Origin of the sequence: Pseudomonas mandelii, assembly GCF_006438925.1 — a bacterium.
Taxonomy (GTDB): domain Bacteria; phylum Pseudomonadota; class Gammaproteobacteria; order Pseudomonadales; family Pseudomonadaceae; genus Aquipseudomonas; species Aquipseudomonas mandelii_C.
This window is the reverse complement of record NZ_RCZA01000004.1, coordinates 401,323-458,993: the sequence shown is the minus strand read 5'-3', so window position 1 is coordinate 458,993 and position 57,671 is coordinate 401,323. Positions and strand designations below refer to the sequence as shown.

Genomic DNA, 57,671 nt, shown 5'->3' with positions numbered 1-57,671 from the left:
AATCGGGGATCGTCAGCACGTTGCCTTCGATCCTGACGAAACCTGAATTGCCACCCCGGTGAGAAACGTCCACCGAGCGCCGGGATGCATCGCCATCCAGGTCGACATAGCTGGCGAGGAAAAAGGTATCGGCCTTGCTGATGGTCGACTTCGCGGCTTCATCCAGTTCGCTGAGACATTCGGCCGCTACGTTTGCTGAGGCTTGGCCAAGGCTGACCGGCTCAACGCCTCGCAACTGAATGTATTGCGGGCAGTTGCCGAAAGCGTGCACCACAGAAACGGCAAAACCGCCTGACGAGGCGGTGCTAATGTTGCCGTTCATGCGATTGCGCCTTCGGGTCTTCAGGTCAATGCCCAGCAGTCCCACCGCACCGCCTTGCTTAAGGGCCGCCCTAACTGGATCACCCTCGGCGGGCAGGCGGTCGAGTTGCAGCATTCGAGGATCGGGTGAATGGATGAAGCCAGGGGGGCCTTCGATCAACGTGGCCCAAGGCATCCCTTGTTCATCGACCGCGCCCACCACCAGGTAAGGCAACTGGTTGTAAAACAATCGATGCTGATCAGGCATGTAGTCACGTACGACCTTGCGTCCGAATATCTCCATTTGATCGGCGACGCCGACGCTTTCTTGCAATTCACGCTCACCCATATGCCAAGGAGATGCTCCTGGCGCGTCCGACTGATTCATGATCACCTCTACGCATTCGTAAACAGGTGCCCTTCACCCGCCGCCCGGCGAGGAATGGTTGAATCCCCGGCAGCGGGGTCTAATACGCAGTTGCCGGTGATTATCAACTCTGCGCTTTGCAACCTCATGAAGCTCGAGACAGACCCTGCACGCACTCGAGCAACCTGGAATCGCCTAAGTGGATAGCGACCCCGCTATGGAAGCCCATAAAGCTTTTTTCTGTCTTGATCAGTTTGACCAGATGGACGAATTTGCTCCCCTTTAGCGTAGGCCCGAACCACAGCTGGGCGCATGCTGATTTTTTCTAGCCAAGCGGCGACGTTAGGATAACCATCGAGCGTAATGCCTTGCTTGTCATGTTGCAGCACCCAAGGATAGATCGCCATATCGGCAATGGAGTACTCGCCGGCGACGTAAGGTCGTTCGCTCAATTGCTGCTCCAGAACGCCATACAAACGTTCGGTCTCTTTACTGAACCGTGCCACGGCGAGCGGCACATGTTCAGAGGCGTAATTAAGGAAGAACACTGCCTGTCCCAATATCGGCCCCAGGTTCGCCGCTTGCCAGAACAGCCACTGCATGACGTCAGCCGCCCCTTTCGCATCGGCGGGGATGAATTGCCCGTGGCGCTGAGCCAGGTACAACAAAATCGCCCCTGACTCAAAGACCGATACACCAGTCTCTCTGTCGACTATCGCTGGAATGCGCTGATTGGGCGAAATTCGGGTGAACTCAGTGGAAAATTGCTCACCATTGCTGATATTGACGGGATGCGCGAAGTAAGGATGTTCCGATTCCTCAAGAAAAATGGCGACCTTCTGCCCATTGGGGGTTGGCCAGTAGTAGTAATCGACAGCATTGGAAAGATTGAACATTGGGTTACCTTTTTCGGCAGCAGAATGAAAACCTAGGCCACATACTCGTCAGTGCTCAGCACTTCGGCGTACCCGAACTTCAAGGCGGCCATGAACGCCGCATGCACCAGATGTGCAGGAACCTTGACGTCGTTGAATTCCAGGTCGTGGGTCGTACAGGCATCGTGAATGACTGTCGCCTCAAACCCGAAGTCGTCAGACGCGCGGGTGACAGCATCGATGCACATGTGGCTCATGTTGCCGACCACGGTGACCCGTTCAATCTCGTTGTGTTCAAGCACTTCGAGCAGTTCCGTTTCGCGGTATGGGTTCATGAAGTGTTTGACGATGACCAACTCGTCCCCAAGATTGCGCACCTTCTCGTGCAATTGCGCGCCGTCGGAGCCTGGAACAAAAAACGGTGCATTAGGGGCTAAAGTCTCGTGACGGATATGGATGACTAAGTCACCCCGCTCACGTGCTGCTCCAATCACACGAGCCGCATTGTCAGCGGCTGAGTCAGTAGCGTTGAGTTCCCATTTGCCGCCGGAAAAATAGTCGTTCTGAATATCAACGACGATGAGTGCTGTGTTAGTCATACGGTTACCTTGATAAAGAGTCGATGGGAGTTGGTGGATCATTTCAGGGCACTTGCGGCGTTTCGTACCAACCACGGTCGGGGGTGGCGAAGCGCATCTTCTTGCGGATAAAAGCGGCATTTTCGACGCTGGTTATTTTTTCGAGCAGTACGAATGCAACTTCGGTGGCAGTGCCCGGCCCGCTTGAAGTGATGATCTGGTCATCGACAACCACGGGGCGATCGACAAAGCGTGCACCGGTTTCCAACAGTTGGTTTTTCCGCTTGCCGCCCTCCTGGTGGTAGGTCGTGGCGTTCCTGTCACGCAGCACGCCGGCCACGCCCAGGCACACGGAAGACACGCAAACGCTGGCAACGGGTTTACCGGCTTCGACGAAATGCCGGATGGTCGCCAGGAAGGGTTCGCTCAAGGCTTCCTCGTAAAAACCCGACGGTTCAAAACCACCCGGCAGTGCCAAGGCATCGAAGCTGCTCAAGTCCAGATCGCTCAATAAAAAACTCGGATTGAGCGTGAGACCGAAGGTGGTCACGATCTTTTTGCGAAGGCCGGCGTTGACCAGTTCCACAGGGTGATCACCCAGCAGGTTGGCCCAGCCAAGCACATCGGTAAAAGCGGCCATTTCCAGGGGCTCTACGCCGTTGGCCAGTAACATAAGCACGCGTTTCATCGGTCATGAGCCTCTGCTGTACAGCATGGAAGAGTGTGTGTGCTTATGCTCTGCCTTAACCGCGATGTAGAGAACGACCACAAAATACAATCCACTATTTCGCTCACTGAAATGCCCGAACGGCATTTGTATCCGTTTGTAGCTCAGGCGATTCCAGACATATTTCCATGCGCCGGGCGGGCAAGTCAGACACATACGAGACACAGCATCCGGTTCAAATGGCCCTGTCGCTTCACTCCTCCCACCCCGTACAGGAACACCCGATGAACAAGTTATTCGCAGGACTGGGCCTTGCCACAGCCATGGTCAGCGCCACTGCTGCGCTGGCGGCCCCCGTTAAACCAACGGTTGTGCTGGTGCACGGCGCCTTCGCCGACTCCAGCAGCTGGAACGGCGTGGTCAAGATTCTGGAAAAAGACGGCTACCCGGTGATCGCGGCTTCCAACCCGCTGCGCAGCCTCAAAGGCGATGCGCAATCGGTGGCTGATGTACTGAAAAGCATCAAAACCCCAGTGGTACTGGTTGGTCACTCCTACGGTGGCCCGGTGATCAGCGAAGCCGCCTACGGCAATGCCAACGTCAAGGCGCTGGTTTACGTCGCGGCTATCGCGCCTGAAGCCGGTGAATCCACCGCCGACCTGGCGGGTCGTTTCCCGGGTAATACCTTGGGGCCAACCCTGGCTCCACCGGTTGAATTGGCTGATGGTGGAAAGGATCTGTTCATCCAGCAGGACAAGTTCCACGATCAGTTCGCCGCCGATGTGCCGAATGCTGACGCAAAATTGATGGCAGCGACCCAACGTCCCGTGACCGTAGCTGCGCTGAATGAAGCCTCGAGCGAACCCGCCTGGAAAACCGTTCCGTCGTATTTCGTCTATGGCGACAAGGACAAGAACATCCCTGCGCAAGCCCAGGTGTTCATGGCTGAGCGGGCACACGCCAAGAAGACTGTCGTAGTCAAAGGCGCGTCCCATGTGGTGATGGTGTCCAATCCGAAAGTCGTTGCCAGCCTGATTGAAACAGCTGCCACTGCTAAGTAATGACTAGCAGTGACCTCCGCTGTTGCGTGCGCTGCAAGCGTTCAAAAAACATCCGGCTGCATGGCCGGATGCTCGCGCAGGCCGTCGACGATGTGGTCAACAAAACTGCGCACCCGCATCGAGGCCTTGCGCCCTTCGCGGTACACCACGTGCACCGGCAGCGCCGGTAACTCATAGGGCTGCAACACACGCCGCAATCGCCCAGTGTTCAAATACTCGTACAACGGATAGCTCAGACAACGGGTAATGCCCGCGCCATAAGCGGCTGCATCGATGGCCGCCTGTACCGTCGCGCAACTGATCCGTGTCCGGGCTTTTAAGTGATTCACCTCACCGTCGTGTTGGAAGTCCCACTGGACCCTGTCTCGATAAGCATGGGTGGCGACCAGTCGATGATTTTGCAGATCCTCAGGTACGCCGGGCTCACCGTGAGTAGCCAGATAAGCAGGGCTGCTGCATACCATCAAGCGTACATAGCCCACCTGTCGTGCGATCAATGACGAACTTGGTAGATTGCCGACCAGCACCGCCACATCGATGCCCTCTTCATTCATGTTCGGAAAACGATCATGGTATTGCGCAAAGACTTTTACCTCAGGATACAGACTCATGTAGTCCGTCAGAATCGAGGTCATGACATAACGGCTGAACAGCAAAGGCATCAGCACCGTGAGATTGCCTTGGGCCTGAACGTGCAAGCCCTTGGCCGATGCCTCTGCGTCTTCGATGGCCCTGAGAATGCGTGAACAATCGGCCATGAAGCCGGCGCCGGCCTCGGTCAGCGACACCCCGCGGGTGCTTCGAAGTAACAGACGCACGCCAAGACGTTCCTCCAGCCGTGCAATGGCGCGAACGACCGTAGGCCCGGACACATCCAGACGACGGGCCGCAGCAGCCAGACTGGGGCGCTCCGATAACGCTTCGAACATCAGCATTTCATGGTAGCGATCCATCAATTGGAACCCTTCACCACAGCCTTGAGCGCCGAATCCTTGCCGAGTCGATCCGCGAGAAAATCCACGAAGGTACGAACCTTTGCCGGTATGCGGGTGCTCTTGAGGTAGACCACTTGAATGGGCAGCGCAGGCGGCTCGAAGTCCTCCAGCACCAATTCCAGTTCGCCAGCCGCCACCTGGTTGGCCACCTGATAGGACAACACCCGCGTGACGCCCCAGCCCAGACTGGCGATATTGATCGCGGCCTGATTGGCGGTGACCACCAATCGCGGTTCGAATCGAAAGCTCAGTGCGTTGCCGTCGTTGACGAATTGCCAGTCGCTCAGCAAATGGCTGGCCGAAGACATGACGATGTTGGCGGTATTGAGTTCACCGGGATGAAGCGGCCTGCCGTAGCGTTCGAAATAATCGGGGGTACCGCAGATTACCTGGCGTACTTCGCCGACTTTTATGGCGTGCTGATTGGTCTCGTGCAAATGACCAATGCGGATGGCCACATCGATACCCTCGTCGGCCATGTTCACCACGCGGTCAACCAGCAAGGCATTGAGATACACCGAGGGATATTGATCTACGTAGTCGGCCAGCAGCGGCGCGATGTACAACTCGCCAAACAGCACCGACGCAGTCACGGTCAAATGCCCGCACGGTATCGAGTAACTACCAGCAGCCGCTTCCTCCGCCTCGTCGATATCACTGAGGATACGCCGACAATCCTCGAGATAGCGTTGACCCGCTTCGGTGAGATGCAGGCTGCGAGTGGTTCGAGAAAGGAGCTGTGTGCCGATTCGCTCTTCCATCGCGGCGATGGCACGGGTCACGCTGGGGGGAGAGATATTCAACAGGCGGGCGGCGGCGGCAAAGCCTTCTTCCTCGGCTACTGCCATGAATATCTGCATTTCTTGAAAACGATCCATAGGCGCCCCTGTCTTGATGAGAGGACAGCGAGGTATCTGGCCGCTTGCGCGGGAAGACCTGATTGTCAGTATCGTCGGCTACAGCGACTTTCGCACGCGCCGTCGGGCTGGCTGCATGTACGTAAAGCGTCCTGGGAGAACTGCGAAACAAGGAAAAGGAGCTGGCCGGAATTATTCTCCCGGCAAGCTCCTTCAGAATCGAGTCAAGCCTCTTGCAAGCCTACAGCAGTACGTTGCATGCCAACGAAGTTCGGCAACCCTTCGATGCTGTTCAACCAGGCACGGACATTCGGGTAGTCAGTCAGCGCCACGTTACCTTCCGGTGCGTGGGACACGTAAGTGTAGGCGGCAACATCGGCGACGGTCGGCTTGTCGCCGGCCAGGAATTTGCTCTGACCCAGCTCCTCCTCCATGACCTTGAGCAGGGCATGAGAACGTTTGATCGTTTCTTCGGCGTCATAACCGGCACCAAACACGGTGATCAATCGCGCGGTGGCAGGGCCCGAATTGATTTGACCGGCGGCCACCGACAACCAGCGTTGAACCTTGGCTTGCTCTACCGGATCGGTCGGCAGCCATTGGCCCTTGCCATATTTGGCGGCGAGATAAACCACGATGGCGTTGGAGTCTGCCAGGACGGTGCCGTTGTCATCGATCACCGGCACTTGGCCAAAGCGGTTGAGAGCCAGGAAGTCAGGCGCTTTGTGCGCGCCCTTCATCAGATCCACGAATACCAGTTCGGTTGGCAGTCCCATCAGGGACAGCATCAGTTCGACCCGATGAGAGTGGCCAGACAAAGGGTGACGATAAAGTTTGATCGCTTGCTGGGACATGACGTGCTCCGATTGTTGTTTGAGTTCGACCCGGTGATCGCGTCGATGGAGTTATCTTCCCCTCCTCTCGTAAACAGCGGAATGACCAGCAATTACAATCCAGCATTTCATTACGTGTAATGATCATTTTGCCGAGCCTACTGACCCACCGACACTCCCAGCATCAAGTCCATAAAGGCCACTGACGCCGCGCTGTGATAGTTGTTTTTACGCCGTAACAGGGCGGCTCCGCGCCGTGGCCCGTTGTCCAGCAGCGCGATCCTGCGCAGGGCTCGGTCCTGGGTAGCGATGGGCTCCGGAAGAATAGTGGCGACCGCCGTGTGCCGTATGACTTCCAGCAAAGTGTTGACCGAATTGACCTCGATCACCACCTTGGGTGTGATCTGCGTCTTGGCGAAGTACTCGTCAATACAGATGCGGGTGGCGAAGTCGGGAGTCAGCAACGCAAAGTCCAGTTGAGCGACCTGCTCGGCGGTCAACGGTTTCTTACAGTCGTATAACGGATGATCCCGCCCCACCACCAGCCCCAGGGTTTCAATAAAAGCTGGGATCGTTTCGATGTCCGGGTTTCTCACCTCATCAAACGCAATGGCGATATCCAGTGAGTCATCCGCCAGGCCGGTTTCGATATCGGCCATGGAGAGTTCAAAGATCTCCAGATGGATATTTGGATAGAGAGCCATATAGTCGCGCATCAACGGTCCTATCAGGTAAGCCATGAACGTCGGTGTCATGGCCAGGCGCAGGGTGCCGCGGGACAGATCCTTCACATCGTGCAATGCGCGCTTGCCAGCTTCCAACTCAACCAATACGCGACGCGCACATTCGATGTAGGCCTGCCCCGCATCGGTAGGTTTTACCGTGCGCGAGGTCCGGTCGAACAGCACGACACCCAGGGTTTCTTCCAGTTGCCGGATCTGTTGCGACAAGGTCGGCTGGGAAACATGCAGCGCCTCGGCGGCGCGGGTGAAGCCGGAGTTATCGGCGACAGCCAACAAATAGCGCAAGTGTCGTAGCAGCATGGGATTTTCCCTCTATAGGCCCCGCTTATGCGTTGCATTGTATATCGGTCTTGGACGCTATCGAGCAACCAACAGAACATTGCTTCACACCCAAGCAACACCAACCTGGCAAACAGCCAACAAGCAAACCCGATAGGAGAAACACCATGCAACAGTCCCACGCTTACAACGACACCAGCCTCGAGCTGACCGCGAAAATCCTCGACGCCAAGGCGCGCAAAAACTTGTCCTTCGAAGACGTGGCTCAAGGCACCGGCCTCGGTCTGGCTTATGTCACTGCCGCCCTGCTCGGTCAGCATCCACTGCCTGAAGCCGCTGCCAAAGTGATCGGCGAAAAACTGGACCTGGACGCCGACTCGGTCGCCGGTCTGCAAATCATCCCACTGCGCGGCAGCCTGTCGGGTGTTCCAACGGATCCGACCATCTACCGCTTCTACGAAATGATCCAGATCTACGGCACCACCTTGAAAGCCCTGGTTCACGAGCAGTTCGGCGACGGCATCATCAGCGCGATCAACTTCAAGCTGAACATGAAGAAAGTCGAAGATCCAGAGGGCGGTCACCGTGCAGTGATCACTCTCGACGGTAAATTCTTACCGCTGCGCCCTTTCTAAGCGGATACCGGCCCGCTGTGCGGGCCATCACCCACAAACTCTAGAGAAAAGACCATGAAAACCATGAACACTTTTTTTGCTTTGTTCCTGACCGTAGCTGCTGGCAGCGCGTTTGCCGCTAATGACGTACAGACTGGGCGTACCGGCGTTCCATTCGATGTAGCAAAAACCATCAGCAACTCCGACACCAGCCAGGCCTGCGGGGTTGTGCAAGCCGAGATGGTGTATGAAGACTCCAAAGGTGAGCGGCATATCGCAACGTACTTGGTCGAAGGAGGTGGTTGCAGCACGGGCTGAGAAACCACAACGCTACAATGTGCAGTCTGATCTGAAACGATGTTCACTCATGAACGTCGCATCCAGGACGAGTACTCAGAAAATCTGATGCAATGACATTGAAATTCAGACTGCATATTCGGTCCTAGCGTTGGGCCTTTGACACCCAGCATGGTTGTAACCTTCCCGGCAGTTTTACCCTGTAATTAGCGCACACCGCCCGGATCGGGCTGCGGTTACAAATTTCATTACCCAACATCCGCATGGCGCCTAAACTGCAAGATGAGCAAAATTTTGTATAGGGAGATAACAAACCGGCAGGCTTAGAACTGGAGTCACGGACGCTACAGAGTGAGCTGCCTAGGTAAGTTCATCTATAGTCAGTGACGGCCATGAATACGGCATCAGCAATCGACTCGCTTATGCGGTCACTTTACCGAAAACCACCGTGCCAGGTCGCACGAGCTTGCGAATCATGAACGGGTCAGCAACCGACTCTTCGGACACGCAATGTCCCCAGTCGATCACCTTCGGCCAATTTCATCTGCTCCCTACTCAACGACTGTTATTAAAAAACGGGAAACCGATTGAACTCGGAAGCCGCGCTCTCGACGTCCTGATTGCACTGCTCGAACATGCGGGTGAGGTGGTCAGCAACCGCGATCTGATCAGAATGGTCTGGCAGGAAGTGATTGTCGATGAGAGCTGCCTACGTGTGCATATCTCAGCGTTACGAAAAGCCTTGTCGTGCGCCGAAAACGACGTGAGCTATATCGCCAATATTCCAGGTCGCGGCTACAGCTTTGTAGCCGCCATCTCCCGCGATTCAAACTCTGATAGTAAGGGGACTTCACCCGGGTGCTCAATCGGAGAGCTGCCCCCCCGCTTGATAAGAATGGCAGGCCGCGACGAAACGCTGCCTGCCATCGCACAGTTGATCAAACTCCACCGTTTCGTGACGATCTGCGGCCCTGGCGGTATGGGCAAAACGACTCTTGCGCGGGCATTGACTCATCATTTGACAACGCATTTTGGAGGCCTGGTTCTCTTCCAGGATGTGAGTTCCATTACCGATCCTGCTTTGTTGCCAGGTATTCTGGCGTCCGCCTTAGGCATCCGGTGTCGGGGGATGGACCCCCTTCAGGAGCTAATGTCTTTTTTGCGAGAACAGCGATTGTTGCTGGTGCTTGATAGCTGTGACCACGTCATCGTTGCCGCCACTTGCCTTGCAGAAAAGCTGTATGGAGAAACCGAACACGTACACATTCTGGTGACCAGTCGCGAGCCATTGCGAGCTGAAGGTGAGCATGTCCATCGGCTGTGTCCTTTGGCCTGTCCGCCAGAGATGTGCGGGTTGACGGCAAATGACGCGTTAACATTTTCGGCGGTGCAATTACTCGTCGAGCGAGTTCAAAACAACGATAACGCGTTCATCCTGAGCGACAACGACGCGCCGATGGTTGCGCATATTTGTCGCAAACTCGATGGCATGCCTTTAGCGATAGAACTGGCAGCTGGCCAAGTCGAGGCCTATGGGATCCAGGGCATTGCCGAGTTACTGAGAAATCGTGTCAGCCTGTTTTGGGACGGCAGGCGGACAGCTCTGCCACGCCATCAAACGCTAATGGCTATGTTCGATTGGAGTTGTGACCTGCTATCTGAAACCGAAGCTATGGTGCTACGACGGTTGTCGGTTCTTAGCGGTGTTTTTTCCCTGGAAATGGTCATTGCAATCGTCAAATCGGAAGTCGATGAGTCATTGGTTATCGACGCGATTGGACGCCTGGTCACGAAATCTTTGATTCTGGTTGAGCGTGCTGGTCAGTCGATGCGTTACAAGCTGCCACATACAATGCGGGCATATGCACTGGAAAAGCTACGTACCAGTGGTGAAGTGGATTTGACGATCGAACGTCATGCCATTTACTTGTTATCAATGCTGGAACGACTGAACGTGCCAGGGGAAACGCTTCCTGAATTCGAGCGAATTCAACTGTACATTGAGCACTTGGGGAACATTTGCTCAGCATTGGAATGGGCGTTTTCCAATCATCGCAACCTACTGCTCGGTATCCGTCTCGCCGCGGCAGCCGCACCACTATTCCTCGGTTTATCGATGCTCGATGAGTGTCGGCGGTGGAGTGAGCGGGCCCTGGCAGCAAGAGTCGAAGTAGCCAGAGGAGTGCCACCGCTCATAGTGCAGCATTGGCCATGTTCAATCCCTCCGATGATGACGTCAGGCACCCCACATACCTTGCCGGCCAACCATCACAAGGGAATTGAATCCGTCGCAAATATAGACGACATCCTACTTCGTCAATCGCAGCATTTTGTTTTGCCTAGATCTGAGGGGATACGGAGCCCTCATGATATCCAGTGGCAGAATCTAAATCTCAGTACGCGAATTACTGAACCTAAAATTATCGCCATGATGCAGTGGACGCTGGAAGACAGTGGCAATCTTGCCGGTGTGCCAGGGTTCTCATTCCGAACATGCAAAGCCAATTCAGACCTAAAGCCGCCGCTCGTGAACGAGGACGAGTTCTCCTTCGGTTATAACTATCGCATTCGAGCACTGGCATCTTTGGCTAGAGTTTTATGGCTACGCGGATACCCGGATCAAGCTGCCCGAATTGGACGGCAAGCTTTGGGTGATGCCTACGACTTGCGCCATCCCGCGACCATCTGCCTTTCGCTCATTTATGTGGCAACGGTTTTTTTATGGATGGGTGATTGGAACAATGCCGCACAGACAATTGATAAACTGATCTCAACGGCCGAAGAGAATGCCTTCGGGCACGATCATGCCGCGGGTATAGGTTTAAAAGGCATTCTGCTGATCGGCCAAGATAGAGTGGATGCAGGCATACACCTCTTACATGACTGCTTAAACGTGCTGAGCATTGAGAACCATCAGGTGCTCACTACCATGTTTGTGAGATGCCTTGCAAAGGGTGTTGCGGCCAAAGGCCGATATGACAATGCGATCGAGATCGCCAGCGGCGCACTGGAAATGGTCGAGAACGTCGGAGAAACATTTGATACCCCAGAAATTTTGCGGGTGACCGCAGACTTGTATGCGTATCGACCGAACCCAGACCTGGCCTTGGCCGAGCAATACTTGAATCGCTCACTGGTCTGCGCCGAACACCTATCGGCCTTGGCTTGGGAACTGCGCACCGCTATCTCTCTTACCCGTCTGCATCTTTTGCAAGGCCGGGACGCCGAGGCAGGCCAGCGACTTCAGAGCGTCTACAGCCGTTTTTCCGAGGGCTTTGATTCAGCTGATCTGCGTGCTGCAAAACAATTGCTGAACTCATTGAACAAGCAAAGCGCATTGAAACTCACCCCAAGAGGACATCCTGCCACGAGGCCGGACTCAGCCCCGTGACATGCGGCTCAATCAAACCTTGCCACCCAACATTCCGAGTACTTCTTCGGTAGTCCATACGGCGTTCGCCATGAACCGGTAGTTGATTATCGCTGCCAGATAACCATCACCTTCAGGAAGTTTCGGTCCCGCCACTGCATCACGCACCACCGCCACTTCGAACCCCTGTTCGAGCAGCTCGCGCATGTGTGATTCAACACAGAGATTGGCCAGCATCCCCGTCAGAATGACCTGGTCAACGAGCTGCTTACGCAACTGGAGAGTCAAGTCGTTGACCTGTGGGCCGTAGAGCTTGTGAGGTGAGCAAACGAAGGTTTTACCGTCCTCAATATAGGGCTTGAACTCCGGCATGAAGTCGCTTCCCGAGTTGGCAAACCCCTCCAGATCGATGGCACTCTTGCGATCAAACAGTTTCATTGAGTGCTGCATGACTTCCACGGGAGCCTGGATTTTCCAGTTGTGATCAGTGGCCCAGTAGTAGTGCGGTGAAATCGCCACGGTGATACCTGCCGCTTTGGCGGCCTTGAACAAGCTCAATAGGTTCGGGACGAGATTCTGTTCCGTCACTGATTCCCCCGTCATTGGCCACGCAAGGCCCTTGGAACTCATGAAATCGATCTGCGGATCGATCACCACAAGAGCTGCCCGGGAAAGATCCAGCTTCATAGTCGATTTCGGCAGCGCTGGATTTTTCGGAGCGGCGTATTTCTCAAGTCCTGCGGGTGCAGCTTTTTCGGCGCCGAATGCAGGCATTGCGCCTGCTGCCACGGTTGCAACAGCACCCATTACAAATGAGCGCCTACCGATGGGATAGAATTTCTCAGACATGATTTCTCTCCAGTCAGTTATGACCTTTAACTGCGTAGAAATGCCAATAGATCCTTGTTGAGTTGTTCTCTATGGGTTTCCGTCAATCCGTGGGGCGCCCCTGGATAGACCATCAGGGTTGCATTAGGAACAAGCTTTTTCGAGGCTCGGCCGGCGGCATCGATCGGCACGATCTGGTCATCGTCGCCATGGACGATCAGGGTCGGTTTATCGAATTTTTTTAGATCTTGGGTGAAGTCAGTTTCCGAAAAAGCCTTTATGGAATCGAAGGTGTTTTTAAACCCGCCCACCATTCCCTGACGCCACCAGGAATCGATCATCCCCTGGGAGGTTTTGGCCCCTGGGCGGTTGAAACCATAGAATGGGCCCGCTGGAATGTCCCTGAACAACTGCGAGCGGTCGGCGATCATCCCTGCACGAATGCCGTCGAATACATCAATAGGTAAACCGCCTGGATTCGCAGCAGTTTTCAACATCAGCGGGGGTACGGCAGATATCAGACAAATTTTCGCCACTCGCGATGTGCCGTGCCTGCCCACATAACGAGCCACTTCGCCGCCGCCAGTGGAGAAACCCATAATTGTGGCGTTTTTCAGATCCAGGGTATTGATCACCGTGGCCAAGTCATCGGCATAGTGATCCATGTCATTTCCGTCCCAAGGTTGGCTGGAGCGACCATGTCCCCGGCGATCATGAGCAATCACCCGGAATCCCTGATTTGCCAGAAAAAACGCTTGACCATCCCAACTATCGGAATCGAGAGGCCAGCCGTGACTGAGGGTTACTACCGGCCCAGTTTTTGGGCCCCAATCCTTGTAGTAAAGAATCACACCGTCGCGGGTGGTGATCGTGTTGGATGTGACGTTGTGCGATTTTGCCGGTTCAGCCGTTTGTGCTTGAGCGGACGTTGGCAACACGGTGGTAATGGCTGCGCCTAGGCCGATTAGCACTAGGCTACGGCGCGTCGCCTCGTCATGGGAAAGCGGAGATTGGTCTGTCATTTTTCAACTCCGTGGGCTGGCAACGAGATCAGTGACACCTGATCATGTTATTAGCGGGAGAAGGGAAAACTATGAGCGTCCGAAGACGTGGCAACGAGTAAAGAGATGTTAAACGGTGTTATGAAATGCAAAGCACCAAACTGGGTCCACGCACCAAAATGGGTATGGTTGGACTGAGTAGACTGCCGAAGGTTATTCCGGCGGATTGATGTGCGACACGAAAAACAAACTGGACTCCAGTCGCAGAAAAACGTTTTTACACAACCTCAATCGAGGATGTGTAAAAACGTCAAAGAGGGATTTTGAATGTCAGATCCAAGCTTATCGAAGGGTGACGTTCCGTCGTTGCGCAGGGCAAAGTTTCTTAGATCAGCCTACAAACTATTGCGGTGGTGTGGCCTTGAAGCTGGGCAGTTCCTGAATTCGTGCCCACCAGTCTGCGAAGCCTTTGGTGGCAAATATTTCATCTGCGTCCGGCGTCATCGATAAGTAAGCACATGCCGGTGCCAGGTACAGGTCGCCGATGCTCAATGCGGGCCCACCCACAAACGGATCGTTGCCTTTGATCTTCATCAACTCGCTGAGCACCAGTTTCGATTTCTCGATGCCTTGAAGGCGAGAGGCGTCGTTCTGCCCGCCAATGAAGTCGGGGAACAGGTAATAACCGAAGACGGAGGCCATCGAACCATAACCATAGGAATCATAGATCGCCTGGGCCATGTGGCTCCTGGCGCGGTCCCGAGCAGTTTTGGGCGTCAATGAAGTCCCAGGCAGGACCTCATCCAGATAGCTCATGATCGCGCTTGTTTCGATCACCCTGAAATCGTCGTGATCGATGACCGGCACTTTCCCGAACGCATTCCGTGCGAGGTGTTCCGGATGATGCGGTTCACCTTTCATCACGTTAACCTGTAACTGATTGAATTCCGCTCCTTTTTCCTTCAGCAGCATTTTCACCGTACGAACGTATGGACTGCCGTCAAAACCGTAGAGAGTAAGGCTCATGACGCTTGCTCCAACATAGATGGACGTTATCGAGCCCCTGGCTTGTAAGCAGTGTTGCGATGCCAGAGGAACCGAGTCTGTAACACATCAAACGAGCTTGTCGGTATACGGGAGCAACGGCGGCATGAAAGCCGCGAGGGAGGTCAACGTCAATTTGACGGTGCTGTAACCGATGTTGGTGGTGACGTACACCTAGGCAAGCCCATTCAATGTAGACCAATCCAATGACGAGTGAACGGAGTGTTCACGGCCCTATTTATCGACATACGCTCTCCCCTGCTCCGCTCAAACCAAATCGAATTTCAAGCAAAAGCGCGAGGCTGATTCCGTTTGTTCTTCTGTACGAGCTTACCCAAAACCCGAATGGCAATTGCCGAAAACATGATGCTAAACGGCAATACATACCAAGCGCTCAGGGGGATGCGTTTGAAGTTGGAGTAAGCAAAAACTGCTGCTAGCACCCACATGCCGGTGAGGTGCAAGGCCTTCCAGGTCTTGCGACCAATCAGACGGGTGGTGGTCTTGAAGGACGTAATTGTCATCCACAGGATAAACAAATAGCCAAGGGTGCCAGGGATGTTGGTGATAGTGCTTCGACCGGGCCAGAACTCGGTGTTCAGCTGGCCGTACTTGTAGATCAATACCGCATGCAGCAGGTGAGAGAACGCGAATGCCAGACCAATGAAACGACGCTCGCGCACGAGCGCTTTGGAAAACGGGGACGGCACCAAAACAGCGAATGCAGAGGCGGTAAAAGCCACAAGAAACAGAGCAAACGAGGTGCGCGCGGTGGCGCGGATTGCGCTACGTAGACCTTCAACTAAATCTGGATTCAGCACCAGTATCAACGCCGTCATCACCAATATCAGCAAACACAGCAGACCGAACAGCGACCAGCCTTCGTAACGAGGTAATTGGACTTTCATAACAACGCTCTTGAAAAAAGTATTTGGATTGGCCGTCTGCTGTCATCTGCCAGAGACAGGTGTACGCAGGGTCACAAATTCTTCTGCCGAGGTCGGGTGCACACCGATGGTTTCATCGAACAGGCGCTTGGTCGCACCCGCTTTCAACGCGATGGCCAGCCCTTGGATGATGTCTCCGGCGTCGGGACCCACCATGTGCGCGCCCAAGACCCGATCAGTAACAGCATCCACCACCAGCTTCATCAACGTCTGCTCAGACGAATCCGTGAGGGTCAGTTTCATCGGCTTGAATCGGCTTTCGAAAACGGTCACATTGTGGCCATCCTCCAGCGCCTGTTCCTCAGTCAGCCCAACGGTTCCGATGTTGGGCTGGCTGAACACAGCAGTGGGAATGTGGCGGTAATCTACTGGACGATATTCTTCAGGTTTGAACAATCGACGAGCGACCGCCATGCCTTCCGCCGTGGCGACAGGGGTCAGTTGCACTCGGCCGATCACATCACCCAACGCCAGAATCGATGGCTCGCGGGTTTCGAAGTTGTCGTTGACGTCGATGTAACCCTTGTCATTGAGTTCGACGCGGGTATTTTCCAGGCCCAGATTGTCGAGCATTGGCCGGCGGCCAGTGGCGTAGAAAATGCTGTCGGTCTCCAGTTGACGACCGTCGTTGAGCGTCGCCAGTAGACTGCCGTCCGCCTGTTTGTCGATCTGCACGATATCGGTGTTGAACTGCAATTGCAGACCGCGTTTGGTCAGCTCTTGCACAAGGTGCGTACGAACCGATTTATCGAATCCGCGCAGGAACAGATCACCGCGATACAGCAGGCTGGTGTCGGCACCCAGGCCATTGAAGATGCCGGCGAATTCGACGGCGATGTAACCGCCGCCCACCACCAGTACTCGCTTGGGCAGTTGCTCCAGAAAGAATGCTTCATTCGATGTGATGGCATGCTCGCGACCTGGAATATCCGGAATTTGTGGCCAGCCGCCTGTTGCAATCAAAATGCGTTCGGCGCTGAAACGCTGTCCATTGATTTCCACATGATGCGCGTCGGTCAGTCGTGCATGACCTTCGAGTAACGTTACGCCGCTGTTGATCAGCAGTTTGCGATAAATACCATTGAGTCGTTCGATCTCACGGTTCTTGTTGGAGATCAATTTTTCCCAGTCGAATTGAGCCTTGCCGGCCGTCCAGCCAAAGCCCTCGGCCTGTTCGAAGTCGTCGGCAAAATGCGATCCGTAGACCAGCAGTTTCTTCGGTACGCAACCGACATTAACGCATGTACCACCGAGGTAGCGACTCTCGGCAACCGCCACTTTCGCGCCGAACCCTGCGGCAAAACGCGCTGCACGGACACCGCCGGAACCTGCACCAATCACAAATAAATCAAAGTCGTAGGTCATCTCAATTCTCTGCAAGGTCGCACAACACATGGGCGCCGAATGTCGTTATAGGGGAGAAAAACGAAGCTTCAATGCACGCAAAATCGGGGCGCATAGTTTCAGGACCGACACCTTGTTCTGATGCGTGCTGGATCTGTGCGTGACATGAGCCGCTCTAGATTCGCTAGCCAGCGCTCCCATCAATTGGGGCAGCAAAAAGCCGCCTTCGTATTCGGTAACAGCCATGGCTGGAGTATCTAACCAAGGGTTACCGTCGTAGGAATGAGCGACATCAATCATGTGGGGACTCCCTGGATGGACACTGCATTAACCCGAAATGGGTCAATTGCTTCTGGGTTCAGTCTCACCATCTATTGGCAATTAGAGAACAAGCAGGGATGTCATGACTTAATTGTGCTGAGTGAAATAATCCAGCGAGGCGCTGCTTGGAACATACTGATCAGGCGCGGCATCAGCGTCTTAGGCGAGGTCATTGATAGCGTCAAAATTCCACTTCTCCAAAACATCCCTTGGTTCAAGTGCACCGTTGGTTAAGCGAAGACATCGCAATGTACTGAAATGCATCTGGTGTCCTTTGAGATGCATGAAGTTAAAATGGAGAATCTTCTGGACACATAGCCAACAGTGTCCTTGGAAAAATCAGCTCTCTGCCGAGCTACGGATAAACCCGATCGGTCCCCTTCCCGGCCGTCCACACCATGGTGAAACCGCTTCATGTCTCTTGCGCTCGAACGTCTAGTCGCTGGCACGCCAATCCCTTTCGCGGGTAATCGTGTCTCTGTGGTCAGCCCCGAACTGGCGGCACGCTTCCAGCCCGGAGACCACCTGCTGGTGGAACAGGTCAGCGGCGAGTTGTTGTTGATTCCGGTGGCAGATCAGCAAGCGGCGGCCGTGGCGATCGAGCGTGCCGAAGTGGCGTTCAGCGCCCTGTCGGCGGTCTCGGATCAGGCGATCAGCGCGTTCTTCGATCTGTTTGCCCAACGCCTGGACACGCCGCAATGCTGGGCGTTGATCGCGGCGGCCAACCTTGCCGATATCGAGCGAGCCAAGGTCCGCGGGCGTTCCACCACGCGACTGCTGGCCGATGAGCGCATGCGCCGTGACATGATCGCCGGCCTCAGGGCCTGGCGTGATGCGTCGGCCACGCGCGGCAAAGTGGTCAGTTGCGTCGAGCATGACGGCTGGAAAGTCGAGCAGGTGGTCTCGCCGTTGGGCATCGTCGCTTTCGTCTTCGAAGGCCGGCCGAATGTCTTCGCCGATGCCGCCGGGGTGTTGCGCACGGGTAATACCGCAGTGCTGCGCATTGGCAGCGATGCCTTGGGCACGGCGCAAGCCATCGTCACTCACGCGTTGAATCCGGCACTGAGCGACGCCGGGTTGCCGGCCGGTGCGGTGTCGCTGGTGGAAAGTGTCAATCACGCCGCTGGTTGGGCGATGTTCGCTGACCGGCGCCTGTCGCTGGCCGTGGCCCGTGGTTCGGGACGTGCCGTCAGTCAGTTGGGCAGCATCGCACAACAGGCCGGCACCGCCGTCAGCCTGCACGGCACCGGCGGTGCCTGGCTGATCGCCGATACCGGGGCCGATGCCACGCGCTTCGCCAGTGTGGTGAGCAACTCCCTCGACCGTAAAGTCTGCAACACCCTCAATGTCTGCCTGATCCACCGCGACCGCGCTGCTGAACTGGTGCCGCTGTTTCTCGACGCGCTGCAACAGGCCGGCAAGGCACGGGGTCAGGGATGCAAGTTGCACGTCGTCGAGGGCAGCGAACAGTACCTTCCCGCGGATTGGCAAAGTGCAACCGTCGAGGTCTATCGCGCCGAAGGCTACCGCACCGAAGCACTGGCCGAATCCTTACCTGTAGATCAGTTGGGCCGGGAATGGGAGTGGGAAGAAACCCCGGAAGTGAGCCTGAAAATCGTCGACGACCTGGACTGCGCCATCGCCTTGTTCAACCGCTACAGCCCTCAGTTCACTGTGTCATTGATCAGCGAAGACGCAGCGGCCCATGAGCGTTTCTACAATGCGGTCAACGCGCCTTTTGTCGGCAACGGCATTACCCGTTGGGTCGATGGCCAGTACGCCCTCAACAAGCCGGAACTGGGCCTATCGAACTGGGAGAGCGGGCGCCTCTTTGCGCGTAGCGCGATTCTCTCGGGCGATGGTGTGTTCACCATTCGCAGCCGCATGACTCAGACCGATTTGTCGGTCAAACGTTAAGGCATAGACAGCATTTAGCGCACGCCTTGGTATCACCAGGGCGTGCGTTTTTCGTTACTGCTTGATCAGGAACTGGCGGGTAAGGGCAGCGACCTCATCCAGTCGGGTATCCATCACAAAATGTCCTCCGTCGAGGATAGCTATCTGTGCGTCGGGCAAGTCTCGATTGAATGCCTCAGCACCTACGACAGTGAAGGCTAGGTCATGCTTGCCTCAGATCACCAGTGTGGGTAGGTGATGTTCACGAAGCCATTGCTGCCAACTCGGGTAGGCTTCTAGGTTCGTGCGATAGTCATAAATCAACGCCATCTGAATCGCACCTTCACCAGGGCGATTGAGGAACGCTACTTCGTCTTGCCATAGATCAGGGTTATACGCCGAGACGTCCGGATCACTCCCGATGTGGCGCTGCCGGGTTACGTCAACGGACAGATGCGCCGCCTGGAACTTGGCCTCATACGCGTTACGGTCGGCCCAGTAGGCCTTACGGCTCTCCCACATCTTGCCCAGACCGTCGGCGTAGACGTTGCCATTCTGGAACACCATGGAAGTCACCGCCTGCGGTCTCGCCATCGCCAGCCGCATACCGACTGGAGCACCGTAATCCTGCATGAACAGACTGTATTTCTTGAGCCCGACGGTATCGGTGAAGTGTTCGATCAACGTTGCGAGGTGATCAAACGTATAGACAAACTGATCCGGTGTAGGCGCATCGCTATTGCCAAATCCTGGGTAGTCCGGTGCGATCAAGTGAAAGCGGTCGCCTAATTGCCGCATCAGTCCGTCATACATGCGTGATGAGCTGGGTACTCCATGTAGTAACAGCACTGCCGGGGCGTTGACGTCGCCGATTTCTCGATAGGCGATATTCACGCCATCGACCATCACTTGGCGATACATCATTTTCGGCATTTCCGCTTGAGCATGGCCGAAGCCAAACATCAACGGCAATGCTAGCAGCGTCAGGTATTTGAATAGGGACATCACCGGTACTCCATCGTGCAGAGCTGCTCTGCTGAGAGGTTCAAGTCAGAGCGCTGTCTCCGCGCACGTAAATACTCGACACATCGGCGATAGAGCGGAATGACTACCAATGACAATGCGGTATTTCACCGGATGAAAGAGTGGTGCTCAATAACGAAATCGGAATCACAGATGGAAGCCATAAACCTGGACACCTTCGCGCAAGCGGTCGATGGCGTTATTGGTCATTTCTGGGTTTTAGTCGCTGGCTAATGCGAGCAATTTTTCACTTGGCCGCCCTACCCCAAGATGTGGGCTACAGGACGGCACTATCCGGCCTTGTATCAAGTGACGATCAAAACGCGACGTTCGCGGAGTAATTGCCGAGCGGAGTCCGCCATCACCGGAAGAGCGCCCGCCAGCATCAACACGTCTTTGAGTACCAGGCGACCGCCACCGGACAGGTAGGGAAACCCATGTTGAGCGTCGCCGAGAGCACCCACCCAGGCTTCGGGCGTGGTGATCAGAAAGCTCAGGGTCACCAGTGGCGTGCCGAAGGCCAATGCACCACCGAGCAGCCCAGTGCGTCGTGAGATAGGGTTGGACAGCACCAACAAACCAATCAGGAGTTCGACAACACCCAGCCCGGTCGAGAACCCGTACGTGTTGTTGGCTGTCTGCCATGCGCGCTTCTCGACGTTCAGTTCACCTTCATGGGTCAGGTGAGCCTTGTACTCTTGCGGGTGTTCATAGAAGAACGACATGAACGGGCTGTTAGCGACAAACGGTGTGATGCTATCCGCCTCGTAGGGTACGAATTTGAGCGCTCCGATCCACAGGAACACAACGCCGATTGCCAGTCGCATGAGCGATGCGCCAAAGGTATCCAGTTTGCTGATTAATCTTAACCAGGCAGTAAATGAAGTGAGCATGAGACTTCTCCAGAAGATTGAATGTGGAGGTAGTCTGCGGTGTTAGCGAACGGTGCTTTTGTTCGTCATGCTCAAGTTGTTGCTTGATCGTCTCAAGGTGTCCTAGACATTTTGATGGCGTAAAAAAGCCTCGACACTTTGCAGTGACGAGGCTCCAAGTGAACGCATGTGATACTAGTTTTTCAACGTGTCATACGCTTCAAGCGTGCGCAACGAATAGATGTATGCAGCGCCCGCGTTCATCGAGATAGCGGTCGCCAGCGTCGCAGCCACCTCTTCGCGGCTCGCGCCAGCCTTGACCGCAGCGTTCGTGTGAGCAGCGATACACCCGTCGCAGCGAGTAGTGACGGCAACGGCGATCGAGATCAGCTCGCGTGTCTTGACATCCAGTACATTGTTTTCGGCAGCGGCTTCACCGAGGGCCATGTAAGCCTTGACCATTGTGGGATTGCTCTTGCCCAGTGCGCCGAAGGCTTTCTGGATGGTGGGCAACAATTCGGACCAGTTACTGAACATTGCATTAACTCCTGAGCGGGTTGGTGTACTGTTTCAACACGCTCAGTTTTCCCCTGTGGCGAGATTCGGGTTTGTTCAATCCGCTCAGTTTTTTCTGCGAAGCTCTCAAATGAATTCAATCGATAAACTCATCAGCTTGGCTAACGTTCGAGGCAGCCTGGATCTGCGTTGTCAGTTTCAAGGGGATTGGGCTCGAGATCACGAGCAGGAGGTCTTGGGAAAAGCGCCCTATCACATTGTGTTGGAGGGAGCGTGCCGAGTGGAGTTTCCGGATGGCCAGCGCCTCCCCATGCGCGCCGGTGACATATTGCTGCTACCTCGGGGCGCACCACATGTCATGAATAGTCTTGGGAAAACTGTTCAGCCAACATCACCAAAACTCGTCTCTGGTGGGGTTTTGCCGACATACCGCATTGGGAGTGTCAGCACAGATCTGGACATGCTGTGCGGTGGCTTTCACTACAATCGGGCTTCGATGTTGTTTGCAGCTCTACCTGAGTATCTGGTGATTCCCAGTGGAGCCTTACCGGACAATGGTCCATTAGCGGCGTTGGTCGAGATGTTGCGCGGTGAAGCAGATGGCGACCAGGTGGGCGCTCGATTTTTGCTGGATGCGTTGTCTCAAGCGTTGTTCACTTTGATTCTGCGCGCACACCTAGCAAGTCACGGTCAAGACAGCGGCACGCTTGCATTACTCAGTGATAAACGTTTGCGTCGCGCCTGGCAGGCGATGTTGGCTGACCCTGCTTACGAATGGACAATAGAGGGCCTGGCCGAGACTGCGAGTATGTCTCGTGCAACCTTTATGCGGGCTTTTGTTAAGGTGGCTGGCGTATCGCCGTGGGTGTTGCTTACGCAGGTCCGAATGGAGTTGGCCTTCAGCCTACTGAGTCACTCGCACTTGGGATTGAACGATATTGCAGCCCAGGTTGGGTATCAATCGCAGGCCGCGTTCAGCAAGAAATTCAAGGAGATTTATGGTGAGGCGCCGGGACGGGTGCGGCGTGGAATTTAGTTTCTCCGACATTTCCATTTGCCGGAGAACAATGCGCTCGATAGGACGGATCAGCCTCGAGCGGCTTGCGACACGGCAAACGTATCCTCGAGCATCTTGAAACTACTGATCAGCCCATTGCTGATTTCCAGCACAAGCACAAATGATGTTTCAATGAGTTTGCCCGTGGCGTTGACCCGTGATGCAAGCGCACCCAGGATCATTGCGCGATGTTCATTCGCCAAAATATCCTGAACAGTGAAGCTCTCGCTGGTGAGCAGAGTCGCAGTGTCCCTTACGAAATTAACAATTGCTTCTTTGCCCTGCTGCTTGCCGAGCCAAGGTAGCGCTCCCACGTCACCCGCAATTTCCCAATTCGCATTTTCAGCGAATAGGAGCGCTAATGCCTCAGCGTCGCCACTGCCCAGTTTCTGCAAAAAGTCCTGTGCGAATTCGAAATTGGCTTGCCCGTTCATCGTCAGTAAATCTCTGGTCGTTTTGAAGGATTAGATAGTGTTGGCGTCGAAGCAGAGGTTAGATCACTGGACACAGATAATCTCAGCGACATGCACCAGCAGCCTTAAAAACACTACTGCGATCACTGCTAAAGCTAAGCGCCACCCCGGTGGTGATTAGCCTTGCAATGGTAACCATATGAGCCTTTTTTGGTCGCGGCAGGGATGGCAGTCACCTGCCCCACCCGCACAGATCGGTACGTGCAGACCTACCGCATACGGCTCCTGCCGCAAGTGCGTGAAGCGAAGCGATCCTGATGGTACGGGTGCGCACTCTTTGGGCTCGGTATGTAGTGATCTGTCAGCCACCCGAAGCGAGACCATTGCAGCCGATTTCGCTAGCTGCGTTGCCCGAGATCCTGACGCCGGTGTCGGCGTATGGCTTCCTGAAACCACTCAACAGCTTCAAGTTTCCTGGCACTGCGAGGTAGTTGAAGTAAGCACTCACCGCCCGATTAAGCCATTGGGCGCCAATAACACGCGCAGGATCGGCAGCCATTGTCAGTCGTTTTTTTTGAAACTCAAATACGTTGCAAAACCGACCTTCGGATCGCCCTTCAACTGGCCATTGCGAGCCGTTTTTCATGACTCCGCTCTCGGCTCCCTCTACAACCACTGTATTTCCCAGTGCGATGTAGTTGTAGTGCTCTACCTCGTGCTTTAGGCCGCCGAGATCCCCCATCAAACCCTGAATAAATGCAACAATCTCATTTTTCCCAATACGCGTTCCAAACTTGGGAAAATACAGCTGAACATCGTCACTAAAAAGGTCCAATATTGTCAGATCGCCAGCATCACCTTTAATAAAATAAAGCTTGGCGACATCTATCATTGCTGCGTTTGGTCTTCGTTATTCATTTGAATGCTCAACCGCTGCCGCGACCCAATTTGGTGTCCATTTCAAATCAATCTTGTTGTTAATAGATTGACCAGTACTGGGAAAGCTCACACTTTCCCAATACGTTCCGGATCAAATTTGGGCGATGCCGCCGTCGACAAATACTTCACTGCCGTTCACGAAGCTTGAATCATCAGAGGCCAGGAATACTGCTACCTTTGCGACTTCATCTGGATCGCCAACGCGGCCCATTGGAATCAATGAAGCAAAGTGATCCAGCAGACCTTGCTGCTGTGCCGCGTCTGGGCCTGCCAATTCTACGAGGCCTGGCGTCTTGATCGGACCAGGGCTAAGAGTATTCACGCGAATTTCCTGACCTTTCAAGTCGAGGATCCAGTTACGGGCGAAGGACCTTACGGCTGCTTTCGAAGCGGCGTAAACACTGAAATCTGGGGTGCCAACACTACCCGCAGTAGAGCCAGTGAGAATCACGGAAGCTCCCTTGGACAGCAGTGGCAGCGCCTTTTGGACCGTAAAAAGAACGCCTTTGGTATTTCGGCCGAAGGTGTCGTCGAAATGCTCTTCAGTGACATCTTTCAGATTGCTCATTTCACCGCCGCCGGCGTTCACAAACAAAACGTCAACACGACCGTGTTGTGCTTTCACCTGTTCGTACAACGCGTCCAATTGATCCAGCTTGGAAGAGTCGGCCTGAACGCCGGTTGCATTGCCGACAGCTAAAACAGCAGCATCAAGCTCAGCTTTGCGCCGACCGGTGATGTAAACATGAGCACCTTCCTTAGCGAAACGAATAGCGGTTGCCAATCCAAGGCCGCTGGTTCCGCCGGTGACGACGGCGATTTTACCTTCAAGTTTGCGTGACATTTGACGTTCCTCAGGTTGGCGCCGGAAAGCGCATGACCAAAGAATATCGACGAACCCTACCTTTCGAAATAGAATTGATTGCAAACCATCATTGCAGAACTGTCGATGTCAAAGATGCCGGATTTTGAAGGATTAGCGATGTTTGCAAAGGTAGCTGAGGAGCGTTCCTTTGCGGCGGCTGCGAGGGTGATGGGTGTCTCCGTCGCGACGGTTTCACGAGGAGTTGGACGCTTGGAAGAAAGGCTTGGTGCCCGTCTTTTAAATCGGACCTCCCGACAGCTCGCACTCACAGAGTTCGGACGCAACATAGCGGAAAGCGCTAGTCGCCTGTACCGAGAGGCTGAAGAAACAGAGGGGTTCGCACGCGAACTTTCGTCACAACCTAGAGGGCTCGTACGGTTGGCAATACCGATGACTTACGGCGTCCGCTGGGTGGCCCCAATCCTACCGGCATTTCTTCTCGCTTATCCCGAAGTGTCAGTCGATCTCCACTTGTCCGACGCGTCAGTCGACCTCATTGGGGAAGGCTTCGATGCTGCGATGCGGATCGCCATACTTCCCGATTCGTCGCTAGTGGCACGACGAATTAGCCGAGTAGCTCGCTATCTTGTGGCGTCTCCTGGATACCTCAAACAGCATGGTCATCCAAAACACCCGCATGAACTCGTCGGTCGAAACTGCCTGGGATACGCCTATCGAGCCCAGAGTGACGTCTGGCGTTTACTCAATAAATCAGGAGATGAGGTCAGCGTTTCGGCCACTGGCTCACTTCGTGTCACGAACGTGGAAGCCCTGATCCCTGCCGTACTTGCAGGAATTGCCATTGCTGAACTTCCGGAATTCGTAGCCAGTGAGTATCTTCGCGACGGAAGACTTCAAGTGGTACTGCCAGAGTGGAGCATGCAGGAAGGAGGCCTGTATTTTGTGACGCCGACTGCTCGCACCCGGCCAGCCAAAGTGGATGTGCTCGCGGATTTTCTCATAGCCGAATTATCTGATCCGGCGTGGCGCATGAATAATCGCTCTTAGGCTCCCGGGTGGGTAAGCATAAACTTGGCAAATGTCGGCCGTTGGGAAGCGGCCTGTACATCGGTGATTTGGCTGAGGTTACTGATGACGGATATTCGATGGTGAAGCTAGCAGCGAAGAGGTTCGTTGAAGGCTTCAAACGGTCGCCGGTTTGAACTCGCGCTGTTTGATGATGGAGACACGTGAGCTAAATCGCTTTACGAACTCGACCCGGCGCCTCCCCGTAGATTTCCTTAAATTTCTTGCTAAACGCCGCTTGAGACTGATACCCAACCTGCTCGGCGATGTCGATTAGACCGAGGTGTGATCGGCTTAGCAGACTGAATGCCAGCTCCATCCGAATCTGGGTTAAGAGCACCCATGGAGATGTCCGGCAACCTTCGCGAATGCACGCATGAAGGTTGCTCGTGACATCGTGGCCGCTTCTGCTAAGGCTTCAATGGTCCAATCGCGCCCCGGATCCTCCAGCGTATTCTGCCAAGCTCGGCCTAAACGCTTATCTGCGAGCAGCGCCAATGTGCCGCTAGTCTGCCGGTGCGTTGCTATGGACGAGGTTGGCGTTGAGGTTGTGGGTCAACGCGACATTGGCGATCGAGGTGTCAGGCTGCGCGCATTCGGCGATGACCTGGGCCTTGAAGGACTTTGAATAGGAACGGCGTTCTTGTGACATAGGCGTCCGCTTAAAAAGGCTAAAAATGGTGTCCACTTAAATTTAGGTGGACACCATCGCCTCAAGCGACGGTGTCAGGAAGGTGTGTTGCCCGGACGGTTACCACCCACTGAGCGATTTAGCAAAACCGCTGCATCGACCATTTGGATCTCGATGCTCAAATTGAATAAAGCGCTTAGACGCTCTGAGCCAAAGCCCCCCCAAAGTCTTAGTATCGCAGTGACCACATCAGTTATTTTATGGTCACCACGATGAATCAATCAGACCCTATGCACTCAGGATTCGCGCTATGCGTTCACGCGCCGCGCCTGTGAGACGTTTGACGCCTAGTAATCTGGCAACCTCAAGGGCTCGGTCCCCTGCATCGATAATGCTCGCTGCGATGCGCAACTCCTCGGCCGCAATCTCCTCGATAGAACGCGCGTCACCGGCAGATGCCGGAACACGGTATGTCGACCATTCCATCACATCGCCCTCGGCGTGCCAGACGAATACTTCCTCAAATCCCGCCAGCTGAACGTGATGGTGCTGTTCGGCCAACTCCAACACTCTGTCTCGAATAAGCCGCCCTGATCGTTGGAAGCCGTGCGCGCGAGCGATACGCTGGACTAAGAGTGCGTCGAGAATTGGGGCTTCCTGGCGCAGTACCTCTTGAATGATCTGACGGAGCACCGGGTTGTAAGCAGGCAAGTGGAACTGCTCGGCTTGGATCATGTGCGCAAGTGTAGAAAGATCAGCGACGCGATATTCCCCCCTCTGCCCCAGAGAAATAGGTGGATCGCTGTGAGCGCGAGCTATGCGAACGTCAGCAATCTCCGCCGGCAATTTACTCACGGAGCTAATAGACGCTTCTGGCAACTCATCACTAATGCCGGAGTCGGTTGAGAAATCGATAACGATTGGAGCGGCCGATGGTTCCTCGGTCACTTGACTACCAACTGCCTCTACTCGGGATTGAGCCAGAAGGTCGTTCAAAGCTATGTGCAGCTTCTGCAAGGCCCCTTCCTTATCTACCCACCATTCTGTGGACCAAAGTCGCACCAGGTTCCATCCCAAACCACTGAGAATCGCTCCTCTGACTTTATCCCGATCCCGAGCAGTTGCGGCACTGTGGTAAGTAGCGCCATCACATTCGACACCAGCCAAGTAGTCGCCCGGACGATCAGGGTGAACAATTCCCAGATCGATACGGAAACGCGACACGCCGATCTGCGGGACTACTTGCCAACCAAGACGACGCAGCCCTTGCGCGACAGCTTCTTCAAACGGTGAGTCATAACCGCCCACCGAGCCCTGGATTGCCTCAGCAAGTGCCCTTGGACCGCGCTGGGCGAACTCGATGAAGTGCTTCAAATCCCGGACTGCGCGAGCATTGGTCCGGTTCAGATCGATCATCGACGGGTCGAACGATGTGAATACCAACATTTCTCGTCGTGACCGTGTGATGGCAACGTTTAACCTGCGCCATCCGCCGTCTTTGTTGAGAGGTCCGAAGTTCATCGACATAACCTGCGCACCTGGCTCGGTTGGGCCATACCCTATCCCGAGCATTATCAGATCCCGCTCATCTCCCTGGACCGTTTCCAGGTTTTTGACGACAACCGGTTCGGTTTGGGTGTCCTGAAAGAAAGGCTCGATTTGTGGGTATTGCTTACGCGCAGTGTCCAACAAATCGTTGATCAGCTTTTGCTGATCAGAGTTGAGCGTGATGATCCCGATGGAATGACCCGCCGCGACGAACGCGGGATCGGTAAGACGCTTGACGGTCTCGCTAACAATCGCTTCAGCTTCAGCCTGGTTATAGCGCCCTTTTCCTTTCGCATACACGCCTTCAACCCTGCGCCACTCGACCGCACTGGCACGGGTTTCTGCCGCAGGAAAGGTGATCAGATTGCTGTCGTAGTAGCGATGGTTGGAGAACGCAATCAGGCTTTCATGACGACTACGGTAGTGCCAACTCAAACTGTGGCTCGGCACCCCTGCTCCCAAGCACTCGTCAAGGATGCTCTCCATGTCCTCGGCTGTGTCGTCGTCACCAGCATTCGGACCACGGCTGAAAAAGTTTGTAGGTGGCATCTGACGCGGGTCACCGGCGATGACCACTTGCTTACCCCGGGCTATCGAACCGATTGCATCCCATGGGGCGATTTGCGATGCCTCATCGAAGATAACCAAGTCGAATGGAGGCTGATCGGCAGGCAAGAACTGTGCAATCGACAACGGGCTCATGAGCATGCAGGGCGCTAGACGATTTAGCGCATCTCCCATCTCAATCGCCAACTGCCGGACTGGTTTGTGTCTGCGAGATTTCTGCAATTCATGCTTGAGAATGGCAAAGCCGCTGCTTTTAGGAATGTCATTCTTTGACGGGATCAGGCCACAAAGTTTCGCCCGAATGTAACGCACCGTCAGTTTCGCCAATTCATCGTCCAATCGAACGAAAGCTCGGATGTCACTCATGTGCTCGGCAGCAACAAAATTCCTCAGAAGCGGCTCGCTGTCGATGCCGTTTGTTGCAAACCAATGGGCATAGGCTGTGACGAAAGTTTCCTCACTTGCAGACGGAATCAGACTTCCTGCTTCCAGTGCTTGGGCGAGGCTCGCCAGTCCGGCTTCACCAGCCTGCTCCCGCACCCGACACCAATCGCACCAAGCTTTAAGTTGTTCTTCCTGCTGCTGTATAGAAAGTGAAGTAGCCCGCAAGGCTGCAACGCTTGGATGCACGTCTGCGTCCCTTGCAGCCAATCCAGCGAATAGCCGAGCTGCTTGGTCATAGCTGGACAAAGCCAGCTGCAATGCCGACAACGCTGCGCTGATTTGACCACCCGGCGCCAACATTTCATTCGCATCGATGACCAGACGCGCGACTGCGCCGCGCAATGAAACCAAGTGGTCGGGCGACTCGGCCAACCCACTTATCAGTCCGCGCAGAGTTTCGGCGAGTGTAATAGCTCGCAGTGTACGGGCGGTGTCGCTGGTCAGACCTTGCCAGCCAGGGATTGCCTGAATGTCACTTGCGAGTGTGTCCAGCTCCACTAGCTGCGAATGAAGGTGCTCGAAAATCGCGAGGTCACCCAGCGCATCCGGAATGCCAGCTGCACCACCTATCGAGGCTAGTTTCTTCGCTACCTTTTTCTTCGCGAAAGTAGCCAAAAACCAAAACTTGCCCTCAGCCTCTCGCCATTCGCTGTGCATTGCCTCAAAGGGGATGCGACGGCAAGCTTCATCGGCATAATCCAATGACAGGCTTTCCTCAAGCTCCCGATAGCTCTCGATCAACTGGCAAGCACGTCGGGCTGATTCAATCCGCGTGACAGCATCGGGTGCAAACGCGAATGAAAGGTTCTGGCCATAGGATTCCAAGACCAGACTTGATAAATCGTGAAGCTGCTGTACCTGAATAACTTCAGTCACGGGCAACGACAAGTGCGTGAGACCAAGAAGCCTCTCACTAGCAGCGTTTAGCGCGTCAAGGGCATGTGACAACTCACGGGAGGCGCTAGCAATTTGTCCCTGCCAGGCGTTCGACCATTGAGTCTGCGCCAGAGCACCGAACTTACCTGACAAGTCGCGCGCGGCAACACCGTTAAGCCCAAGCCGACGCGCGAGATCGAGCAACTGGCCATACTCGGCAGCATCGTGTTCCTTGCTTGGTGGCCAAGCCAGTTTCGGCGTCTGAGGGCTGTGATCACGAACGACACGACCAATCGCCTGATGCAGAGAGAGACCGTTGCTCCATCGTCGATGCAAGACATCGACCAACTGGTTAAGTCGAGCCCGCAGCGTTTGCAGCCGAGCGGCCTCACGTTCCCAATCCTCGGCGCTCAATGCGTCGCTCACATCCCAAGCGCGATCCAGCTGCTTGAGCACTTCAACTTTGGACGCTTTGCTTGAATGCAGCTCCAGGCAAAACTCGCCAAGCCCCTTCTCTGCCAAGCGACGATAAACCACATCGAGGGCTGCCCGTTTCTCTGCTACGAACAGCACGCGACGCCCCAGCGCGAGATTGTGCGCAATCATGTTGGCAATGGTCTGCGACTTACCGGTTCCTGGAGGCCCGTCCATTACGAAGCTATGAGTGCTGGCAGATGCGACCACAGCTGATAACTGCGAAGAGTCAGCCGGTAATGGGGCAAAAAGCTGAGCAGGCGTTACTGATGAGTCCAGACGCTCGGGCCTAGGAAACTCGTCTGAGCCAGAGAAGCCTTCGCCTGCTTCGCTAGGTTCCAACAAGTGCTTAACCAAAGGGCTTCGCAGTAGCTGCGCCGCATTGGCGTTCAGATCCTTCCACATTAAATATTTGGCAAATGAGAAGGTGCCCAAAACTAGTTCGGTGCACACCTCAAATCCAAGTACATCGCGTACAGCTCGCCGCACCATATTCCAGATGCCCGTTACGTCGATGCCGCTTTCATCGCTTGGTAATTCGCCATCGAGCCCGGGTATCACCAACTCAAAATCATGTCGTAGTAATTCGAGCAGAGTCAGGTTGAAACGCGGCTCCTCGTCGAGCAAGGTCAGCGTAACTCCGGACAATGCACTTTTGCGCTCAAGCTTCACCGGCAGCAATATCAGTGGCGCGGAGTAGGTCTTCGGGTCTTCTGCGCTTTTCTTCCATTTTAGAAAGCCAATGGCCAAAAACAGGGTGTTAGCCCCGCCCTCCTCCAAATCGCTGCGCGCCTTTCGGAACAGCTCAATCAAAGTTGCTTCAAGCTTGGCCTTCTCCAGGCAGGCTAGCACTTCACCCCGAGCAAGTGCTTGACGGGCGACTTCGTCGACCAGACTTTCATTATTCTGCTGCTCGTATACGGCTACATCACGGCCACTGCTGTTCAGGTCAGGTACTGACACCACACGGATGCGCTGGCCACTGGAAAGAAGGTCTTCAAGAGCTGCTGGATCCGGGCAGAGAAGACGCACGCCTTTCGCGCTGTCTGGCAAATGCAGCAGTCGGTTGCGAGTAGTCAGATCAAGAAGTTTGCGTTGCCACAGCGTTAATTTGCCGGCAGGACCTTCAGTACTCTCGTTGATTTCGACATCGAAACCAGGGAGTGCGGGGGCCTCCTCCAAACCTTCAGCCGCGGGAGGAGCATCATCAGCAACATCGGATACATTCACCGCTGACACGAGCGCCATTGGGCGGATCTTCTGCATCCGAGCACGGTGCAAATCGATAGCCATGATGAACTGCTCATCATCGAGTTGCCGCTCAGCAGCCGAAACGGCTTGGGAAAAACTAGGCGCTGGCGCCTGCGTAGCAAGGGTGGTTTCGAAAACCACCATTTCCTTGAGATCCAGACGCTTGCGTACTGCCGATGCCTCATCGGTCAACAGCTGGGAAAACTCTTGAGGCTGCAACCAAACGCCCGCAAAAGCGTGCCCCTTTGTCATGATAAGCAGGGCATTCAATCCTGCCTGCTCCAAAGCCGCAGCGAACAACAAAGCCGTATCCAGACAGGTCGCCACGCCGTTTTCCAGCACTACGCTTGGCGGCCTAATCTTTTGGCCCTGTTGCTCAAAACTGGCTGGTGGCAAGGCATAGCTCAACTGAAAGCTGCACACCCCTGACCAAATGGCAGAGGCAAGCTCCCAAGTGCGCGTGCGTGATTTGCTTTCGTAGCCATCAATGCCGTCTTTCTTCCCTGCGCGTCGCAAGACTTGCGAAGCAGCTTTGAGCACTCGGTCTACCGCGGGATCATTGGGCATACAGAAAGCCGCCAGCAACTCAGGCATGGCACTCAATCCACCCCATTCAGTACGAGCGAGTAGCTCGGTGGGAAAGCGTTGCTCGACTAACAGGTTGTCGCCTTGGGACAAGCGCATTACCACATCGGCGCTCAAGCTCTCACTCAGCCCGGATAGATAGCGAGCGTTGAGCTTGATGTCGCGCTCAGAGATGCTGAGGCGATCACCCGCATGAATACGGTCAATGTGCCAAGTTCGGCTTTCAACAAAATCCGGGTCGGTACTTAAAGTCAGTACCAGATTTTCAAGATTTGTTTCTTCCTGACTCCATATGCTCAATTCTCGTACGAGTGGAATGGCATTCTGGTGGGAAGCGAAGCCGATCTTACGAGCGATCAATGCCTCAATCTTGATGTTCATTTACGGGCTCCTGAAGCTGCGAGCGCTCGCCTCATAAAGAGGCAGCTAAAAAAACCCCTATAGTCCATGACAAATCACTAGTTGGGAATTTCTTTATCTCAGATCCAGACATGTTGATCAGACAAAAGTGTGCGAGCGACTGCTGTAACCGCCGCGCTTTCGCGGTTGCGCTGGCATCGTGATATCGGTAAATCTATCCGTTTGTCAGCATGAATACGGAAAATGAAATGGCCATTCGGCTCCCAAACTCAACCAAAGACGAGTTCGCCCAACTACAGCCGGGTGATATCTTGACGGTTGCCATATACAAACAAGACAAACCTGGGTTTGCGGTGAGGGCCCATACCGGAGGGTTCTATATGCTGAGCGCTCGCGGCGGCAGCTTCAAAGAGTGCCCTTTTTTAGGCATGCGCTTGGCGACTATGCGTATGGTTAGGCCACTCGCGTCATCTGCCGATGATCTTTTGAAGGAGCTTCCGGAGGTGCTGGAAATCTTGGATGTCGAACAGGTGCATTCAAAGGGGCTAGTTCGCTGCTGGCTCGCTGCTCGCGGGTAACCAAGGAAAATGATGGCCCTCCAGCCCGTCCAGCGGGCTTCAACAATAGATGAGGGTCGGTTTTGACCCTGGGATCCATCCAAGGAAACTCCAAAAATGGAAATCAATCAGCTCGAAAAGATCATTGCGTCTGCCAATGGTGCAATTGCTGAAAGGCGACGTCTCGCGGAAATCAAAGAGTGCAATGGGTCCGCAACAAAAATCGGGTCGGCTAAAAATTCGCAATCACTTGCAGAAGCCCATGAGTCAGACCTATTGCAGTTGATCCACGGAAGCCGGACAGTTGTCGACAGCGCACAGCTAAAGCGACTGCTTAGGGACGTTGAACGGCTGAACTTCTGGCAGACGCATGACTGGTATGCGGGGGAGCGCACTCTAGAAGGTGAATGGAGATTTTTTGATGCCGATGGTAATTCCTGCAAGGGCGCGAGCCTGCGCGAAGCACTGGACCAGCTCAAGGTCCTCCAGCCAGATTTGCGCGGTCAGATAAGTGACGACGATGCCTGGGAAGGTTGAGCTTTAGGATCAGGAGCCCCCGCTTTACTCCTGCCCCGTTCTTCGGGGCTTTGGCAGTACCAGGGCGCGAGTTTCGCGCTCGTGAAACGGTAGGAAGGATTATGGCAGAACGTTACCAAGCAACATGGAAAGAACTGATTGCAGAGATTGGCACTGCCTCAACAAAACTTGAGCTGCGCGCCCGGCTTGGTAGAGCCGAAGGGTACGCACGAGCATTGCTCGAAACTGAGACTGTTGAGGCCGCCGAGTACCGCGCTTCGGTTACTGAATCCTCAAAAGCTGCCGTGGAACGCAACACTGAGCTTTCTGCCAATAGCAGGTAGGAAATCTGCTGCGCCAGCGGTCGGTGCTGAATGGGCTTACGTATGCGATCTGTGGCCGAGCAACCAAGGCACAGAGCATGGCAACGTTACCTAAGGACAACCCACACATGGTACTTGGCAAACACATAGGCGCGGCCCCCGCTGGTAGCGCTGGTTGAAAAGTGCCTCAAGTACAACACTAGGCCCGACCACCTTCGAGCACTTCAGGAGATGTACTGATATGGAAATCGCTCTAGTAGATGGCGTCCGAGCCCTACCTTCGCCTGGCATACAAGGGACCTGCCAAGCGTGCGGCGCGCCTATGACTGCCAAATGCGGAGAACAGAAGGTCTGGCATTGGGCGCATAAAGGACGACGCGTATGCGATCCATGGTGGGAGAACGAGGGCGAATGGCACCGTGCGTGGAAGCGATCCTTTCCTGAGGAGTGTCATGAAGTCGTGCAGCATGACATCACAGGCGAGAAACACATCGCTGACGTCAAGTTGCCCAACAGCCTCGTGATCGAGCTTCAACATTCCGCTATGTCACCCGAAGAAATGCGTAGTCGAGAGGCTTTTTACGGCAACATGGTTTGGATCGTAGATGCAGCACCGTTCAGAAAAAATCTACACATCTTTTACCCCCTCCCGGACCCAGCAGAGCCTTTCGCCGCGGACCTTTCATTCATATCCCCTCTCCCGGAGTGGCGCAACCACCAACGTCGAAATGACACAGGCTATGGTCCACTGATGTTCTTCCGGCGCTCGGAACGAGTGGAAGGCATAAACATGCAACAACTCCACTTCGGACCAGAAATCGGCGATCACTTTCCAGCGACTTACCGAGGGCATCATATGTACCTCTGGATGAGGCCCCGCGAGGTTTGGTATCAAACCTCTAAGCCTACCTACCTAGATTTAGGCAATGACATCTTGGCCTTGCTTGCTCCCTACGGGCCCTGGAAAGACACCATCATGTGCTTGCAGCTCATTGCTAAGCAGGACCTAATCGCGGATTTCCTAAGCCAGTAAGCAACGAAAATTTGGAGTGTGGCGGGCAGTACTCAGCGCGGGCCAAGCCCTCCAACTACCACAGCATGGACAGAGTGAACTCAGCAGCAGCTCTAGCTATGATGCGTTGCTTTGCGATAGCAAGCTAGCGAGCGCTCAAATGCTGCTTCCCCTAAACACTATCAAGCTGGTGATTCGCCCGCTCAACAACCAGATCGATGCCTGTGTGAACAACGTGAAAGTTCGGCAACGTCGAACAGAGAACGATTTTTGATTGGCCTCGGTAGCTAAACCAAAACTAGCAATTGCGAACTCAAGGAAATATAGATGGTAAATAATCATCGAAGAAAATTTGGTATTACAGAACGTTATTGGACGAGCCTCAGTGAAGATCAAAAAATAAAGTGGAAGCTGCTCAGCCGAACCCTAACCTTTTTAGGCGCCTTAGCGGTTACAAAAACGGGAATCAATTATATCGACTGGGTAATTGCTGCGTGCATCGCAACATTTTCTTTCTTACTAATTGAGAGTCAGCGCTCTTATACACGCTATAGTATTGGCATGCGAAAAAAGCTGACACGAATTTCGATAGCATCGGGTGTCGCGTGTATATTTTTTGTTGGAATTATTTACTTTTCTCAAGCCGCGGTGTTCTCCCTGGCCAGCACGTTCACATCCATGCCACCACCTCATTCTGACGATAAATATCACGAACTAAGGAGCGCCTTTCAACTTTTAATATACTTCTGCGCCGGCATATATGGGATTGTCAAAGCTTTCCGAAAGTTGAATATCATAGAATTGATTTACCGTCTGCCTCGCCAACAGATGATAAAATTGCTTATTCACAAAGAATATGAATTGGAAGGGTTTTACGGATTCATTTGTTTCGAGATTGGCGTGATATTGGCGGCAATTTGCTACTCATCCGTCGCGGCGACGCTCATAGGTGGCGTGTTAGAAATCATAAATATAACAATTAGAACAATATATAACTAATCATATAACCAATAATCTCAGAGTGAGTTCTAGATGCTCAAAACTTTCTTTGATCATCGGACAGCATTGCCTCGCTGCTAAAACATTAACATAAGGCGATCGCCGCAAAATAAAAAAGCACCACTCCATTGGTGCAAAACCAGAACAACTAGCAGTTACCAATCACCGTTGCATATGCTTTGCAGTGACTCTTACGAAATTTATAATGCTTAAGCCGAAGAAGGACACCAGCGCAATTACATAGGAAGAAATTATCTGCTGATTCTGCGCCAACTCCTTGAAGCTCGGGCAAAGAAAACCTAGGAGTTTAGTGAAGGCTAGTAGAAGAAACACCCACAGAACCGCCCAAAACATAGCACCTATACCAATTGAGCAAGCTCTGAACTGCGACGGATCTTCTATTATACTTAATTGTGTTGCGGATGAACTAATGAGGAGCGCTAGGGCCAGCAAATGTAACGGGATAGATATCCCGGCAGAAACTATTATTAGTTTCAGATCGGACAAGTCAGTCAGAAGCGTCGGACTGAACAAATAAATCATTATTAAACCGGGCGACATGAAGGCAACAAAAAGTAAAACCCCAAGAGCAAATCTAACGACAAGGGTTTTATCGCTCAAAAAACTGTTCACATCGAAATTTATTTTCATGAATACTGAGAGTATCTCTTTCCAAAAGTAGGCGCGAGAACGACATTTTCTTACTTGCAGTGTCGACCGCTATTTTCTTTGATAAAAGTTTTGGTCGATATGCTCACCCGTGGTTCGAAGCTACCAACAGAACGGCGACATCGCCAACCAATTACAATGTCCGAGGTATCGCCGAAGCAAATCGCCATAAGTTACCGGGCACTCTTACGCCGTGCCATGAATTCACAAAGATTTCGCACTACAGAATCTGCGGAGCAATCGTCCTTGACCTCAGAAGCTTGAACCCGGCGCACCTCTACACCTTCGTATGTAAGGGGAATCAGTCGCTGATCTGCCTGGGCCGGAGTCTCATGATGGTAGGTATCGCCGTCGACCTCAATCACGAAGGTTAATCCTTGGTAGACCACTACAAAGTCAGGTTCTAACCGATGATATTTTTTTCCATGGCGAACGAATACGGGTAGCGGCGCGACAGCTATTTTCGCCCTGCATAACGCCTTGAACAAAGTGATCTCGGCCTGCGACCTGAAAAGCAGGCCCTGGTGCTCCTTTGACGCAATATTGTCGCTCCGTACTCGACCTTGATTGGTAACACCTTCGCCTTGAACAAATCTCATGGCGTCTTCACGCCATCCATCTGAAGCTTCCCCCACCATCGGCGAAATCACTACATGGCTCAATGCATCGTTGGGTGTTGCAGAGTAGAAGGGGCTTATGACAGTACTAATTGATTCCCTCACTAACTCACGATCTTGCTCTGTCATTGCGAAGAAAATTTGTACATTTAAGCTGATGGTCAGTGCCCAGTAATTTATACCCATGTCGCTATCATCGGGCTCAAGTGCACATTGCCCTGCGACCAAAACGGCGATTGCTCTTGCATCTCCTCGTATTTTCAACGCTTGGACTGCGGATGAAACGAGGTCTTCTACAGCAAATGGTCCCCACATCTACACATTGCCTCTGTTGAGCCAGCAGCTACTGGAGCGGAAAGAACCATCTCAAACTCGACGACATCTACTGATGTCTGAAAGGATCGATGCCATAACCTACATCGTATCAGAGCAACGGACGCATAGCTGAATGCTTGAAGAGAAGAAGCCATAGCACTTCTCTGCCTCGCCCACTTACACGATTGCCGAGTTCCTAATGCAGATCACGCTAGGTTGCGCGATCGGCAGATCCGAGTTGATTGGTGCTTCGCGGCATTCAGCAGTCGGGCGAAAACAGGCATTTCAAATTTCCGCGAAGCTCTAAAGCAGTCACCTGCGCTGGACGCTACACCAAGCCATGATTTTCTGAGTTATGATGCTAGAATGCCATCTTTACCACCTTCATCTCAAGGAAGATAAATGGACCTCGCCTATTTACTAAGAATGAAATTCGGGACGTCTCCACACGAACCTACACCCCAACAAATCCAGTCGATTTCTTTAGAGGTTAAGCAACTGCACCGCGCTGGTGCCTCCCTTGATCTAGCCAAATGGCACGAACTGGTAAAAAAGCACTGCCCCTCAACGGGAAGGTGGGCTTACAGAGGTCTCGACAACAGTGACCTCCAAGCGCTTCTCGCATTGGCCTTGCAGGCGACGGAATCTAGGGCGTTATGACTTACGAAAAACTGAAGCAGGAGATTGAGGCAGCATCTGGAGTCCGGGAATGGAACCCAACGCCGAGTGACCTTGGTCGTATAGCAAGCGCGCTTACGGCTCTCAAGAGCAGAAAAGCAATAGTCACTCGATCCGATGTCGCTATGATTGTGAGCCGGCAATTCCCTGGAGCCCGCTTTCATGTCACTGCCGGTGTAGACACTAAAGATATTACTTCTCTACTGACCATCGCCTTGAAGCAAACTAGGAATTGAGCGTTATGGATGATCTACGAGATTTCAAGGCGCTGTTGGAGCGAGTCGCCCACATATCAAAATGGTGTCCCTCCACGGATCAACTTCGGTCCATTCGTGAAGATATAAAGAGAACGATTAGTTCGAGAGGCAAGCTCACGGTAGGTGATGTTGAAGGAATAATCGCAAGGCGAGTCCCGGACGCCATTTACGCCATGCTGGAAGGCGTTGACAACAGCGACCTCAAGGCACTGCTGTTAATCGCACAGCAGGCAACAGCGAGCAAGCAAATTGACAGCCACTAAAGAACAGGATGTCGTTAAAGCAAAAGGCGGAGCAGCTACGCTGAAGGAAGCATATTCTGTAGCGATCCTGCGGTATATAGAATTGACTGCCAGTGACGCCTGCAATGATTTGAATAAACGCGATGCGCTTCTCGAGTTGCAAAAAAGAGCTTCAATGTACTTTAATTTCTATGAAGAGTTTGTCGGAAACAGCAGCTTGCTTGGGGCGCACGAAAACTCTTTATGGGCACAAGGTTTTGCAGAAGACTGTTTAGCAGTACTCCAGGTAATGCCTGATCATTTCGAACTCATGCGAAAAGGGTTTGAAACACTGAATATCGACATCGATAGCAGCCCTTCTCCTACCGCCTATGCGAACATGCAACGTGTATGTAAAAGGCACCTTCAAAAGTCGTTAATTTCTGAAATAATGATGAAGTTTTCCAAGGCAAATCTGCCGATACACGGTTTTCAAGTTAAGGAAGGTTTTACTTTGAGCCCATCCGTCAGGACCATTTTAGCGTTTACGTTCGGGGTCGTCTTCATCGTGACAGTCCTATGCTTGGCGATCTGGATGCCTAATCCATCGGGATTCCAGTACCTAATCTTTAGACTGGTTGCAGCACTAGCGGCAGGCGGTGTCGTGGCCGTGCTGCCAGGCTTCATTGAGGTGAAATTTGGGCAATGGCTGAGGGCCGGCGGCACCTTAGCCGTGTTCGCGATAGTTTACTTCATGAATCCCGCTTCACAATTTGCGAACAATACGGCCCCAGCATCGCCTACTGATCAGTCTATACATGAAAAAAGGCCGGAGACTTAGCAGTTGCCAAGATGGCAGTTGATCCTTCTTAAAACTCCTATTTAATCAGCCCCGCCGATCATAACTGGACGCGTCTCCGAGACTAATCCAAGAAGGATCTCGCGTACCTCGCTGCTTGCATTTCCATTGCTTTGCTACGGTAGCAACGAAAGTTTCACAGGATCTATCTTCGATTTGTTGCAATCTTGAAATAGCAAGCACCCTTCATAGGGTGCCCGCCTGAAGATGACTGGTTAAACCTAAAGACAATTTCGAGAATAAATGACGCTTTTCCCCATTGAAATAATTCAAGAAAACGTGACTCGCGCTCACTGCGCAGGTAAAACACAAGAACTGGTGCCCACTTTCTAATGCCGTGATTGAATCATTCCGTTAACCAGCATCAGGAACACCTGCCTGCTTCCGCGGAGTCAGACAGGCAAACCCTCAGCCTTGCATCTGTCTAGGAATGTCAGGCGATTCAAAAACTCTGTATATGTGTCTCTACTACCCGTCGTCGTCCCTATAAAACTTTTAATATGCTTAAAAAATTCGTTCGCATTTTCGGACTTATCAAGAAGCATTATAATTTGCGGTATACTCATGAAAAGAGAGTTATGGAATGGCATTCTATTCTTACCTAGCTCGCCATTAGCCATAGCAAGATCCTTCAATTTTTCGGAATAATCCCGCCATTTTTTTAGCTTATTATCCTCAGATTTATCCGGATGACTAGCTTTACTGAGCGCCGCGATAGTCAGAAGTCGTTGCAGCACTGTCTTATCTTGTAATGCACCAAAATCAGGAAGACTCACAGAAATTCGTTGCACCTGCCGGTTGTTCAAGCAAACAGTTTTCTTGACCCCTTTGTGAACAAGCTGTAAGGAATCATTATTTTTTAGCACGTTTTCGATACGCATGGCTTGAAAATGGGATGCAAGAACACTATCGGCGAGATCCGCCAAAATCTTGCTTTGATCTCCAGATTGAGCCTGGCGAGTGAGTCCCTTCTTTTTCATCTCAAATATATAAATAGCTTCGTCAGTCTCGCACAACAAATCCACTTCGAGATCGGAGTCGCCACCTAAGCGGTCGCCATAGGCAATGCTTATACCCTTATCGAGGAAAGCTCCTCGAAGATACTCTTCGATGGCATAGCCTAGCTCACTATCAATTTCATTTGCCCATTTACCATTTGGAAGAGCAATGGATGCACATACTGTGTTAACACAACCCAGTGACGCGATACTTTTAGGGAAAACCTTATAAATTTTTCCAATCTTTATTGCCGGCTTAAAATAATGATCTATATCCATACTCGAAGGCGGAAATTGTAAACCCGAATTTACGACTCCAGAAGCTACACTTAACAACTCGTCCATTGCCGCTGCGACTTTAAATTCTGGCATTCTTGTTTTTAATGCAAGGTCTTTGGCACTAACAGTCGTAAATTTTTTAGTCTCGGCTTTAGAAATTAACGCAAGCGCAACCCTGGTGACATCCTTGACTGGCACGCCAAATGATTCGTATCTAGCCCCATCAAATTTAGCCTGCAAGAACCTAATCAGGGACGACGCATAACTAGCTTTCGTCTGCGCGACACCAACAAAACTGTCATACAGAATATTAGTTCTAATAAACTCAATAAGCCCCTCCTCACTGATATACATCGCCTCATACTGACTGTAAGGTTGTATCTCATAAACAACTATAATATCCGCTATCAGAATCAACAAACGATCTAAAAGTCCAGGATTCGTATTTCCACGAGTACCCGCACACTTTGATGCGATTGCCATGAGGTAGCCGAATGGCATTGCCGCGTGCACTTCCGTTGTCCCCATTGAAACTTGTCGATACTCCATGAATCGACCAGTAATGGCGTTGTATGTTCGCCCAAGACGATCCGCCAAGGCGCTTAACAGTTCCTCTCCTCCATACTCACGGCAAATCCGATCAATCTCATTATTGATCAACTCATAACTATTGTCCGATATGTAAAATTTATAGTCGTCTTCGATAAATTCAACACCAAAATTTCTGAGCCTAAGGTACGAGTGGGCGAACGTATGGAGCTTACTCTCAAGCTGAGGATGTGTTTCGCTTTCAAAATAGTGAAGCTCTTTGCGATTCTCTATGATTACTCTGGTCAGTTCATCCCAGTTAGTCTCAGTCAATGCAGTGAAACTAGGGTCCAACTCCTTTCTAGCGACGTCACGGATAGAGTCCAACACTGGGGTATATTTGGAGTAATCCAGTTTCTTGTGGTGATTCAGGATTACAAGCTTTTGTCGCAGGTAAATTACTGCCTCAAGCACCTGACGGGCATCGCTAATCTGCTGCCTGGCTTTCTCATATACCTTTTCATAACCATTTCTGGTGCGGGATTCTGCGGCTTCGTAGCTGTTGAAAAACTCGTCACAGATCGTAACGAAGGCCAAAGTGTCCATAACTTCCCCAAATCCTTAGTAAATTTGAGAGCGAAATCTAGCACTTTGACATCACTACCTCCACTCAACTTATTGTGAAGGCGCGCGCTACTTGAGGCCGTAAAATCTATGATCCGATGGGGCTGGCAACAGCTCGTGAAAACCCAGTCCCCTAAACCAATGCTCCAGAACCCAGCCAACCCCTGTCCTATGAAGCCCGCATTCTCTGCGATCACTTCGATCTCACCGCCTACGTTGCTCGCCTAGGTCTCGGAGCAGGATTTGCAAGCTCTTTGAGCGTGGGTATGAGGGGCGCTGTTTTTCCATGCCCCCTGCCATAGGCCCAAAATAGGATCCAAGTCCTGCCACCTCCCAAGTGAGTACATTCCGGCACCGCCGCGTAGCAGCTACCAAATGTCAAAAACAATCCAATCACCTGGCGATTACACTCACAAAATTTTGAAGATGCGATACCTGTCCATTATAAATCGCATAGAGCTTTAGGCACTCCTTGCACCTGTGCGCCCAGCCTGCCTTGTGTTGAGCCACAAATGGCACTGGAACCTTCAATGTGCCCGCCTATCTATCCATGTACTGAAGGGAACGCGAGTGGATGCGCTGAACAGGGGGCATTTCAGTTCTACCGGTTACGGCCGAGATTTACGCATTTCAACCACGCCTGACTTCAGTGCTGTTACTACTAATGCGTCGCCCTCGCTCACATCTAAGGAATCAGCCAGGCTGGACGGTAGTGAGATGCTCAAGGAATCGCAGTCGCTGGTAGCCTTCGCGCACTGGATAATCCACTTGGGAGCTTCCGTCGAACGCTGGTTTCTTAAGTGCAGGGGCCGATACTCAGCCGAAAGGACCTGGTCGCCCCTTCGGAGTGCCTCTTGGTAGCCGGCGGATTTTTGTATGTCCTCAAAATCTACGGAGAGTGCCCCCTCCTTCGACACATGAATGCCCTTCCCTGCGTTAGGGGCCATGTCCTTGTCACGCAGCAACTCGGTCAACACGCCATTTATCCACGAGCGAGCGTTCCTCAGCAACCGGAGCGTGGCTTCACCGCATTTAACAAACACCGAGATTGCCTGCATCGAATACGACTTTCAACTCATCCCCTGCTAGAGGCTTTCCATGTGAGTAGCAGCTGGTTTTGTCGTCAATCTCATAAACGTGTCGCGGATCTCCCGACTCAGATTTGAATCTCAGCACGCGCTGGACCGTGCACGGACGGTATTGAGTTCCACCTTGAGCAGGAGCCCTCATGAGCAGAACACTGAGGACTCTACCTATTTCCGACTGGGCCTCTATCAGCGTGTCCAGCTGTAAGGGGTCATGCATCATGAGGTGCTTTACAGCCGGAATAACGTCCGACCCGGTCGGGACCAAAACCTCATTGCAAACATAAAGCCAAGTGAATGCATTGTTGTGGCTGACCAATCTCCAAGAATACAGATCGTCATCCATCAAATTCGAAAACAGATTACGAAATTTCTCATGGGTTATGAACATATAATATCACCATAACTAAAAAAATGTGAAAAAGCACCCTATAGGGAGTCGAAGATTACCACGGATTCTGGCCCTATCCATACCTTTTGCTAGGGGTGGAAAATGTCGTCAGACGTAGACAAGAAAAAGGCTCACTTTGGCATCGCGCTAAGGGCGATTCGGAAAAGCAAGGACCTGAGGATGCACGAGGTCTATTCGAAGGCAACCGGCCGAACGTACTACTCGGCTCTCGAACTGGGGCATAAGAGCCCCACCCTGGCAAAAATCGATGAGATTGCAGCGGCTTTGGAGGTCCATCCCTTGGCGCTACTCCTTCTCACCTACGCCCAATCCTCCGATGACTCGATGCTGCAATTACTCCTTGAGGCCAGAATGGACTTGGCGGCGCTGGGTCTTTGGACCGAGGAAAAGTGAGCTTCGCGTTTTTTATGACGCGCAGGGCGCAACTGTGCCAACGCTTTGAGTCGTGCCTTCCGCGTTGGCTAGGCTTCAGGAAATGCATTTGAGTCCAAATTTCAAGAAACAATAAGTGATCTGTGAACAGTCTTCAAAGAACATACCGTTCGTCGCAATTACATCACTTATCTGTGCAAGCAACACTTCTCTAAGATAGCAATATGTTTACCACATAAACACTTTGCCCCTCGCCTCCGAAGCTTAAAAAACGACCGACCCTAACTACTTATAGCAATCAATGACTTAAGTAATTCATACAAAATCACACTATTACAAAACAACCACAACTCTAATGTTCACAGAAAAAACTGATCATTTTTCTCGCTTTGTCACGTCTTGACTGCGCGAAGTTTCTGGACTGTTATATAGCTCACCCTTCCAATCAATGCAGGGACAGTGAGATGAAAACATTTACTCCACATTCCAATCATGGCCTCCACCCAGCAAGCGTTATAGCCATCGCGGACAAGCGTTACCGCGAGCTAGCCCAAACCAACATATACATACATTGCTTGAATCTGTGCAGCGAATATATCACTGCTAACAAGCTAACTTTGCGCAAGATAGATGTCGGACATATGGAAGAAATAATTACATTTGCCAAGAGCAAAACCGACACTTCTTATTTGGAGCACCAAGATCTCACTAAACCTCTAACGTGGTTGCTTAAAGCTATCGAGGCCCCGCCAAGAGAAAAGTTCGGCTCCCATAGTCGTGAACATGACACCTTTGCGTATCTCCGCTATATGCTAGAGCAGGGAGCATCGCTACGGCACACCGATGGAACTGATGGAGAAACAATGGAACGCAAAAAAAATGAACAGTTCCACTTGGCGGCTGCCTCATTTCGACGAGCCTGTTGTAGGCGCCGATTAGGGGCTGTGCGTGCTACGACGTCAGCAGCCTCCATAAATCTAATAACGAAGCCGAGATAAAAAATGAGCAATCAACGAGCCTATCCTCTCATCCATCGCGAAGGCGTGCGCCTCATTATGGCGGAATGTAAGCTCACTCCGGAACATGCAGTGCCCCTCAAGTTTTGCCTAAAGTTATGCCATGACTTTATGAAGCACAATAGCATCAAATGGCGTGATATACGCATGTACAGCATCCATGAAATAATTTCATTCAACAGCACGCAAACTGATGCAAATTGCATTTCCGATCAGGATTTTCAGAAGGCGCTGAGGTACGTGCTGGCAATTATTAAATCCCCTCCTCCGCTGGCGCCGAAAAAACCGAGCACTGTCGTCCTCTCGGCGCGCCAGCTGGCAGCATTTCAAATCTATTGGTCGACAACGCTCGACAACAATCCGTCCTTTATTGAGCGTCTGCTAACACACTCGTCGTCGCCAACTACTAACAAATACATTGATGCAGTGTTAGAGGATCAAAGAGCGAAATGAACAACACCACCTGGATGCTGCATCACTTCCATGACCTCAACGTGGACATTGACAGTGAAACCGTACCCAGGTGGTATCACGAGGTGAGCAATTACTTACACCTAGACGACGAAGGAGTGGCCTTCGAAGTCCTATCATCAGTCGTAACCTTTGGGGGGCTATCTCCGATATGCCCCCTAGTTCGGGGCGATTCCGTTGGTGTCAACCATGACGCTGCTTTGCGTTTCTCAATAGGTGGTATTTACCCAACAAGAGAAAGCGCTCTGCCAGGAGAACCTCCAAGCGCACGCTTTGCAATAGCTTTGCTGGAGAAAGAACTTATCGTTGCTGGAGCGCGTTTCGAGCCCACGCCAATCATTGGCAATATGGAGGAGACCGGCGTAGCTGAATACTTATATGAATGGGACCGATACACTCTAGTGGAAGCAATCGAATACGAGGTGATCTCTTATGCAAATCGTAGAATTCGCCCACCGCTCGTAGAAGACCTGTTCCAAAAGAAACCGCTGTATTGGCAAGTTACCGCAATAGAGACCGCCGCCCCCATAACTCTCTATAACTCACTGTGGTCGCCTTATAGAAAATTGCAGCTCCCTGCGCTAAGGTTATTCGCAGGCCCCGAAGAAAACTGCTATTTTTCCACAGCCTATATAATAGTGGATAGTCGGGATTGCGCAGAGACCATCCAAAATCAGGTAACCGGACTTTATCACGCACAGATCAACTGCTCTGGTGTTCCTTTTTCGATTCAAAGACTGTTGGATACAAGCATCATAATAACTGATGAAATTGATGGCGTACTGGATCAGTCATTAACGATAGAAGAGGTAGAGCAGAAGCATAGCAACGCAATAGTGAAAGCGGTCAATACATTGACTGAGTTCGATGCCAAGACTGACGCGAAAATTGCCGCGGCGATGATAGAGGCGGCAAAGGATGGTACGGATGCGATGCATACATATTTCACCAACCATGGAGAGCCTGATTGGCCTTGTGGTTCGGTATGTGCCACGTCCTATGAAATAACGCACCCTATTGTGCAGCATATGATTCAAAGCGGCATTGCTTTCCCCACTGGAATTAAGGTCTTGGTTCGTGTGGATGGGTTGCCCTTTTCACAATCTTTGTACCCGCGAGAGGATGCTTACAGAGCGGTGAGTGAAACCCTCACTCGTCTGCTGGGAGTCTGTTTTCAGATGTATAATTTTTATGATTGTGATGATTGTTAATTTGTGGAGCTATCTTCAGCTGGTTATCCAGTAAGCGAAGGAACGCACTCATCTATAATCTATAAATTCAGCACTCTCATTTTTCATAATTGACGCAAGGGCGGCATCACTCGAAGCCCTTCGAACACCTGGCGTAAATTCACTTCTCTCTATATGGCTGTGAAAACTCCAAAGACGCACTTATCACGTGTAGATCTTCGACTGATTCTGCATGCATACGCCAATGCATCTGCGGAGGAACTCCGGTGATTTCGTTTAGATTCCTAGATTAACTTTCACCCAATCTAGGCATTAGCCAGAGGCAGCTTATGTCGCTGCGTGCGAAACCCTCACCCTCTAGGTGAGAATATATTTTAGATAAACAGCGCGGTTATTAGTTTGCCACTCGCAGTGTGGATATATGCATTATCACTGGACAGACGAGATCTTTGAAACAAGCATTAACTGATCCGACCTTTGTTTATCATCGCCTTAAACAAACGCAATTCCCACGCCACACCCTCCCCCGCTAAAACTGAAAGTCCTTGAGCCTTTAGCTCTATCACCAAATATTTAAAAAGAGCAAGCAGCGAGACGCACGAGTTATTGATTTAAATATTACATGAGCTTATACTAATATGACAACAATAAAAAGATGATACTCCATGAGCCTAACAATTCACTGCAATAACACATCCGATTGCTTCCAACTTAATGACAACACGAAGAACTTGATGGGCAAGCCTATCAAAATTGACTTTACTTATAATCCCGTGATCAATCCAACCCTTTCCTTAAGATTATTTAGAAAACCCTATACACCCTCAACTGGATGCACCAGGATCAAGGCACTCACTGATACTACGAAAGGTGTCGTGCAGAGCGAGTTCACCTTAATATCAGATATTGAAGGGGACGTCTGTATGTTACGCACTAATTACAACCACTGCGACTCCGCACTACTAGATGGTGAAACCGTATATTTTTACACCCTGCTCAAGACACGAAAGGAAACGAGGAGAGGCGGACATCATCTTGCTGACTCTTTGTACCATTTTCACCATTGGTTGGTATCTGAAATTTCTGAAGCATTAAATATCAAAGGATATTTTTTAAGTTTACATGGGGCCCCCGAGATAAAATCTTTTAATTTGGAAAAACTACCTAAGATCCAGACCAAAATGCAGAAGAGTGAAATTCAACTCTCTTGATTTAAAAACGAACCGCTTGAAGACTAACACTGTAATTCTCAATGATGGGCAATGTCGATATTTGAGACACTGCATAGCCAAGTAAGACATGAATTATTTTGCTTGGCCGCCTGCCCCTCCCCCGAATTAACTAAAGTATCAGCTAGAGGTTGCTGAGCCTACAAAGCTACGCACAAAGTCCTCGCCCTCTGGCGGAGAGCAGAGATTATTCAATTGATTATAATGGCTAGATCAGTAGTCTTTTGTAGACCTCGCTCCAATTTATCTTCAGCGCAGATAAGAATCACACGACGCCCGCATCGCTTAGCAAAGCGTTGTAGGCTTGCTCTCTTCTCAAATTACTGTGAAGAACTTAACGATCCGCTAATGGCGTGCAAATCTTCGATTGCGTCGGCTATTGATCGGAGAGTATGGATCGAACACGACGTAACAATCTGAACGTCTACGTCTGGAAAAACAGGATCATGAGTAATTTGACATGAAATGATTGTTGCTTGCACATTTACATTGGCAAGAAAGCCCAAGGCGTCAGATAGGCATTCAGCCCGAAAAGCGTAGTGATTCATCAGCTATACCTAAGATAAAGGCGGTGTTAGATCTCCAGCGTGGGTACCGGGCTGAAGCGATCTCTAAAGGTTATGAAATTGATCATGATCAATTTCATAATTAGGAAAAAAACTATTTATATCATTGCCTTATGTTCAAATTGATCAGTGGTGTTTCTAACAAAATTTGCTATCTCTACTACTTCGCCAAGGTGGTTGAAGCCGATGGCTTCGCCGCGGCCGGGCGTTTGCTCGGAATTCCCAAGTCGCGGTTGTCGCGGCGCATCGCCGAGCTGGAAGAGCGTCTCGGCGCGCGCCTGCTGCAACGCACCACCCGACAACTCAAGCTGACCGCCGTGGGCGAGCGTTACCTGCGGCACTGTCAGGCAATGCTGCTGGAAGCCGAGATGGCCGACGAAGCCGTTGCCAGTATGTCCAGCGAACCTCGCGGGCGTTTGCGGGTGTCCTGCCCCGTCGGGTTGGCCCACGAAATTCTGCCGACAGTGATCAGCGATTTCCTTGAGAAGTATCCTCAGGTTCAACTGGAAGTCATGTTGCTCAACCGCCGCGTAGACCTGGTGACTGAGGGCGTCGATGTGGCGCTGCGGGTACGTGAGTTGGGCGATGAGGATCCGCTGTTGGTCACCCGACGTTTGCGCCAGGCGCAGATGGCGATGGTCGCCAGCCCCGGTTTTTTGCACGGACGTGAAATCAACCACCCCGAAGACCTGAAAAACCTGCCCGTGCTCGGCGCCCTGGAAGCCGACCGCCTGGTGCATATCCGCATGCTCGACCAACAGGGCAAAAGCTGCGATCTCACCCTCGAAGCGCGATTGGGCATCGATGACTTTATCGTGCGCAAGGCCTGCACCCTCGCCGGCCAGGGTTTTACCATGCTGCCGATGATGTATTGCGAGCAGGAACTTGAAAACGGCTCGCTGGTGCAGTTGCTGCCCGACTGGTCGCTGCCTGGCGGCTGGTTGCAAGCGGTCTACCCTCATCGACGCGGGGTGATGCCGGCCGTACGTGCCTGGCTCGACCATTTGATCGAGTCATTCAATGACTGTGGGGACCGACTGATATGAAGGCTGGACGCATGAGCGAAGAGGATGTCGCGCAATTCTGTCTCGCGCTGCCGGGTGCGCGGGAAGACTACAAGTGGGGTGGCGTGCGGGTGTTTTCGATTGCGGGAAACAAGATGTTTGCCTTGCAGAACCTGCGGGGCGAATCCCTGGCCTTCAAGGTCGACAAGGATTTGTTTCTCGGTCATTGCGACCGCCCGGGAATCCGCCCGGCGCCGTATCTGGCGCGGGCTCAGTGGGTCATCATGGAAACGCCCTACCCGTTGGGCACTGAAGAGCTGCAAGGCTTGTTGCAGCGTTCCCATCAATTGGTGGTGAGCAAGTTACCCAAGCGCACCCAGGTCGGACTGCTGCTTTAAAACAGCGCCAGCAGATTTGCACCCAGAAACAATTGATCGATCCAGAACACCTGGTGCAGCAGCACAATCATCCAGAACAACAGCTGAAACGACACTTTGCGCGTCTTGTGCCGAAACAGTTGCTGCGCCAGTAAGGCGCCCGGCCAGCCTCCGGCGAGTTCAACCGCATGCAGCACATTCTCCGGTGTGCGCCAATGGTCGGCGCGTGCCCTGCGTTTGTCGCTCCAGTACAGCAAGAACGCCAGCAGGCTGACGACCCCGTACGCCGCCAGGGGAATCACGGAAACCCCACGCAGCCACAACGACATCGAGCCGTACAGCGGCAGCGCGCACAGGATCGCAAACACCGGCAGTTTCAGCTGAAGATTGCGGATCTCTCCACCGGGCTTGTTGCGCGCGCTGGCGTCATTCATGGCTTGACCGCGGCCCAGTCGACCCAGCCAAACTGCCAAGTGGCCAGGATGACCAGGCCGAATGCAATGCGATACCAGGCGAACGCTGCATAACTGTGGGTGGCGATGAACTTGAGCAAGCCCCTGACGGCAATCATCGCAAAGATGAACGCGGTGACGAAGCCAATCGCGAACACCGGAAAATCCGACGGGACGAACAGGTGGCGGTATTTGTAGCCCGAGTAAACGGCCGCAGCGACCATGGTCGGCATCGCCAGAAAGAACGAGAACTCGGTGGCGGTCTTGCGCGACAGCCCGAACAACAAGCCACCGATGATGGTCGAGCCGGAACGCGAAGTCCCGGGAATCATCGCCAGGCACTGGGCGAAGCCGACTTTCAGGGCGTCTTTCCAGGTGATCTCATCAACGGTTTCAGCATGCACTTCATGCTGACGCTTTTCGGCCCACAACATGATGATCCCACCCACGACCAACGCCGCAGCGACGGTAATCGGGTTGAACAGGTACTCGTGGATCAAATCGGAAAAAATCACCCCCAGTACCACGGCCGGCATGAAGGCAATCAACAGGTTGGCGGTAAAGCGGCGAGCACTGGGCTGCGTTGGCAAACCGGTCACGACATCAAGGATCTTGCGGCGAAACTCCCACACCACCGCCAGAATCGCCCCCAGCTGAATAATAATGTTGAAAGCGATAGCCCGTTCACCACCGAAGTTGAGCAAGTCCGCCACAATGATTTGGTGCCCGGTACTGGAAATGGGCAAAAACTCCGTCAGCCCTTCTACAACGCCTAAAATCAATGCCTGCAAGGCCGTCCAAAGATCCATCAATCCCCCAAAGGCGATGCGCAAAAGCATGCCCCATTAATATTTGTCTGAGCGTTTCACTGCGATCAGCCTAGCTGAATTCCCGCGCGCACAGGATCCAGACGAAACCGTAAAAATTCCGTGAAAAATCAACTTGGATTCAGGTTTTTCCGTGCGGGGCCGAAATCCTATCAGACAAGTCTGATTAACGCTGCCGCGTTATTGGACTTGGGTCGGGTATGACCGATTGGCAAAGTGTGGTTGGATGCTGGCGATCATTTATTACAAGAAAAAGAAATCGGAGTGACAGCGTTATGAACAGCTTGCGCAGTATGTCGATCAGCCGGCGTTTGTGGCTCATCTTGATCGTGGCCGTCCTGATGCTAATGACGTTGGGCGTCTTGATGCTCAAGCAGATTCACGATGACCTGTACCACGCCAAGGCCCAGAAAACCCAGCATGTGGTGCAAACCGCCAGTGGCATTCTGACCTATTACCACGACCTCGAAACCGCCGGCACGCTCACCCGCGATGCTGCGCAGAAGCAGGCTCTGAGCGCCGTTCGCGGTCTGCGTTATGACCAGAATGACTACTTCTGGATCAATGACCTGACGCCGGTGATGATCATGCACCCGGCCAACCCGAAACTCGATGGCCAGAACCTCTCGGCGATCCGCGACCCCGACGGTTTTGCCCTGTTTAACGAAATGGTCGCCGTCGCCAAGACCAAGGGTGCCGGCACCGTCGACTATCGCTGGCCGAAACCGGGCGCCAGCGCGCCGGTAGAAAAAACCTCCTACATCAAACTGTTCGAGCCCTGGGGCTGGGTGATTGGTTCGGGCGTGTACATCGATGACATGCAGGCCGAGTTCTATGGCCAGGTCTGGAAGGCCTCGCTCGTGGGGCTGGTGATTGCCCTGATCATGGCGCTGCTGGTCATCCTGATTGCCCGCAGCATCGTGCGTCCCCTGCAGGAAACCGTGAACGCCATGGCCAACATCGCCAGCGGCGAGAGCGATCTGACCCGCAGCCTCGACACTCATGGCCAGGATGAAGTCACGCAACTGGCACGCCACTTCAACGCCTTCACCGCCAAGCTGCGACTGGTGATCAGGGAACTGCAAGTGTCCGCCAGTGCCCTGGGCCAGTCTTCCAGCGAACTGGGCAACGACGCCGCCCAGGCCCAGCAACGCAGTCAGCAACAATCCCAGCAAATGGAACTGGTGGCCACGGCAATCAATGAAGTGACGTATGGCGTTCACGACGTCGCGAAAAATGCCGAGCACGCTGCCAGCGAAATGCGCGATGCCGAGTCTCAGGCGCAGCAAGGCCAGGTCAACATCGATGGCAGCCTGCAACAGATCGACAAGCTGTCGTCCACCATCGATCAGGCGGTGGAGGTGATTCGTACCCTGGCCGCCGAAAGCACGCAGATCGGCAGCGTTCTCGAAGTGATCCGCTCCATCGCCGAGCAAACCAACCTGCTGGCCCTCAACGCAGCCATCGAAGCCGCCCGGGCCGGCGAGCAAGGTCGCGGTTTTGCGGTGGTGGCCGATGAAGTGAGACTGCTGGCCCAGCGTACCCAGAAGTCCACGGCCGAGATCCAGTCGATGATCGAACGCCTGCAAAGCCACTCCGAAGCGGCGGTCAAAGTGATCGGCGACAGCAGCCGTGCATCGCAGTTGACCATCGAGCAGGCCGGCCTGGCCGGCGCAAGCCTGAATGCCATTGCCCAGGCGCTTCGCAACCTTAACGGGTTAAACGCCTCCATCGCCAGCGCGACTTTGCAACAGGCGCATGTGGTCGAGGACATCAACCAGAACGTCACCCAGGCGGCTGGTTTGTCCCACAGCACAGCGCTGGCGGCCGAACAGTCGAGCGTGGCCAGCGTTCATCTGAAGGAGTTGAGTGAGCAATTGAACGGGCTGCTCAAGCAGTTCCGGGTGTAACCCGAAAAGATCGCAGCCTGCGGCAGCTCCTACAGGGAAATGCATTCGGCAAGGAGCTGCCGCAGGCTGCGATCTTTTGATCTTCAAACTTCGCTCCTTCCCGTTACAATCCGCACCCTCTTCGATTTCCCCAAGGAACCTCCATGTCCGGGCTTGAACTGTTTGCCGCTGCCCTCGGTGTGATTGCCGTCTGGTTGACGGTCAAACAGAACCCTTGGTGCTGGCCGATCGGTCTGGTCATGGTGCTGCTCTATAGCTGGATCTTTTTTGAGGTGAAGCTCTACTCGGACATGCTCCTGCAGGTGATCTACGCCGCATTGCAGCTCTATGGCTGGTGGCAGTGGACGCATGCGGGGCGCGCGCGTCATGGTCGGCAGGTCAGCCAACTCGATGGTAAATCGGTCGCTTTCAGTCTGGTCATTGGGGCGGTTGGCAGTCTGTTGCTAGGCGCTGTTATGGCGAACTGGACCGATGCTGCACAACCCTGGCTCGATGCGGCACTGACTGGCTTCAGCCTGGTGGCGCAGGTATGGATGGCGCAAAAACGCGTTCAATGCTGGCCGCTGTGGTTCACCCTGGATGTGATCTTCGTCGGGCTGTTTATCTACAAAGACCTGTACCTGACCGCCGGGCTCTACGCGCTGTTCGCCCTGATTGCCGTGCAAGGCTGGCGGGAATGGCGGGCCGATCCGGCGTTGCGCACATGAAAGTTCTGGTACTCACAGGCCCCGAATCCAGCGGCAAGAGTTGGCTGGCAGCCGAGTTACAACAGCATTTCAGCGGTGCCCTGGTAGACGAATATGTACGCTGGTTCATCGAACAAAACCCACGAGACACCTGCCTGGCCGACATTCCGGAAATCGCCCGAGGGCAGCTGAAATGGGAGGACGAGGCACGTGCCCGGCAGCCGCATTTGCTGATTCTCGACACTCACTTGCTGAGCAACATCCTCTGGAGCCAGACCTTGTTTGGCGCTTGCCCGACGTGGATCGAGCAAGCATTGCTGGCACGGCACTATGATCTGCATTTGCTGCTGAGCCCTGAAACCGTGGTCTGGCATGACGACGGGCAGCGTTGCCAACCGCAACTGGCAGAACGCCAAGCGTTTTTCCACGCCAGCCGCCAATGGCTTGACCTGCACCGCCAGCCTTGGCAGGTGCTGCAAGGTGATTGGCAACAGCGCAAGGACGCGGCATTCGAGGCTGTGACACACTTGCTCAAGACCTGACAGCCCCCCCGCCCTGCCGAAAATGTCCATTCCTGAAACACCCACCTCTGCGCAAACCCTCGAGCTAAAGCGGCTCAAGCCCTTCAGCAAGAAAATGTTAAGCCACTGATACAACCTGCCTTCAGCACCCTTAGCGAGCAATACCGCCAGCATCGACGGCGTTTTTGCGTGGCTCTGTCTCAGTGGCGTTACAAAATTTTTTGACTACCTCGACAATTAAAGCCAACCAACTGTTTTTAAAAGAAAAACGAAAACCGGCACACCTTCTGCTCTCTACCTCGCAACGCTGATAAGGGCCAGCGTTCCACTTACAGAAGGAATTGCCGCCGTGGGGAAACTTGTAAACAACATCTATAGCCTCCTGCTGATCGGATGCGCACTGGGCTCAAGTGTCTGCCTGCCTGTACAAGCTGACAACGGCATCATCATTATCAAACGTGATGTCCAACCGCGCATGGCAACGCGTGCGCCGATGATCCCCGACCCTAGCCCCACGACCGCCAATGCCAACCCGTCCAAACAAATCATTAGCCAAACGAACGAGTTGAGCGACGGCGACTTTGCCGGTGTCGCCAGTGGTGCAGGCATCTCCAGCCTGGTTACTCAAAACACCAACAACCTGAGCGGCAGTATCAGCAACCAGACCCAGCTTTCCAACCTCCCCGCCGGACGTTCGGGAAATGCTGGCGGCGGTATTGCCAACATGGTCAATTCCAGCGTCCAGCAGGGCCTGGGTGCCCTGAGAATCGTAACGGGAGACCGTTAAGATGAATCGTACGCTGCTGATAATCGCCATGTTTTGCAGTGCATCGACCTTCGCCCAATCCCCCGTCATCGATAACGCCAACATCGACGGTTCGGGCGCCCAGTACCAAGGCAACCTCGGGGTCAACCAGGCTGCCGGCGACCTGCAGCAGCAGGCGAACGCCCGGGCCATCGCCGTTGGCCATGGAGCCAGCGCGACCACACAGATTCGCCAACGGCTGCATACGGTGGTCGACCCCAGGATCGATGCTCGTTCCAGCATTCAAGGCGACTCCTTCAGCCACGGCAACGGCGTACTGGGCGTGAACCAGAGCGCGGGCGCCAGCAACCAGCAAGCCAATGCCCTGCGTATAAGCATCGGCACACAGCCGCAAAGTATCGACGACAGCGTCCTCAGGCAACAAAACGTGGCGCTGATCACTAACTCCGATCCAACTGACTCTGCACCAGGCTATCGCCAGGTCGCTACCAGCGATCAGGCCTTCACCGGTAGCCGTGGGGTGATCCAGTTGAATCAGAGCGCCGGGGTGGGAAACCGAACGGCCAATACCCTGAGCGTACGGGTCACGGATTGACCCAAACAGGTAGGTACAACACTTAACCTAAAATAAGTACGGAGAACCACCATGAAACCTTCGATGGCAATAAAACCTCTGGTTTTTGCAATCGCTGCGGTCTTGGCTGTTGCTGCACAAGCTGGACAGAACGATCGGCGTGGCCACCATAATGGTAACAGCGATCACCACACTCCTCCTCCAACCTGGATCCATACCGACGCGACCGCCAATGCGAACGACAGGCAGAACAGCACCGGCAACCGCATCTACAACGAAGGGACTCAGAACTCAGCCGAAATGAGCAGCTCTGCCTCAGGCGCGAGCGGCAACGTCGGTGTCAACGTGGCAGCAGGCGCCGGCAACCAACAAGACAACGCGGCCGCCATCGCAAACGCTGGCTCCACCTCCAGTCTCGATAACAGCTTCGTGTTCGGCAATGCCGACGCCAGCGCTCGAGTCACGCAATACAGCAACAACAACAAGGTATGGAACTACGGCACCACAAACTCTGCGGTGATGAGTGGATCGGGCGATGGCAGCAGCGGCAACATGGGCATCAACATTGCTGGCGGCGACCTCAACCAACAGAAAAACACCATGGCAATTGCCAACTCCAACTCCCCACTGGGGAACGCATCGGCCACCGCCTCTGCCAATCAAAACGGTCCTGGCCTGACAGTGAATAACAACGCTGATCGGACCTACCGCGTCGATACGATTACGGTGACCAACACGGCCAGCGGTAGTTTCTCTAAAGATAAGTCGTTCGAGGCAAGCGGCAGTCAAAGCGCTTCTTCGAGCTGGGCGGCGGCAGGTTCCAGGAACTCTGCATCCAGCGGTTCCTTCAGTGCTGATATCAGCGGCTCAAGCAGCAGCAATGCGAGCGGTTCCAACAGCAGCGCTGCGAGCGGTTCCAACAGCAGCACTGCGAGTGGTTCCAACAGCTCCAGTGCAAACGGTTCTTCGAATACTACTTTGAGTGCTTCCTTGAACGCTACTCTGGACGCTGCTGCGGCGGCTTCCAATTCCGTTACCTTCAATAACGGCAATGGTGATCGCACTCGCAGCAGGTCTTCCGACGCATCGCTTACCGCTTCGCTTGGTGCAACGCTTGACGCATCGGTAGACAAATCGTTCAGCGTATCGCGCGATTCCTCGTTCGACCGTTCGCGTGACTCCTCGTACGACAGATCGCACGACTCCTCGTATGACAAATCGCGCGATTCCTCGTTCGCGAAATCGTTCGATAGCTCGTACGACAAGTCGACCGCGTCCTCGTACGATAAATCGGGCAGCAAGTCGTCCGAATCTGCGTACGACAAAGCGAAAAGCTACAGTGAAAGCAGCTCGTATGATTTGAGCAACACCTACTCTTATCAAGTGCTGACTCCAACTGGCTGGGCAAACCCTGTGACCAACACTGCAACCCTGAGCGGTTCGGTGAATGGCGGCAGTGGCAACCTGGGCGTCAACGTGGCTGCCGGTGTGGGTAACCAACAAAGCAACTCGCTGTCCATTGCCAACCAGTCGTTCTAACTGCTGTATCTGGAGGCCCCCTAATGGGGGCCTTTTTCAACACAACCAGAAGGCGTCCCACTATGCGCATTATCGCCTTGGCATTTTTGCTTTGCGTGGCCAGTGTGAGTGAGGCTGCACAACTGCCGTTTTCCGTCCTGCCAGGCGGCGCAGTGGTGTTCAAGCCGATCCAAAGTGTGCGTGAGCGCAAGTTTGCCGACCTGGTGCAACAGAAAACCGACTTCAGTTGCGGCGCAGCGGCGCTGGCGACGATATTGCGCCAGGCCTATTGGCTGGACGTGAATGAAGAACAAATCATCGAAGGCATGCTGTCGCACTCCGATCAGGATCTTGTCCGCGTCCAGGGCTTTTCCATGCTCGACATGAAGCGCTACGTGGAAAGTATCGGCATGCGGGCCCGTGGTTACCGGGTAGCGACGGAAACGTTGAGCGAAATCAAAATTCCGGTTGTGGTGCTCATGGATATCCGTGGCTACAAACATTTTGTGGTCATGCAAAGAGTCCATCAGGGCTGGGTCTATATCGGAGATCCGGTACTCGGTCATAAACGTTACAAAG

General features: G+C 53.2%; 52 protein-coding genes and 1 pseudogene (2 of these 53 only partly in view). 26 read left to right on the top strand and 27 right to left on the bottom strand.

Features of this window, described 5'->3' with window-relative positions:
• The 4 genes from EAH74_RS12165 to EAH74_RS12150 form a co-directional block, all read right to left on the bottom strand.
• On the bottom strand, positions 1 to 688 hold the start of the coding sequence (locus tag EAH74_RS12165) for a pyridoxamine 5'-phosphate oxidase family protein (protein ID WP_140678630.1). Its footprint begins 1,385 nt before the window's first position; the window shows 688 of its 2,073 coding nt (coding positions 1–688); its start codon is at positions 686 to 688; the stop codon falls past the left edge of the window.
• Positions 689 to 882: 194 nt separating this feature from the next.
• Entirely contained in the window at positions 883 to 1,563 is a 681-nt protein-coding gene (locus tag EAH74_RS12160) for a glutathione S-transferase family protein (RefSeq protein WP_140678628.1), read from the bottom strand.
• A 32-nt stretch (positions 1,564 to 1,595) separates the two neighbouring features.
• A complete protein-coding gene (locus EAH74_RS12155) occupies positions 1,596 to 2,141 on the bottom strand; it encodes a cysteine hydrolase family protein (RefSeq protein WP_140678626.1) in 546 nt (181 codons plus the stop codon).
• Positions 2,142 to 2,184: 43 nt separating this feature from the next.
• A complete protein-coding gene (locus EAH74_RS12150; RefSeq protein WP_140678624.1) occupies positions 2,185 to 2,808 on the bottom strand; it encodes a DJ-1/PfpI family protein in 624 nt (207 codons plus the stop codon).
• A gap of 302 nt (positions 2,809 to 3,110) precedes the next feature.
• Here EAH74_RS12150 and EAH74_RS12145 point away from each other — a divergent pair, with 302 nt between their 5' ends.
• Positions 3,111 to 3,848, top strand: coding sequence for an alpha/beta fold hydrolase (locus EAH74_RS12145; protein ID WP_240050502.1), 738 nt, complete (start codon positions 3,111 to 3,113; stop codon positions 3,846 to 3,848).
• Between the two features lie 41 nt (positions 3,849 to 3,889).
• Here EAH74_RS12145 and EAH74_RS12140 read toward each other — a convergent pair whose 3' ends face one another.
• From EAH74_RS12140 to cynR, 4 genes are all read right to left on the bottom strand, one after another.
• Positions 3,890 to 4,801 carry a LysR family transcriptional regulator gene (locus tag EAH74_RS12140; protein WP_140678620.1) on the bottom strand — a complete coding sequence of 304 codons (912 nt, stop codon included), beginning with the start codon at positions 4,799 to 4,801 and terminating at the stop codon, positions 3,890 to 3,892.
• On the bottom strand, positions 4,801 to 5,721 hold the full coding sequence (locus tag EAH74_RS12135; protein ID WP_140678618.1) for a LysR substrate-binding domain-containing protein: 921 nt from the start codon (positions 5,719 to 5,721) through the stop codon (positions 4,801 to 4,803). Before EAH74_RS12135 ends, EAH74_RS12140 begins: the two co-directional genes overlap by 1 nt.
• 203 nt (positions 5,722 to 5,924) lie before the next feature.
• Positions 5,925 to 6,554: a glutathione S-transferase family protein gene (locus EAH74_RS12130; RefSeq protein ID WP_140678616.1), complete on the bottom strand. Its 630-nt coding sequence runs from the start codon at positions 6,552 to 6,554 to the stop codon at positions 5,925 to 5,927.
• A gap of 137 nt (positions 6,555 to 6,691) precedes the next feature.
• A complete protein-coding gene (gene cynR, locus EAH74_RS12125; RefSeq protein ID WP_140678614.1) occupies positions 6,692 to 7,576 on the bottom strand; it encodes a transcriptional regulator CynR in 885 nt (294 codons plus the stop codon).
• Between the two features lie 146 nt (positions 7,577 to 7,722).
• On the opposite strand from cynR, the gene cynS reads away from it, so the two are divergent.
• The 3 genes from cynS to EAH74_RS12110 all read left to right on the top strand — a co-directional run bounded on the left by cynS (position 7,723) and on the right by EAH74_RS12110 (position 11,857).
• The gene (cynS, locus tag EAH74_RS12120) at positions 7,723 to 8,190 is read left to right on the top strand and encodes a cyanase (RefSeq protein ID WP_140678612.1); all 468 of its coding nucleotides are present in this window, start codon (positions 7,723 to 7,725) and stop codon (positions 8,188 to 8,190) included.
• Positions 8,191 to 8,253: 63 nt separating this feature from the next.
• Complete coding sequence (locus EAH74_RS12115) at positions 8,254 to 8,487, top strand: DUF2790 domain-containing protein (protein WP_140678610.1); 234 nt, start codon at positions 8,254 to 8,256, stop codon at positions 8,485 to 8,487.
• A 454-nt stretch (positions 8,488 to 8,941) separates the two neighbouring features.
• A complete protein-coding gene (locus tag EAH74_RS12110) occupies positions 8,942 to 11,857 on the top strand; it encodes a winged helix-turn-helix domain-containing protein (RefSeq protein WP_140678608.1) in 2,916 nt (971 codons plus the stop codon).
• Positions 11,858 to 11,869: 12 nt separating this feature from the next.
• On the opposite strand, the gene EAH74_RS12105 is transcribed toward EAH74_RS12110, so the two are convergent.
• From EAH74_RS12105 to EAH74_RS12080, 6 genes are all read right to left on the bottom strand, one after another.
• Positions 11,870 to 12,610, bottom strand: a complete 741-nt coding sequence (locus EAH74_RS12105) for a cysteine hydrolase (RefSeq protein ID WP_205012909.1) — start codon at positions 12,608 to 12,610, stop codon at positions 11,870 to 11,872.
• 101 nt (positions 12,611 to 12,711) lie between these two features.
• Complete coding sequence (locus EAH74_RS12100) at positions 12,712 to 13,686, bottom strand: alpha/beta fold hydrolase (RefSeq protein WP_140678604.1); 975 nt, start codon at positions 13,684 to 13,686, stop codon at positions 12,712 to 12,714.
• A 381-nt stretch (positions 13,687 to 14,067) separates the two neighbouring features.
• Positions 14,068 to 14,691, bottom strand: coding sequence for a glutathione S-transferase family protein (locus tag EAH74_RS12095; protein WP_140678602.1), 624 nt, complete (start codon positions 14,689 to 14,691; stop codon positions 14,068 to 14,070).
• Positions 14,692 to 14,993: 302 nt separating this feature from the next.
• Entirely contained in the window at positions 14,994 to 15,617 is a 624-nt protein-coding gene (locus tag EAH74_RS12090; protein WP_140678600.1) for a ferric reductase-like transmembrane domain-containing protein, read from the bottom strand.
• A 42-nt stretch (positions 15,618 to 15,659) separates the two neighbouring features.
• On the bottom strand, positions 15,660 to 17,021 hold the full coding sequence (gorA, locus tag EAH74_RS12085; protein ID WP_140678598.1) for a glutathione-disulfide reductase: 1,362 nt from the start codon (positions 17,019 to 17,021) through the stop codon (positions 15,660 to 15,662).
• Between the two features lie 45 nt (positions 17,022 to 17,066).
• Positions 17,067 to 17,300 (bottom strand): hypothetical protein, encoded by a 234-nt coding sequence (locus EAH74_RS12080; protein ID WP_140678596.1) that lies wholly within the window; start codon positions 17,298 to 17,300, stop codon positions 17,067 to 17,069.
• Positions 17,301 to 17,735: 435 nt separating this feature from the next.
• Between EAH74_RS12080 and EAH74_RS12075 the strand changes: the two genes are divergently transcribed.
• Positions 17,736 to 19,238: an aldehyde dehydrogenase family protein gene (locus tag EAH74_RS12075; protein ID WP_140678593.1), complete on the top strand. Its 1,503-nt coding sequence runs from the start codon at positions 17,736 to 17,738 to the stop codon at positions 19,236 to 19,238.
• A 213-nt stretch (positions 19,239 to 19,451) separates the two neighbouring features.
• On the opposite strand, the gene EAH74_RS12070 is transcribed toward EAH74_RS12075, so the two are convergent.
• The 3 genes from EAH74_RS12070 to EAH74_RS12060 form a co-directional block, all read right to left on the bottom strand.
• On the bottom strand, positions 19,452 to 20,222 hold the full coding sequence (locus EAH74_RS12070; RefSeq protein ID WP_205012907.1) for an alpha/beta fold hydrolase: 771 nt from the start codon (positions 20,220 to 20,222) through the stop codon (positions 19,452 to 19,454).
• Positions 20,223 to 20,545: 323 nt separating this feature from the next.
• Positions 20,546 to 21,133, bottom strand: a complete 588-nt coding sequence (gene rclC / locus EAH74_RS12065; RefSeq protein WP_140678591.1) for a reactive chlorine resistance membrane protein RclC — start codon at positions 21,131 to 21,133, stop codon at positions 20,546 to 20,548.
• 174 nt (positions 21,134 to 21,307) lie between these two features.
• The gene (locus EAH74_RS12060; RefSeq protein WP_140678589.1) at positions 21,308 to 21,649 is read right to left on the bottom strand and encodes a carboxymuconolactone decarboxylase family protein; all 342 of its coding nucleotides are present in this window, start codon (positions 21,647 to 21,649) and stop codon (positions 21,308 to 21,310) included.
• A gap of 109 nt (positions 21,650 to 21,758) precedes the next feature.
• Here EAH74_RS12060 and EAH74_RS12055 point away from each other — a divergent pair, with 109 nt between their 5' ends.
• Positions 21,759 to 22,664, top strand: coding sequence for an AraC family transcriptional regulator (locus EAH74_RS12055; protein ID WP_140678587.1), 906 nt, complete (start codon positions 21,759 to 21,761; stop codon positions 22,662 to 22,664).
• 50 nt (positions 22,665 to 22,714) lie between these two features.
• Here the strand turns inward: EAH74_RS12055 and EAH74_RS12050 are convergent, their stop codons facing one another.
• The 3 genes from EAH74_RS12050 to EAH74_RS12040 all read right to left on the bottom strand — a co-directional run bounded on the left by EAH74_RS12050 (position 22,715) and on the right by EAH74_RS12040 (position 24,881).
• A complete protein-coding gene (locus EAH74_RS12050) occupies positions 22,715 to 23,119 on the bottom strand; it encodes a nuclear transport factor 2 family protein (protein WP_140678585.1) in 405 nt (134 codons plus the stop codon).
• A 340-nt stretch (positions 23,120 to 23,459) separates the two neighbouring features.
• Positions 23,460 to 23,990, bottom strand: a complete 531-nt coding sequence (locus tag EAH74_RS12045; RefSeq protein ID WP_140678583.1) for a nuclear transport factor 2 family protein — start codon at positions 23,988 to 23,990, stop codon at positions 23,460 to 23,462.
• A gap of 138 nt (positions 23,991 to 24,128) precedes the next feature.
• A complete protein-coding gene (locus EAH74_RS12040; RefSeq protein WP_140678581.1) occupies positions 24,129 to 24,881 on the bottom strand; it encodes an SDR family NAD(P)-dependent oxidoreductase in 753 nt (250 codons plus the stop codon).
• Between the two features lie 105 nt (positions 24,882 to 24,986).
• Here EAH74_RS12040 and EAH74_RS12035 point away from each other — a divergent pair, with 105 nt between their 5' ends.
• The gene (locus EAH74_RS12035; protein WP_140678759.1) at positions 24,987 to 25,910 is read left to right on the top strand and encodes a LysR family transcriptional regulator; all 924 of its coding nucleotides are present in this window, start codon (positions 24,987 to 24,989) and stop codon (positions 25,908 to 25,910) included.
• Positions 25,911 to 26,097: 187 nt separating this feature from the next.
• On the opposite strand, the pseudogene EAH74_RS12030 reads toward EAH74_RS12035, so the two are convergent.
• From EAH74_RS12030 to EAH74_RS12020, 3 genes and pseudogenes are all read right to left on the bottom strand, one after another.
• Positions 26,098 to 26,441: pseudogene (locus EAH74_RS12030) on the bottom strand (helix-turn-helix transcriptional regulator); the annotation flags it as partial.
• On the bottom strand, positions 26,434 to 26,580 hold the full coding sequence (locus tag EAH74_RS12025; RefSeq protein ID WP_240050497.1) for a transposase: 147 nt from the start codon (positions 26,578 to 26,580) through the stop codon (positions 26,434 to 26,436). The pseudogene EAH74_RS12030 and the gene EAH74_RS12025, both read right to left, overlap by 8 nt.
• Before the next feature lie 267 nt (positions 26,581 to 26,847).
• Positions 26,848 to 32,685, bottom strand: a complete 5,838-nt coding sequence (locus tag EAH74_RS12020) for a DUF3320 domain-containing protein (RefSeq protein ID WP_140678577.1) — start codon at positions 32,683 to 32,685, stop codon at positions 26,848 to 26,850.
• A gap of 653 nt (positions 32,686 to 33,338) precedes the next feature.
• On the opposite strand from EAH74_RS12020, the gene EAH74_RS12015 reads away from it, so the two are divergent.
• The 4 genes from EAH74_RS12015 to EAH74_RS12000 all read left to right on the top strand — a co-directional run bounded on the left by EAH74_RS12015 (position 33,339) and on the right by EAH74_RS12000 (position 36,071).
• The gene (locus tag EAH74_RS12015) at positions 33,339 to 33,758 is read left to right on the top strand and encodes a hypothetical protein (protein WP_140678575.1); all 420 of its coding nucleotides are present in this window, start codon (positions 33,339 to 33,341) and stop codon (positions 33,756 to 33,758) included.
• A gap of 101 nt (positions 33,759 to 33,859) precedes the next feature.
• The gene (locus EAH74_RS12010) at positions 33,860 to 34,081 is read left to right on the top strand and encodes a hypothetical protein (protein ID WP_140678573.1); all 222 of its coding nucleotides are present in this window, start codon (positions 33,860 to 33,862) and stop codon (positions 34,079 to 34,081) included.
• A gap of 220 nt (positions 34,082 to 34,301) precedes the next feature.
• Positions 34,302 to 35,093, top strand: coding sequence for a competence protein CoiA (locus EAH74_RS33855; RefSeq protein WP_140678571.1), 792 nt, complete (start codon positions 34,302 to 34,304; stop codon positions 35,091 to 35,093).
• A gap of 306 nt (positions 35,094 to 35,399) precedes the next feature.
• Entirely contained in the window at positions 35,400 to 36,071 is a 672-nt protein-coding gene (locus EAH74_RS12000) for a hypothetical protein (protein WP_140678569.1), read from the top strand.
• 842 nt (positions 36,072 to 36,913) lie between these two features.
• Here the strand turns inward: EAH74_RS12000 and EAH74_RS11995 are convergent.
• Complete coding sequence (locus EAH74_RS11995) at positions 36,914 to 37,672, bottom strand: hypothetical protein (RefSeq protein ID WP_140678567.1); 759 nt, start codon at positions 37,670 to 37,672, stop codon at positions 36,914 to 36,916.
• A gap of 919 nt (positions 37,673 to 38,591) precedes the next feature.
• Here EAH74_RS11995 and EAH74_RS11990 point away from each other — a divergent pair.
• Both EAH74_RS11990 and EAH74_RS11985 read left to right on the top strand, forming a co-directional pair.
• The gene (locus EAH74_RS11990) at positions 38,592 to 38,870 is read left to right on the top strand and encodes a hypothetical protein (protein WP_140678565.1); all 279 of its coding nucleotides are present in this window, start codon (positions 38,592 to 38,594) and stop codon (positions 38,868 to 38,870) included.
• A complete protein-coding gene (locus EAH74_RS11985; protein ID WP_140678563.1) occupies positions 38,857 to 39,669 on the top strand; it encodes a hypothetical protein in 813 nt (270 codons plus the stop codon). The genes EAH74_RS11990 and EAH74_RS11985 overlap by 14 nt, the downstream gene beginning before the upstream one ends.
• 410 nt (positions 39,670 to 40,079) lie before the next feature.
• Here the strand turns inward: EAH74_RS11985 and EAH74_RS11980 are convergent, their stop codons facing one another.
• The gene (locus tag EAH74_RS11980; protein WP_140678561.1) at positions 40,080 to 42,098 is read right to left on the bottom strand and encodes a hypothetical protein; all 2,019 of its coding nucleotides are present in this window, start codon (positions 42,096 to 42,098) and stop codon (positions 40,080 to 40,082) included.
• Positions 42,099 to 43,694: 1,596 nt separating this feature from the next.
• Here EAH74_RS11980 and EAH74_RS11975 point away from each other — a divergent pair.
• The 6 genes from EAH74_RS11975 to EAH74_RS11950 all read left to right on the top strand — a co-directional run bounded on the left by EAH74_RS11975 (position 43,695) and on the right by EAH74_RS11950 (position 49,859).
• Positions 43,695 to 44,006: a helix-turn-helix domain-containing protein gene (locus tag EAH74_RS11975; protein ID WP_140678559.1), complete on the top strand. Its 312-nt coding sequence runs from the start codon at positions 43,695 to 43,697 to the stop codon at positions 44,004 to 44,006.
• A 980-nt stretch (positions 44,007 to 44,986) separates the two neighbouring features.
• Positions 44,987 to 45,454 (top strand): hypothetical protein, encoded by a 468-nt coding sequence (locus EAH74_RS11970; protein WP_140678557.1) that lies wholly within the window; start codon positions 44,987 to 44,989, stop codon positions 45,452 to 45,454.
• Complete coding sequence (locus EAH74_RS11965) at positions 45,451 to 46,683, top strand: hypothetical protein (protein WP_140678555.1); 1,233 nt, start codon at positions 45,451 to 45,453, stop codon at positions 46,681 to 46,683. Before EAH74_RS11970 ends, EAH74_RS11965 begins: the two co-directional genes overlap by 4 nt.
• 713 nt (positions 46,684 to 47,396) lie before the next feature.
• Positions 47,397 to 47,873: a hypothetical protein gene (locus EAH74_RS11960; protein ID WP_140678553.1), complete on the top strand. Its 477-nt coding sequence runs from the start codon at positions 47,397 to 47,399 to the stop codon at positions 47,871 to 47,873.
• Between the two features lie 697 nt (positions 47,874 to 48,570).
• Positions 48,571 to 49,503, top strand: coding sequence for a LysR substrate-binding domain-containing protein (locus tag EAH74_RS11955; protein ID WP_140678551.1), 933 nt, complete (start codon positions 48,571 to 48,573; stop codon positions 49,501 to 49,503).
• Positions 49,500 to 49,859, top strand: a complete 360-nt coding sequence (locus EAH74_RS11950) for an MmcQ/YjbR family DNA-binding protein (RefSeq protein ID WP_140678549.1) — start codon at positions 49,500 to 49,502, stop codon at positions 49,857 to 49,859. Before EAH74_RS11955 ends, EAH74_RS11950 begins: the two co-directional genes overlap by 4 nt.
• Here EAH74_RS11950 and EAH74_RS11945 read toward each other — a convergent pair.
• Positions 49,856 to 50,272: a DUF1294 domain-containing protein gene (locus tag EAH74_RS11945; protein ID WP_140678547.1), complete on the bottom strand. Its 417-nt coding sequence runs from the start codon at positions 50,270 to 50,272 to the stop codon at positions 49,856 to 49,858. The two genes, EAH74_RS11950 and EAH74_RS11945, sit on opposite strands and share 4 nt — an antisense overlap.
• Complete coding sequence (locus EAH74_RS11940; RefSeq protein ID WP_123365046.1) at positions 50,269 to 51,099, bottom strand: undecaprenyl-diphosphate phosphatase; 831 nt, start codon at positions 51,097 to 51,099, stop codon at positions 50,269 to 50,271. The genes EAH74_RS11945 and EAH74_RS11940 overlap by 4 nt, the downstream gene beginning before the upstream one ends.
• 293 nt (positions 51,100 to 51,392) lie before the next feature.
• Here EAH74_RS11940 and EAH74_RS11935 point away from each other — a divergent pair, with 293 nt between their 5' ends.
• From EAH74_RS11935 to EAH74_RS11905, 7 genes are all read left to right on the top strand, one after another.
• Positions 51,393 to 53,027, top strand: a complete 1,635-nt coding sequence (locus EAH74_RS11935; RefSeq protein WP_140678545.1) for a methyl-accepting chemotaxis protein — start codon at positions 51,393 to 51,395, stop codon at positions 53,025 to 53,027.
• Positions 53,028 to 53,170: 143 nt separating this feature from the next.
• The gene (gene pnuC, locus EAH74_RS11930) at positions 53,171 to 53,734 is read left to right on the top strand and encodes a nicotinamide riboside transporter PnuC (protein WP_140678543.1); all 564 of its coding nucleotides are present in this window, start codon (positions 53,171 to 53,173) and stop codon (positions 53,732 to 53,734) included.
• Positions 53,731 to 54,255 carry an AAA family ATPase gene (locus EAH74_RS11925; protein ID WP_140678541.1) on the top strand — a complete coding sequence of 175 codons (525 nt, stop codon included), beginning with the start codon at positions 53,731 to 53,733 and terminating at the stop codon, positions 54,253 to 54,255. Before pnuC ends, EAH74_RS11925 begins: the two co-directional genes overlap by 4 nt.
• A gap of 328 nt (positions 54,256 to 54,583) precedes the next feature.
• Positions 54,584 to 55,021 carry a hypothetical protein gene (locus EAH74_RS11920; RefSeq protein ID WP_123365009.1) on the top strand — a complete coding sequence of 146 codons (438 nt, stop codon included), beginning with the start codon at positions 54,584 to 54,586 and terminating at the stop codon, positions 55,019 to 55,021.
• Position 55,022: 1 nt separating this feature from the next.
• Positions 55,023 to 55,595: an adhesin gene (locus EAH74_RS11915; protein WP_140678539.1), complete on the top strand. Its 573-nt coding sequence runs from the start codon at positions 55,023 to 55,025 to the stop codon at positions 55,593 to 55,595.
• Between the two features lie 51 nt (positions 55,596 to 55,646).
• On the top strand, positions 55,647 to 57,113 hold the full coding sequence (locus EAH74_RS11910; protein ID WP_140678537.1) for a heme utilization protein: 1,467 nt from the start codon (positions 55,647 to 55,649) through the stop codon (positions 57,111 to 57,113).
• 62 nt (positions 57,114 to 57,175) lie between these two features.
• Positions 57,176 to 57,671: the 5' portion of a C39 family peptidase gene (locus EAH74_RS11905; RefSeq protein ID WP_140678535.1), read on the top strand. 185 nt of this gene lie beyond the right edge of the window; the window shows 496 of its 681 coding nt (coding positions 1–496); it begins with the start codon at positions 57,176 to 57,178; its stop codon lies beyond the right edge, outside the window.

Bases quoted from the DNA above. Each gene is read 5' to 3' on its own strand.
- EAH74_RS12160 (WP_140678628.1), bottom strand. From the start codon at position 1,563: ATGTTCAATCTTTCCAATGCTGTCGATTACTACTACTGGCCAACCCCC.
- EAH74_RS12155 (WP_140678626.1), bottom strand. From the start codon at position 2,141: ATGACTAACACAGCACTCATCGTCGTTGATATTCAGAACGACTATTTT.
- EAH74_RS12150 (WP_140678624.1), bottom strand. From the start codon at position 2,808: ATGAAACGCGTGCTTATGTTACTGGCCAACGGCGTAGAGCCCCTGGAA.
- EAH74_RS12145 (WP_240050502.1), top strand. From the start codon at position 3,111: ATGGTCAGCGCCACTGCTGCGCTGGCGGCCCCCGTTAAACCAACGGTT.
- EAH74_RS12140 (WP_140678620.1), bottom strand. From the start codon at position 4,801: ATGGATCGCTACCATGAAATGCTGATGTTCGAAGCGTTATCGGAGCGC.
- EAH74_RS12135 (WP_140678618.1), bottom strand. From the start codon at position 5,721: ATGGATCGTTTTCAAGAAATGCAGATATTCATGGCAGTAGCCGAGGAA.
- EAH74_RS12130 (WP_140678616.1), bottom strand. From the start codon at position 6,554: ATGTCCCAGCAAGCGATCAAACTTTATCGTCACCCTTTGTCTGGCCAC.
- cynR (WP_140678614.1), bottom strand. From the start codon at position 7,576: ATGCTGCTACGACACTTGCGCTATTTGTTGGCTGTCGCCGATAACTCC.
- cynS (WP_140678612.1), top strand. From the start codon at position 7,723: ATGCAACAGTCCCACGCTTACAACGACACCAGCCTCGAGCTGACCGCG.
- EAH74_RS12115 (WP_140678610.1), top strand. From the start codon at position 8,254: ATGAACACTTTTTTTGCTTTGTTCCTGACCGTAGCTGCTGGCAGCGCG.
- EAH74_RS12110 (WP_140678608.1), top strand. From the start codon at position 8,942: ATGAACGGGTCAGCAACCGACTCTTCGGACACGCAATGTCCCCAGTCG.
- EAH74_RS12105 (WP_205012909.1), bottom strand. From the start codon at position 12,610: ATGCCTGCATTCGGCGCCGAAAAAGCTGCACCCGCAGGACTTGAGAAA.
- EAH74_RS12100 (WP_140678604.1), bottom strand. From the start codon at position 13,686: ATGACAGACCAATCTCCGCTTTCCCATGACGAGGCGACGCGCCGTAGC.
- EAH74_RS12095 (WP_140678602.1), bottom strand. From the start codon at position 14,691: ATGAGCCTTACTCTCTACGGTTTTGACGGCAGTCCATACGTTCGTACG.
- EAH74_RS12090 (WP_140678600.1), bottom strand. From the start codon at position 15,617: ATGAAAGTCCAATTACCTCGTTACGAAGGCTGGTCGCTGTTCGGTCTG.
- gorA (WP_140678598.1), bottom strand. From the start codon at position 17,021: ATGACCTACGACTTTGATTTATTTGTGATTGGTGCAGGTTCCGGCGGT.
- EAH74_RS12080 (WP_140678596.1), bottom strand. From the start codon at position 17,300: ATGATTGATGTCGCTCATTCCTACGACGGTAACCCTTGGTTAGATACT.
- EAH74_RS12075 (WP_140678593.1), top strand. From the start codon at position 17,736: ATGTCTCTTGCGCTCGAACGTCTAGTCGCTGGCACGCCAATCCCTTTC.
- EAH74_RS12070 (WP_205012907.1), bottom strand. From the start codon at position 20,222: ATGTCCCTATTCAAATACCTGACGCTGCTAGCATTGCCGTTGATGTTT.
- rclC (WP_140678591.1), bottom strand. From the start codon at position 21,133: ATGCTCACTTCATTTACTGCCTGGTTAAGATTAATCAGCAAACTGGAT.
- EAH74_RS12060 (WP_140678589.1), bottom strand. From the start codon at position 21,649: ATGTTCAGTAACTGGTCCGAATTGTTGCCCACCATCCAGAAAGCCTTC.
- EAH74_RS12055 (WP_140678587.1), top strand. From the start codon at position 21,759: ATGAATTCAATCGATAAACTCATCAGCTTGGCTAACGTTCGAGGCAGC.
- EAH74_RS12050 (WP_140678585.1), bottom strand. From the start codon at position 23,119: ATGAACGGGCAAGCCAATTTCGAATTCGCACAGGACTTTTTGCAGAAA.
- EAH74_RS12045 (WP_140678583.1), bottom strand. From the start codon at position 23,990: ATGATAGATGTCGCCAAGCTTTATTTTATTAAAGGTGATGCTGGCGAT.
- EAH74_RS12040 (WP_140678581.1), bottom strand. From the start codon at position 24,881: ATGTCACGCAAACTTGAAGGTAAAATCGCCGTCGTCACCGGCGGAACC.
- EAH74_RS12035 (WP_140678759.1), top strand. From the start codon at position 24,987: ATGTCAAAGATGCCGGATTTTGAAGGATTAGCGATGTTTGCAAAGGTA.
- EAH74_RS12025 (WP_240050497.1), bottom strand. From the start codon at position 26,580: ATGTCACAAGAACGCCGTTCCTATTCAAAGTCCTTCAAGGCCCAGGTC.
- EAH74_RS12020 (WP_140678577.1), bottom strand. From the start codon at position 32,685: ATGAACATCAAGATTGAGGCATTGATCGCTCGTAAGATCGGCTTCGCT.
- EAH74_RS12015 (WP_140678575.1), top strand. From the start codon at position 33,339: ATGGAAATCAATCAGCTCGAAAAGATCATTGCGTCTGCCAATGGTGCA.
- EAH74_RS12010 (WP_140678573.1), top strand. From the start codon at position 33,860: ATGGCAGAACGTTACCAAGCAACATGGAAAGAACTGATTGCAGAGATT.
- EAH74_RS33855 (WP_140678571.1), top strand. From the start codon at position 34,302: ATGGAAATCGCTCTAGTAGATGGCGTCCGAGCCCTACCTTCGCCTGGC.
- EAH74_RS12000 (WP_140678569.1), top strand. From the start codon at position 35,400: ATGGTAAATAATCATCGAAGAAAATTTGGTATTACAGAACGTTATTGG.
- EAH74_RS11995 (WP_140678567.1), bottom strand. From the start codon at position 37,672: ATGTGGGGACCATTTGCTGTAGAAGACCTCGTTTCATCCGCAGTCCAA.
- EAH74_RS11990 (WP_140678565.1), top strand. From the start codon at position 38,592: ATGGATGATCTACGAGATTTCAAGGCGCTGTTGGAGCGAGTCGCCCAC.
- EAH74_RS11980 (WP_140678561.1), bottom strand. From the start codon at position 42,098: ATGGACACTTTGGCCTTCGTTACGATCTGTGACGAGTTTTTCAACAGC.
- EAH74_RS11975 (WP_140678559.1), top strand. From the start codon at position 43,695: ATGTCGTCAGACGTAGACAAGAAAAAGGCTCACTTTGGCATCGCGCTA.
- EAH74_RS11970 (WP_140678557.1), top strand. From the start codon at position 44,987: ATGAGCAATCAACGAGCCTATCCTCTCATCCATCGCGAAGGCGTGCGC.
- EAH74_RS11965 (WP_140678555.1), top strand. From the start codon at position 45,451: ATGAACAACACCACCTGGATGCTGCATCACTTCCATGACCTCAACGTG.
- EAH74_RS11960 (WP_140678553.1), top strand. From the start codon at position 47,397: ATGGGCAAGCCTATCAAAATTGACTTTACTTATAATCCCGTGATCAAT.
- EAH74_RS11955 (WP_140678551.1), top strand. From the start codon at position 48,571: ATGTTCAAATTGATCAGTGGTGTTTCTAACAAAATTTGCTATCTCTAC.
- EAH74_RS11950 (WP_140678549.1), top strand. From the start codon at position 49,500: ATGAAGGCTGGACGCATGAGCGAAGAGGATGTCGCGCAATTCTGTCTC.
- EAH74_RS11945 (WP_140678547.1), bottom strand. From the start codon at position 50,272: ATGAATGACGCCAGCGCGCGCAACAAGCCCGGTGGAGAGATCCGCAAT.
- EAH74_RS11940 (WP_123365046.1), bottom strand. From the start codon at position 51,099: ATGGATCTTTGGACGGCCTTGCAGGCATTGATTTTAGGCGTTGTAGAA.
- EAH74_RS11935 (WP_140678545.1), top strand. From the start codon at position 51,393: ATGAACAGCTTGCGCAGTATGTCGATCAGCCGGCGTTTGTGGCTCATC.
- pnuC (WP_140678543.1), top strand. From the start codon at position 53,171: ATGTCCGGGCTTGAACTGTTTGCCGCTGCCCTCGGTGTGATTGCCGTC.
- EAH74_RS11925 (WP_140678541.1), top strand. From the start codon at position 53,731: ATGAAAGTTCTGGTACTCACAGGCCCCGAATCCAGCGGCAAGAGTTGG.
- EAH74_RS11915 (WP_140678539.1), top strand. From the start codon at position 55,023: ATGAATCGTACGCTGCTGATAATCGCCATGTTTTGCAGTGCATCGACC.
- EAH74_RS11910 (WP_140678537.1), top strand. From the start codon at position 55,647: ATGAAACCTTCGATGGCAATAAAACCTCTGGTTTTTGCAATCGCTGCG.